Source organism: Micromonospora musae (assembly GCF_003626635.1).
Classification (GTDB): Bacteria; Actinomycetota; Actinomycetes; order Mycobacteriales; family Micromonosporaceae; genus Micromonospora; species Micromonospora musae.
In genome coordinates, this window is record NZ_RAZT01000019.1 from 55784 (window position 1) to 112802 (window position 57019).

Consider the following 57019-nt stretch of genomic DNA (forward strand, 5'->3'; position numbering starts at 1 on the left):
GCCGTGAGCGGGTCGGCGAGCTGTCGGCGGACCTGCACCGGCAGCGGCGGTGGCGCACCGATGGTCACCAGGTCGATCGGGAGCCCGTTGCGTTCCGCCAGGTCGGCGGCGGCGCGCAGCTCGTGCAGCAGCGGATCGGGCACGTCGTCGGACTCGGCGATCAGCCGCCGTAGCCGGGCTGCCGCCAGCACCGCCCGGCGCTGCACGAGCGGGTCGGTGGGATCGGCGCGCCCGTCGGCCAGCTCCGCGAGCACCGCCCCCGCGGCGCCGCCGACCAGGGCCAGCCGGTCCCGGCGGTCCCGCCGGGCCCGTTCGGCGGCGTCCCGCTCCGCCGCCATGGCATGGGTGGCCGCGGAGGTGGTGGCCCGCTCCCGAGCCAGCACGGCGACGACCGCGCTGCCGACGTACGCCGCGATCGGCAGCGACGACGTGCCGTAGACGTACATCGCGAGGCGGGCCAGGTCGGCGGGGGTGGTCGCGCCGTATCCGACGACCGCCACGAGGGCGATGAGCGAGTGCGCGGCGAGCAGGGCGATCAGCCCCCGCACCCGCCGACCCCAGAGCGCCAGCATGAAGAACCAGCCGAGCGTGCCCCAGACCCAGTTCGCGGTGGTGAAGAGCGCCCGCTCGCCGGCGGCGGCGAAGACCGTCGCGTCGACCGCGAGCAGCAGCCCGGCCAACGGCCACGCCGGCAGTGGGGTCTGCCGCAGCAGCCGGACCCCGGCCAGCACTCCGACCACGGCCACGACCGCCCAGGCCGTGAGCACCACGCCGGCGGCCGTCAGCTCCGCCCGGTTGGCCAGCACCGCCGGCAGCCCGATCACGCAGTGCCAGGCCAGTGCGATGGCGACCGCCGCGATGCGGGCACCGCGGTCCGAGGCCCACCCCACCGCGGCGGCGACCTGGCCCGCCGCCTGCGACGTGGCGCCGCCGTCCGAACCCGGGACCGGGGCGGGCGGTGCCGCGACGGTGAGCGCCGTGGCCGGGGCGTGCCGGTGCCGGACGGCGGCGTCGAGTTCAGCCGACACCGGGCCACTCCAGGGTGATCCGGGTGCCCGCGCCGGGGGCGGAGTCGATCCGGGCGCTCCCGCCGATCGCCGTCATCCGTCCCCGGACCGACTCGCGCAGCCCGTACCGGTGCGGTGGGACGGCGGCCGGGTCGAAGCCGGGGCCGTCGTCGGCGACCTCGACCACGACGCCGAGCGCGGACCGGCTCAGACGCAGCTCGGCCGTCGCACCCGGGGCGTGCCGGACCACGTTGGACAGTGCCGCGTAGACGCTCTCCGCGACCGCGTCGGCCACGGCCGCCGGCACCGCGCACGGCGTCAGCTCGACGCTCATCGGCAGCGCCGGCATCCGGTCGCGGACCGACCGCAGCCGGTCGTCCAGCGACACCGGGCCGTCGGCGGGAACGGTCCGGGCGTCGGCGAGAGCGGTGAGCGTACGCAGGTCGGCGGCGCAGCGTCGACGCAGCTCCGCCGACGGGCCGGTGACCGCGCCGAGACCGACCATGGTGAGCGTGCCGAGCACGGTGTCGTGCAGGTCGCGGTTCTGCCGACGTTCGGACTCCCACGCCGTCCGGGCGACCACCGCCTCCCGGGCCAACCGTTGGTGCGCGGCGAAGGTCCGGTCGGCGCGGGAGATCCGGCGGCGCATCACCGCGCTCATCATCGCCGTGCAGCCGATCTGCACCAGCAGGGTCGCGGTGTGCGCGGCGGCCTCCCGCGGGTTCCCCGCCGCGTGCGCGCCGGTCGCGTAGCCCCCCACGACCAGCAGGCCGGCCGGGATCGACCAGCGGGCCGGCGCGGTGACCTGCGTGTTGATCACAGTGGTGCTGGCCAGCACCGCGATCCAGCTCCCCTCGCCGGGCAGCACCTCGGGGGCCACCAGCCGGGGGATGAGCAGGCAGGCGACCGTGGTCAGCGCCACGTCCCCGGCGATCAGGGTCGGCGTGACACCGTGCCGCAGGGCGCGCGTCGCGTACCAGATCGACCAGGCGGTCAGCGCCGCGACGCCGGCGAAGAGCAGGGCTGACTGCACCGGTGGCGTACGGACCGAGACGGCCACGATCGCGCCGACGAGCCCGCAGGTCAGCCGGAGCATGGCCGGCAGCGTGGTGAAGATCAGGCTGAGCGCGCCGCCGGCCGGGCTGTCCAGCACGGCGGGTGGCACGGTCCGAACGGGAACGGCCGGCATCGGGAGAAGTGTCCTTCCGGCAACGACCCGACCCGGGGTCGCGCGGCATAGATCGACGAGGAAGAATAACACGGCAGCGATACGCGTCGTCACACACGGTGTGCGACAAGCGGTCTCTTGTCCGTCGACGCTGGTCAGCGCCTCGCGCCGAACGGGAACCGGTTACCGCCCGTCAACCGGCACGCGCTCAATTGATCGGCAGGATCGCCGGCCCGCCCCCGGCGATCGACCGGGTGAGCTGGCGACCTCCCGACCAGAAGTAGCAGCGGACGCCCCGATCGCCCCGCGTCCACGCCTCCTTCGACGGGTAACGGAACGTGGTGCCCGTGCGGTAGCGCAACATGCTGTCCGCCGGCACGTCGGCGTAGTGCGCGACGACCGTACGACAGCGATCGTGGGCGGTCTCCTCGTCGCGCCGCGCCTGCTCGTACGACCGCTCCGGCGTGGTCCAGACACCCGCGTACTCGAACTGGTGCGGGGCGGTGCAGGCGGCCGGCGACAGCCGGGCCCACTCGTCGGAGTTCATGCAGCCGAGCCGCACCGAGGAGTCGTTCCGCAGCGCGCCCCGCAGGCTGCCGACCCGACTGACCGCCTCGTCGTCCTCACCGTTGACGCCGGTGACCGCGTTCAACTCGAACATGTCGCAGCGGAACCAGCGACTGCCGACCCGCCAACCGGCCGCCGCGACCGGCAGCACCCGCACCGACAGCCGACCACCCCGCCAGTCACCGCCGGCGAACTCCCGGCCCCGGAGGTCGCACTCGGCGAAGGCCGCTCGTACGGCGGCGGAGCCGGGTGGCGGTGGCGCCGACCGCCGCGCCACATCGGCGGGGAACGTTCCGACCTGGAACGTCTCCACCAGGTGCGGTGCCGCGCAGTCGACCGGCGGGTGGCTCGTGTGCGGACTCAGCGCCCCATAGCACTCGCCGACGCGCGGGGTGAACTGCCGCGCCTCGGTCGCCGGCCGCCAGTCGTCGGTCAGGTCACCATCGGTGCCGGTCGACGCGGCACAACCGCCCACCGTCGCGGCGAGCAGCGCAGCCCATATCGCCGCGAGCCACCGGCGTCGCATGTGTCACCCTCCCGCAGGTCCCCCGTGACACGGCGGAGCATAGGGCACCGGCGCGACCGACCGGCGCCCGGCCGACCGCCCGACGGACGGCGTTCGCCGCACCGGGGGGCGGTAAATGCGTTGAGTCGTTCCACCGGCGCGGGCAGGGTGGTCCGCATGCTACGGGCACCGATCTGGGACGCGGAGACCGCCGAACGCTACGACACGCCGGGCAGCGGCATGTTCGCGCCGGAGGTGGTCGGGCCTACCGTCGAGCGCCTCGCCGCGCTCGCCGACGGTGGCCGGGCCCTCGAGTTCGCGATCGGCACCGGGCGGGTGGCCGTCCCGCTCGCCGAGCGCGGCGTACCCGTCACCGGCATCGAACTCTCCCAACCGATGATCCACCGGCTGCGGACCAAGGTGGACGAGGCGACGATCCCGACGGTCGTCGGGGACATGGCGACGGCTGTCGCGCCCGGCGAGTACACCCTCGTCTACCTGGTCTTCAACACGATCTCGAACCTGCTCACCCAGACCGAGCAGGTCGAGTGCTTCCGCAACGCGGCCCGCCACCTCGTACCGGGTGGACGGTTCGTGATCGAGCTCTGGGTACCGGAGCTGCGTAAGCTCCCGCCCGGCCAGCAGGCGGTGGTCTGGCACTCGGAGCCCGGCTACGTCGGGTTGGACATGTACGACGTGCTCAACCAGTACGCCGAGTCGCACCACTTCCGGTTCGACGAGAGCGGGCAGGCGCGGTTGAGCCGCAGCCCGCACCGCTACATCTGGCCCGCCGAGCTCGACCTGATGGCCCAGCTCGCCGGCTTCGAGCTGGAGAGCCGGCACGCGGACTGGACCGGCGGCGAGTTCACCGCCGACTCGCGCTCCCACGTCTCCGTCTACCGCCTGCCGCCACGGTGACCATCAGGACCATCAGGACCGTCAGCCGCTAGCCGCGCCGCCGGTCAGTGGTCGTCGAGCATGAACAGAAGCGTCGCGTGCTCGACGTCGAGGTACGCGATCCGCCACCGGCTGGACGTGTCCAACTCGTCGTAGACCCTGCTGGTCAGCCACCGCGTCTCCGGCGGCAGGAAGCCGGAGAGGGCCGACCAGAGGTCCTCGGGGGTCCGCTCGGCGGCGTATTCCGCGGAGACGACCGGGTCGTAGGCGACGAACTCGTACCGCTTCGCCAACGCGCGCGCGTCCTCCGGGCGGAGCTCCACCACACCCTGGTACGCCCAGTCCGTCGGACCCGGCCCCCGCGAGCACGGGTCGCCCTTCGCCCGGGCCTGCCAGTGAATCGCGGGGTAGTCGCCGAGGCCCGGCAGATCCTCCGGCCGGTCCCACCGCACGGTGCGTACCTTCGCCTCCTCGATGGGCAGCGACTCCCGGCAGGTTGTCTGATGTGTCCAGTCGCTGCGAACCGCCAGGTAGCCGGCCGTGACCGCGCCGGCCGGCAGCAGTGCGACAGGGGCGCCGAGCACGGCCACCAGCAGCAGAATGCGCCTCTTCACGGCCACGAGGGTACGGGCCGGATCGATCATCGTGGCATCGGCCGGCGCGGGGACATCGTGGCCGCAACGGTGCGGTTCAATGTGGCCATGTCGATCGGTCGGGTAAGGAGGGTCGCGGGTCTCGCCGCCGCGACGGCCCTCGTCGTCCTCGCCGTACACGCGCCCGGCTGACCGTCGCTCGCGCCATACCCGTATGTCACCTATCCGACATCGCGTAGTGCGACAACATCGACCCGACCAGCATCAACACGCCGACACCACGTGGGGAGCGCAGAGCATGACCGACCCGTATCAGACTCAGCCGCCGCAGCAGCCCGATCCGCAGGGCGCCGCCCCGGTCCACCCGCCGCAGCAGTACCAACCGACCGCCGCCGGGTACCTGCCGCCGCCGGCCGACCAGCAGCTGCCGGCCGACCAGCAGGCGTCGGTCGACCAGCAGCCGCCGGCCGCGCCCGCCCGCGGCGGCCGCAAGCTGCTCATCACCGGGATCGTCTCGCTCGTCGCCGTGCTGGCGGTCGTCACCGCCGGCGTCGCCGTCTACGACACCTTCATCCGCGAGGACTCCGGCGTCGCCGTGTGCAAGGCGATGCGCGACGGCAAGGACATCCTCGGCAACGAAGAGCGCAGCGGTGACGACGAGATGACCGAGGCCGAGTACCGGGAGGCGCGGGAGCTGTTCGAGGACTCTCGTCACGAGGACATCCGGGAGCACGGCACCGCGCTGATGGACATCGCGTGGCAGGTGTCGAACCTGCCGGAGGATCAGGGGATGGGGGCGCTGGCGTTCCTCGGCGCGATGGGCACCCACATCTCGGGCCTGCAGACCGCCTGCGCCGACCAGGGCGTGATCGTCGACCTGAACCGGGACTAGGGTCTGTTTCATAAGACCGTGCCCGGCTGCGCCGGCCCCAGGCGGCGACCGGCGGCGTTGGAGGTTCGTCCGGATACAACACCGGTATCCGCGCGAACCTCCGCCTTGCCGGACCTCCGCCTGGGCCTCGGCTCGCTCGGGCGAGCCTTATGAAACAGACCCTAGCCGCCGAACACCCGGAAGCCGCCCGCCCCACGAGGAGTGGGCGGCTTCTTGCTGCCGCTACGGCAGCGGTCCCCTCCCCGGCAGGTCGCTCATCGTCGGCCGGAGATGGTCAGCGCAGCGGATCGAAGGGGCGCAGCTCCGCGGGCTGCCGACCGGTGGTGATCTGCTCGGCGAGCAGCTCGCCGGTGAGCGGGCCGAGCGTGATGCCCCACATGCCGTGGCCGCCGGCGGCGAAGACGCGCGGCGAGCCGGTGCGGCCGATCAGCGGCAGACCGTCGGGGGTGCAGGGGCGCGAACCGACCCACTCGTCGGCGCGGGCGTCCAGGTCCGCGCCGCGCAGCAGTGGACGGGCGGCCTCGGTGATCGCCCGGATCCGGCGGGAATCCAGCGGCGCCTCCGCGCTGCGGAACTCCATCATTCCGGCGACGCGGAGCCGGTCACCCAGGGGCGTGCAGGCGACCCGCTGCGCGGGGAAGTACACCGGGCCGGCCGGCAGGTGTTCGATCGCCACGCTGAAGCTGTACCCACGGCCGGCCTGCACGACGGTCCGCACCCCGTAGCGCCGCGCGAGCGCGCCGAGCCACGTGCCGGTCGCCAGCACCGTGGCGTCGTACCGGTCGTCGGCGCCGTCGGCGGTCACCACCCGCACCGCGCTGCCCTCGTCGCGTACGTCCACCACGTCGGCACCGGTCACGATCGTCGCGCCGCGGGCGCGTACCGCTTCGGCGAGCCCGTGCACGTACTGCCCCGGGTTGACGAAACGCTGGCCGTGCAGGCGGATGGCGGCGCCGACGGCGTCGGCCAGCGAAGGTTCCACCTCCCGCGCCTCGGCGCCGGTGAGGACGTCGAACTCGATCTCCTGACCGGCGGCGCGGATGTGTCCCAGCTCGTCCAGGAGGACCGACCGTTCGGCCTCGGTCCGGTACGCCGCCATGAACGACTTCGCCTCGTACGTCTCCGACCCGACCCCGCCGGCCGTCAACGCGTCGTACGCCTCGAAGGCGCGCCGGTTCATCGGGATGTAGGCGGCCATTGCGGCCCGCCACTTCGATTGGGTGCTGTGCCGGGCGAAGGAGGTCAGGAACCGCAGCAGCCGGGGGTCGGCGCGCGGCGGGACGTACACCGGTGACGCCGGGCTGAGCAGGGCGCGCAGCCCGTACCGGAGCACCGCCGGCTCCGGCAGGGGAGTGGTGATGCCGGGGGTGAGCCAGCCCGCGTTGCCCCACGACGCGCCCGCGGCCACGCCGGTGCGGTCGAGCACGGTGACCCGTACGCCGCGCTCCTGGAGGAACCAGGCGGTGGCCAGCCCGACCATCCCCGCACCGATGACGGCGACGTGCTCAGGGGCGGGTACGGGCTCGGCGGCGGGCATGGCGCTCTCCTTCGAAAAACGTCGGGGGCGGAGCCGTCCCGTCCCCGCAGTGCCCGGTCGTCGGCCGACCCGGCCAAACGATCATGCGCCACATCTCGGCCGGGGCGAACTATGTCGATGGTCACAGGGCGGGCGGACGAGCAGCCGTGCGCCGCCGACGCGAGCAGACCACGCAGGGCGGAAGGAGGGCGCGGTAGCTTGACGATCATGGGGGACTGGGAGCTTCGGCCGGCTTCGGCGGCGGACGTCGACGCGGTGGCCGAGTTGCGGGCCGTGGTGCTGCGGTCGGATCTTGAGCGGCTCGGGCGGTACGACGATCAGCGGGTGCGCCGGCGGCTGCGCGACGGATTCGCGCCGGCGCACACCTGGATCATCGAGGTGGGCGGCGCGTTCGCCGGCTCAGTGGCGCTGCGGCCGGCCGAGGACGCCCACTGGCTGGAGCACTTCTACCTGGCTCCGCATCTGCAGGGCAGCGGGATCGGCGGTGCGGTGCTACGCGGGCTGCTGGAGCGGTGTGACCGCGAGGGCGCCGTGGTCCGGCTGAACGTGCTGCACGGCAGCCCGGCCCGGCGGCTGTACGAGCGGCACGGATTCACGATCGAGGCCGAGGATCCGGTCGACGTGTTCATGGTGCGCCGACCGGCACCTTTCGCCGCGCACCGAAACGTTCCGCCCGTACCGTCCGGCGGTGCGCCAGACGAATGATCACCTGACGATCCAGCCCAAGATCCTCTACTACGGCACGCCCGTCGTGTTGATCAGCACGGAGAACGAGGACGGGACGAGCAACCTCGCGCCGATGTCGTCGGCCTGGGCGCTCGGCCAGGTCGTGGTGCTCGGCCTCGGGGCGGAGGGTCAGACCGCCCACAACCTGCGCGAGCGGCCGGACCTGGTGATCAACCTGCCGACGGCGGAGCAGTGGCCGGCGGTGGAGCGGCTCGCCCCGCTCACCGGCCGCGACCCGGTTCCCGACCACAAGCGGGGCGCGTTCCGGTACGAGCCGGCGAAGTTCGCCGCCGCCGGCCTGCGTCCGGAGCCGGCCGAGCTGGTACGGGCGCAGCGGGTCGCCGAGTGCCCGCTGCAGTTGGAGGCGCGGGCCGTACGGATCACCCCCGACCTGCACGACGATTTCCTGATCGTCGAGGCGCACGTGCTCCGGGTGCACGCGGATCCGGCCGTCGTCGTGCCCGGTACGCAGCACGTCGACCCCACCGCCTGGTGTCCGCTGATCTACAACTTCCGCCACTACTTCGGCCTCGGCCCGCAGCTCGGGCAGAGCTTCCGATCGGAGACGCCAGTGGTCGGGGTGGCCGGCAACTAGGGGCGGCTTCAGCGGTCTGCGAGGGGGCGGGGCGCGGTTCAGGCCGTCATTTCGCAGGCTGTCGCCGGGCGGCCAGGGCCTCGATGATCAGCTGGATCGCGAAGTCGAAGCGCTGGTCGAACTCGCCGGAGCCGACGTGCGGCAGGGTCGCCGCCAGCGCCGGGTACCGGTCGAGCGGCACCTGGTCGGCGCGTACCGGGACCGCCGTGCCGGCCTGCTGTTCCTGGGTGATGCCGAGGATGAGGTAGAAGAGGGACCAGTGGGCCCAGGCGGCGGTCCGCCCGTCGAAGCCGGCGTCGAGCAGGGTGGCGACGACGGTCTCCGCATAACGCAGCGAGTGCGGTTCGGGCCCGCAGGCCACGGTGAGCATCCGGGCCGCGTCGCGGTGCGCGAGCAGGGCCGCTCGGCACCGTCGGCTCAGCGTCCGGATCCGCTCGTCCCAGGCCGGGGGCAGCGGCTCGTCGGCGCAGTGCGCCAGCAACTCGTCCGAGACCAGTTCGAGCAGCCGTTGCTTGCTCGCGGCGTGCCACCGCACGGTGTTGTGCTGCACGCCGAGCCGCTGGGCGACCGCGCGCATGGTCAGCCCGTCCAGGCCGTCCTGGTCGAGCACGTGCAGGGCCGCCTGGACGACGGCCTCCCGCGTCGTTGGCACGATCGCTCCGTTCGCGAGCTTCTCCGCGAGACGTGTCACATCCCGTGGTGACTTCTTGTCCGCTGGCTAACATACCTCTTATCCATTGGACAAGTAGGGGAGATCATGGTCAGCAGCACTGTCGCGCTCGTGACCGGCGCGAACAAGGGACTCGGCTTCGAGACGGCGCGGCAACTCGGGCAGCGCGGGGTGGCCGTGCTGCTCGGCAGCCGCGACCCCGGCCGGGGCGAAGCCGCCGCCGCAGCCCTGCGCGAGGAGGGGCTCGACGTGACGGCCGTCACCCTCGACGTCACCGACGCCGCCGCGGTCCGCGCCCTGGCCGACCGGCTGCGCGCCGAGCACGGCCGGCTCGACATCCTGGTGAACAACGCGGGCAGCATCGACGAGACCCCGATCCTGGACGTCTCGGCCGAGCAGATGCGCCGCACGTTCGAGACGAACGTCTTCGCGGTCACCGAGGTGACCCACGCGATGCTGCCGCTGCTGCGCGCCTCGGCGGCGGGGCGCATCGTCAACGTCGCCAGCACCACTGCCTCGTTCGCGCTGACCGGCGAGATCGACTCGCCCTACGCCGCGGCGGAGCACATCCTGCCCTACTCCTCGTCGAAGGCGGCGCTGAACATGGTCACGGTGCGGTACGCGCAGGCGTTCCACCAGACCCCCGGGTACGAGCACCTGAAGATCAACTCGGCCTCGCCCGGCCACGTCGCCACCGACCTCACCCACCACGGAAGTTCGCGGACCGCCGCCGAGGGCGCCCGGATCATCGTCCACCTGGCGACGCTGCCCGCCGACGGCCCGAGCGGCGGCTACCTCAGCGACGCCGGCCAGCAGCCCTGGTAGCCACAGTGGTGGGTCACCTCGACGCGGCCGCCGGCTGCCGCGGCGAGGGCCTCGATCCGTGACAATCGTCAGGGGTACGGGCGCAGCGGCGTCCGTAGCGTTCCAGGCATGACGAACCCGAACTCCTCCAAGCGGATCGACTGGCGGATCGCCCTCCTCGGCGGCCACAAGCAGCGGGTCACCGGCGCGCCCGCCGACACCGTGGTCGTCACCCCGATCGGCGGCGCCGACGTCGACCTCAGCGACGCCGAGCTGCCCGCCCGGACGACGCTCACGAAGGTCTCGCTTCTCGGCGGTGTGAAGCTCCGGGTGCCCGCCGGGGTCGACGTCGAGGTCGAGGGCTTCCACCTGCTCGGTGGGCGCCGGATCGAACCGGCCGCGGCCTCACCGTCGGCCCCCGTCGTCCGCGTCCGCGCCTACGGCATCATCGGCGGGGTCGAGGTCAGCCGCGCCTGACCGGACCACGGCGACGGTACGGGTACGTCCCGGTGCCGGTTACGTCGTCCACCCCGCCCGGCGTCGTGCGGCGTAAGTGGATGGTCTCGGCTGTACGAAGGGCTGTGCGGTCCCCGGCGTGGATCGGGGGACGCGATGAGCTGGGTTGCCAACGTGATGGTGTCGGTGAGCCCGGAGGACCGCCGCACCGTCGAGGCGTTCAGCGGATGGCTCGACGAGGAATGCCCACGCCTCGGCGGCACGGGCCGGGGCGGCTGCGGCAATGTGAGGCTGATCACCGATGCGGACAACCGGTGGGGTGGATACAAGAACCCCGAATGCGATGTGTACGCCGGGGCGCTCAACCATGCCGACCTCGCTGCTGTCGTGGCGCATTTCGGTTCTCTGGCCTGGCGCAACCCGAATGCGGTGCAGCTCTTCGTGATGGACCAGGAGGAGCTCTTCTTCCGCGTCTGGATGATCCGCGACGGCGCTCTGCGGCAGTACGCCCCCTCCTCGCCCGACGAGGAGGACGACGAGTTCTGGGGCACCGCCGAGTCGTAGCCCGAGATCGGAAACGCGCTCAACCGCTCTTGATGACCAAGACTCGTCCACGCGCCCGGCGACGAGAGGGCAAGGTTGGCTACCCGGGGGCTGTGTTGATCGGCTGCTACATGAGCAACAGGCCCGGGACCGCTGCTCAATGGTGGTGCGCCCGGCAGGATTCGAACCTGCGGCCTTGGGATTAGAAGTCCCCTGCTCTATCCGCTGAGCTACGGGCGCGTGGCGTGGTGTCGCGCCAAGAGGGTACCGTCCGCTCTCCGGCTGACCGACGTAACGGTCCTGGCGTCGTACGCCGACAAGGTTCGCATGCGTCGGTGACGCCCGGCATCGGGTTTCCGGGTCGTCGGCGTCCACGGACCGGACGTGAGCCGGAGCACACCGCCCGCTGGGCGGACGCCTGCCGGAGGCGGGGCCGGCGACGACGTACTCTCGGCGCGTGCTGCTCGACCCGGACGTGGAGAACGATGTCGCCTACGAACTCTGTCAGCTCGTCGGCCGCTCGATCCTGCCGTACCGCCGAGCCGGCGGGGGCGACCCCGACGGCGCCGGCACAATCTTCTTCTTCCAGGACTCCGGCGGCGAGTACCTGCTGACCGCCGACGCGGTGGCCGGCGCAGCGGGGGAGCTCAGTCTGCGGGCGAGCGTCACCGAACCGGTCGGTCTGGCCCCGGCGGTCCTGCCCGTCGCGGGTTGGATCCGCCGCCCGGAGGTGGGGGTGGCGGTGTTGCCGACGACCGGCCTGCACGCCGTGGCGGCGGCGGGTGGCTGGGCGTGGCGTACCCAACCGGTGGTGGACGTCGTCGCGGCGGACGCCGACGTGCTGGCCCGGATCGACGCGACGCCGGGCTCGGCCTTCGTGCTCGCCCATGGCCTGCGGGCGGGCGGCGAGCGGCCGCTCGAGGTGGCGATCGAGCGGGTGGCCCGCGTCGGCGGCGAGGTGCGGATCGGTGCGGGGCTGCCGGCGGGCTACGTCGGCGCGCCGGTCTTCGGCGTCGAGGCGGCCGCCGACGGTGGCATTTCCCTGCACTGCCTGGGTCTGGTCCTGCCGGGGGTGGAGGGCCACCCGGTGGCGACGTTCGACCGGATCCGCGCGATGCTCCCGGCGGCCGGGGAGGGCTGAGCGACCCGGTCAGCTCGGGGCGACGCCGACCGAGTCGGCGGGGCGGCGGCTGCGCGGCACCGATCCCTTCCTCGCGTCCGGGGGCGCGCCGTCGGCCGGGGCCGTCGGACCCGCGCCGAGGAACGCCTCGGCCCAGCGGCCGATCTCGGTGAAGACCTCCCCCCGGACGGCGGTTCCACTGAGGGTGAGGTCGTGCAGACCGCCGTCGAAGCGGGCCACTGTGACGTGCCGGCCGAGTCGAGGGGCGTACCGGACCATGTGCTCGACGTCGAGGACGGCATCGGCCACGCCGGCCGACTCGTGCCACCGCCGGCCGCGGAAGGACCGGGTCGAGCAGGCGACCAGCACGGGTACGGGAATGTCCAGCCCGGCACGCAGTTGCCGTTGCGCGGTGCGGATCGCGCCTAGCCAACCGGCCCGGACCGGGAACCCGGCCAGCGGCTTCCACGCCAGGTCGTAGCTCCACTCGCCCCGGTGGTCGGAGTGGATGCTCTCGCCGTACGCGGTGCCGAGGTCGAGGGGGACGACCTGGCGCGGCGCGCGGCGGCCCAGTCGGGAGACGGCGGCCAGCAGTGGGCGCCGCACCAGCCAGGAGGCGTTGATGTCGAAGAAGGGGCTGTTGAGGACGAGCCCGTCGACGAGCCCGCTGTCGCGGTGGGCGTGCGCCCATAGCGAGGTGATCAGACCACCGGTGGAGTGACCCACGGCGAGCAGGACGTCGTGCCCGTGATCATCGCGGATGATCTTCGCGGCGGCGTCCAGCTCCGGGTGGTAGTCGGTGAGGTCGAGGCAGAAGTTCGGAGTCTGGTGGGTGAGCAGGCTTCGACCGTATTTCCGCAGGTCGAGCGCGTAGAAGTCCCAACCGCGCTCGGCGAAGAAGTCAGCCAGGTGGGTCTGGAAGAAGTAGTCGACGAAGCCGTGCACGTAGAGCACGGCCCGCCGGGTGGGGCGCTCGGCGCGCCGCCGGACCAGCGTGGCGACGACCGGTCCCTCGTCGTCGACGCCGAGGTCGATCGTCTGCCGCTCGTAGGGCGGGCCCAGCACGTCCGGTTCCACAGGCCGACGGTACGCCCGCGGGCTACCGGGCGGTAGCCCGCGATCGGGCCCGCGCCGTGGCCCCCGGCTCTCGACGGCGGCGGGGGCCACGGCGTACGGCTCAGACGGTCTCCGCGTCGATGCGCTCGGCGTCGTCGGCCGCCGGCCGGGCCTCGGCCTCCGGCTGGCCGATCTCACGTACGTGCTTGTTGTGCCTCGGCTCCTGCCGGGTCTTCGCGTCGTTCAGCCGTCGGCGCAGGTCGTCGCGGGCGTCGTTGAGCGCGGCCCGCAGGTCCTCCTCGGCGGAGGTCGTGACGATCTTCTGCCGACCGGCGATCCAGCACTCCAGGGTCACCTTCTGCCCACGGGCGTTGCGGTCCTTGACCGACACCTCCAGCTCGGTGGCGTCGGCGTGGAACGCGGCGAGCCGCGCGTCCAGGGTGGCGAACTGCTCCACGATCCAGTTCCGGTCGCCCTGCGAGAACCCGGCGCCGACCCGCAGGCACTCGGCCACGGTGGCCGGGTTGGTCACGGCGCTCATGGCCGCACCGCCGGAACACTTGTGGAGTTGGTGCTCGTCGTCATGCTCGCTGTCCTCTCGTCGGACGGTGCCGCCGGTGCGCCTCGCCGAGGTCGGCGGGGTGCCGGGGCCGCTTGATCAACTCCTTACCCAGACCGACCCGATTCGGAAACCGCTCGGCTAGCAGATGTGAGCTTGATCAGGATGTTTTCCACAGCGGGGCGCGTCGTCCACAGGTACGGCCGTCGCCGGTGGCGTGCGATCACGACCGCGCGCAGGCTCGGCACGAGTCGACTCGCGATGGCAGCCCCGATCCCCTGGAGGGACGATGTTCGACACCTACGTCACGATCGTCGGTAACGTGCTGACTGCGCCGGAATGGCGACGTACCACCCAGAGCAACACCCTGGTGGCCAACTTCAAGGTCGCCTCCACGGCCCGCCGCCTCGACCGGGAGAGCGGGCGCTGGATCGACGGCAACAGCCTCCGTGTCCGGGTCAACTGCTGGCGGAAGCTCGCCGAAGGCGTGGCCGCCTCGGTGATGGTCGGCGACCCGGTGGTCGTCTGCGGGCGCCTTTACACGCGCGACTGGACCGACGACGCCGGCAACCACCGCACCCTCTACGAACTGGAGGCGGTGGCCGTCGGGCACGACCTGTCCCGCGGCCGGGCCCGGTTCCTGCGTAACCGCCCGAGCGTCACCACCAGCACCGTCGAGGACGCGGAGGCGGAGAGCCGGGTGAAGGGGGAGCCGACCGAACCGGTGCCGGACGAGCAGGCCCCGGCGCTACCCGACGACCGGCCGCTCGACGAGGACTTCGAGCTGCCGGACTTCGCCCTGCCGCGGGCAGCCCGTGACCTGTCCGGCGCGAGCGGAGCGGGCTCCTTCGCCCCGGACGCCGGGGACTTCGACGATGGCTCGACCGACGGCACGGGGAGCTCCGAGGACGACCCCGACGAACTCGCGCCGCTGGGCGACGGGGCCGACGACGGCGACGGCGAGCTCGCCCCGCAGCGCGACGAACCGCCGTCGACCGGTCGGGCGGCGGGCCGGGGCCGTCGTGGACGGGTGCCGCAACCGGCGTGACCGGGTGGGCACCCGGCACCACGCCGGCGGCGTGGAGGTGCGGCGCACCGGATGGTGCCGCCGCCGCAACGGGGGGCGGGGTGACGGCGGCAGAGGCCGCCGTCACCCCGCGTGAGCAGGGTGCGCGCGAGCGAATCCGAGAAAGGCTTTCGTCTAGGCTGGCCGGCCGGAGGTGGTCTGCGTGCGGCATGCGGCGCCGTTGGCGAACGCGGCGGGACTGGTGGCGGGGTATGCCCTGGACAGGCTGCTCGGCGACCCGCGCCGCTGGCACCCCGTCGCGGGATTCGGCCGCGCGGCCGGCGCGCTGGAACAGCGCCTCTACCGCCCGGACCGGCGCGCGGGAGCGGTCTTCACCACCCTGGCCGTCGGCGTGCCGGTGCTGCTCGGAGTAGCGGCGACCTCGGCCACCCGGCGGCGGCCGATCGCCCGGGCCGCGCTGGTCGCGGCCGGCACCTGGACGGTGCTGGGCGGCCGCACCCTGCGGCACGAGGCCGAGGTGATGGGTCGGGCGCTGCGCGACGGCGACCTGCCGGCCGCCCGGCAGCGGCTGAGTCACCTCTGCGGTCGCGACCCGTCGGCGCTCGACGAGCCGGAGCTGGCCCGCGCCACCGTCGAGTCGGTCGCCGAGAACACCTCCGACGCGGTGGTCGCCCCGCTGCTCTGGGGTGCGGTGGCCGGCCTGCCCGGTCTGCTCGGCTACCGCGCGGCGAACACCCTCGACGCGATGGTGGGGCACCGCTCGCCGCGGTACGCCCGGTTCGGCACACCCGCCGCGCGGCTGGACGACCTGCTCAACCTGGTGCCGGCGCGGCTGACCGGTCTGCTCACCGTGGCCGTCGCCCCGATCGCCGACGGCGACCGCGAGCAGGCGTGGCGGGTGTGGCGGCGCGACCGCAACGACCATCCCAGCCCCAACGCAGGCCAGTGCGAGGCGGCGATGGCCGGAGCGCTCGGCGTACGACTCGGCGGGCGCAACGTCTACTTCGGCCGGTCGGAGGTGCGGCCGTTCCTCGGCGACGGTCCGCGTCCCGAGGCGCGGCACCTCGCGCGTACCACCCGCGTCTCCGGCGCCGTCGGGCTGGCCGCCCTCGCCGTGGCGGCCGCCTACCCGGTGACCCTCGGCCGGCTCGTCTCCGCCGTGGGCCGGCGTGCCCTGCGCGCGCGGACCCGGCCGGTACCGGCCGGCGCGCCGGCGGCGCTGCGGGCCCGGCGAACCGGTGACCCGAAGACCGCCACCGATGGTGGCGCGGCGGCGACCGGGCGGCGGTGGCGGCGATGAGCGGCGGGCTGCTGGTGGCCGGCACCACCTCCGACGCCGGGAAGAGCGTCCTCACCGCCGGCATCTGCCGTTGGCTGCACCGGCAGGGCGTGCGGGTGGCGCCGTTCAAGGCGCAGAACATGTCCAACAACTCGGCGGTGGTGGTCGGGCGGGACGGGCGCGGCGGTGAGATCGGCCGGGCCCAGGCGATGCAGGCCGCCGCCGCCGGGCTCGCCCCCGACCTGCGGTTCAACCCCGTGCTGTTGAAGCCGGGCAGCGACCTGGCGAGCCAGGTGGTGCTGCTCGGCGAGGCGGTCGAGACGGTCACCGCCGGCACCTTCCGGGAGTTGCGGCCCCGCCTGGCGGAGACCGCGTACACGGCCCTCGCCGAGCTGCGAGCCGAGTACGACGTGGTGATCTGCGAGGGCGCCGGCAGCCCCGCCGAGATCAACCTGCGCGCCGGTGACTACGTGAACATGGGGCTCGCCCGGCACGCGGGTTGGCCCACCATCGTGGTCGGTGACATCGACCGGGGCGGCGTGTTCGCCTCCATGTTCGGCACCGTGGCGCTGCTCGCCCCGGCCGACCAGGCGCTGATCGCCGGATTCGTGATCAACAAGTTCCGGGGAGACCTCGGTCTGCTCCGCCCTGGGCTGGACATGCTGCGCCAGGTCACCGGCCGTCCGACGTACGGGGTGCTGCCCTGGTCGCTCGACCTCTGGCTGGACGCCGAGGACTCGCTCGCGTACGGCCGGGTGCTCGGCCGACCCGCCGCCCCGCACGGCACCGAGTGGCTGGACGTGGCCGTGGTCCGGCTGCCCCGGATCAGCAACGCCACCGACGTCGAGGCGCTCGCCACCGAGCCCGGCGTACGGGTGCGGCTCACCGTGGAGCCGGCCGAGCTGGCCGCCGCCGACCTCGTGGTGCTGCCCGGCTCCAAGTCGACGGTGGCGGACCTCGCCTGGCTACGGGAGACCGGTCTGGCCGACGCGGTGCTGGCCCACGCCGCGGCCGGGAAGCCGCTGCTCGGCATCTGCGGCGGGTTCCAGATGCTGGCCCGGGAGATCCACGACCCGGTGGAGAGCCGGCTGGGCACCGTGCCCGGCCTCGGTCTGCTCCCGCTGGAGGTCGGTTTCGATCAGCGCAAGACCGTGCGGCAGTCGGTGGGCAGCGCCGGGCCCGACCTGCCGGTCCGGGGGTACGAGATCCACCACGGGTACGTCTCGTCGGCCGACCCCACGGTCACCCCGCTGATCACCCTCGCCGACGGCAGCGGCGAGGGGATGGTCCTCGGCGCGGTGCACGGCACGCACTGGCACGGCGCCTTCGAGTCCGACGCGTTCCGCCGCCGGTTCCTCACCGAGGCGGCCCGGCTCGCCGGACGGCACGGGTTCCGCGTCGCCACCGACAACGTCTTCGCGGTGGCCCGGGAACGCTCGCTGGATCTGCTCGGCGACCTCGTCGAGGAGCACCTGGACACCGACGCGCTCTGGCGCCTCATCGAGACCGGCCCACCCCCGGGGCTTCCGTTCATCCCGCCAGGGGCCCCGCCCGGCTAGCGATGCCGACCGCGCCGTCGAGGTGCGTGTCCGGCCCCGGCTGCGGTGCACTGCGGCCGGAGAGCAGCGGTTGGCGAGCAGGCCGCCGTCGGTCCGGGTCCACTGCCGCCGCAGGGCCGCCCGGTTGGCGCGCAGGCCGCCGTCGGTCGACGAGCGCGGCGGTCGATGCCGACCGGGGCGGTCTGCATCGGCTCGGCGGCCCGGTCGAGCGGCCGGATCAGGGGCGCACGTCGGCGGGTCGGTCGGAGAGGGGCAGGCCGGCCGCGATCCAGGCCTGGACGCCGCCGATCATGTCCGTCGCGCGCCGCAACCCCAGCGCCTGCAGGCTCGCCGCCGCGAGGCTGGAGCTGTAGCCGTGCCGGCACACCAGCACGATCTGCCGGTCGTAGCCGGTGGCCTCCGGGATGCGCCAGGGGCTCGCTGGGTCGAGCCGCCACTCCAGCACCGTCCGGTCGATGACGATCGCGCCGGGCAGGTCGCCCTGGTCCCGGCGATGCCGTTCGGCGCGGGTGTCGATCAGCAGCGCACCGCCCCGCACCGTCTCGACGGTCTCGTGCGGGGTCAACCGTTGCAGCCCGGCGCGGGCCTGTTCGAGCAGGGCCTCGACGCCGGGGCTCATCACGTCACGGAGCACCTCCCGATCATGCCCAGCCGTCCGGTGCGCCGCCCGGCGAACAGGTCGGCGCCAACTGGCGGGTGACGTGATTCCCCCGGACGTGACAGACGCGCGCCGACCCGGTACTCCGAACGGGGGCGAGAGCGCCGGGACGTGCCCGTTTCCGGGGGCGCGGCCGCGGCCGGGCCGACCCGTGCCCCGCATACTGGCGCGGTGCCGCGCCTCGCCCGACCCGTCCACCCGCGCCACCGCTGCGCCGAGCCGCCGCAGGGGTGGGCGTGACCCGGGTCGCGATCGTCGAGGCGTACGCCGAACTGGCTCGGCGGGTGCTCGCCGGCCCGCCGCGGTTGGGGCATACCCGGATGGTGGCGGTCGACGGGCCGAGCGGGGCGGGCAAGAGCCGGTTCGCGGCGCACCTCGCCGACGCACTCGCCATGGCCCAGGGTGGCGACCGGCCGCCCGTGGTGCACACCGACGACCTGCTCGACGGCTGGGAGGACCAGCTCACTTTCTGGGCCCGGCTGGAGACGCGGGTGCTGGCGCCGCTGCGCGCCGGGCGGGCCGGGGCGTACCACCGCTACAGCTGGGTGCGGCGGAGCTTCCTGCCCGACGCGGTCGCGGTGCCGGCCGCGCCGGTGCTGATCGTCGAGGGGGTGAGCGCGGCTCGCGCGGCGGCGCGTCCGGAGCTGACCCTCGCCGTCTTCGTGACCGCGCCCGCGCCGTTGCGGCTGGCCCGCGCGGTCGCCCGGGACGGCCCGGCGATCCTTCCCGAGCTGCGTCGCTGGCACGCCGGCGAGGCGGTGCACTTCGCCGCCGACGCCACGGCCGAGCACGCCGACCTGGTGGTCGACGGCGCACCGGAGCTGCCGCACGACCGCGCCCACTACTACCTGCGCCTCGGCTGACCGCCGGCCTGCGCCTCGGCTGATCGTCGGCCTGCGCGTCGGCTGACCGCCGGCGTGCGCGTCGGCTGATCGCCGGCCGTCCGCCGAGGTCGGGCCGCCGGTCGTCCGCTGAGGTCGGGTCGCCGGTCGTCCGCTGAGGTCGGGCCCCGTCTTCCGCCGACCGGGCCGGGTGGCGGCCGTAAGGTCGGCATACGATGCCGGTCATGACCACACCGATCATGTCCGAGTCCGAGGTACGGGCCGCCGTCGAGCGGGAACTGCCGGGTGTCCGTGCCGACCTGGAACGACTCGTCCGCATCCCCGGCATCGCCTTCGACGGCTTCGACCACTCGCACGTGGAGCGCTCCGCCGAGGCGGTCGCCGAGCTGCTGCGCGGCTGCGGCCTGGACGTGGAGATCGTGCGCTCCGGCGGGCAGCCGGCGGTGATCGGTCGGAAGGCGGCCCCGCCCGGCGCGCCGACGGTGCTCCTCTACGCACACCACGACGTGCAGCCGGTCGGCGATCTGTCGTTGTGGCAGTCGGATCCGTTCGAGCCGGTCGAGCGGGACGGCCGGCTGTACGGCCGGGGCGCGGCCGACGACAAGGCCGGGGTGATGGCGCACGTGGCGGCGCTGCGTGCGTACGGCGACCGGCTGCCGGTCGGCGTGGTCCTCTTCATCGAGGGGGAGGAGGAGTACGGCTCCGACTCGCTGGAGCGGCTGCTCGAGGAGCACCGCGACGAGATCGCCTCGGACGTCATCGTGATCGCCGACTCGGGCAACTGGGACGTCGGCGTGCCGGCGCTGACCACCTCGCTGCGCGGCATCGTGAACTGCTTCGTCGAGGTCCGCACCCTGGAACAGGCCGTGCACAGCGGCATGTTCGGCGGTCCGGTTCCGGACGCGCTGACCACCCTGGTGCGGCTGCTCGCCACGCTGCACACCGACGCCGGTGACGTGGCCGTCGAGGGGCTGATCGGCCGGGATGGCGCGACGGTCGACTACCCCGAGGAGCGGATCCGGGCCGAGGCCGGGGTCGTCGAGGGTGTGGAGTTCATCGGCACTGGCCGTCTCACCGACCGGCTCTGGACCAAGCCGGCGGTCTCCGTGCTCGGCATCGACGCGCCGGCCACCGGGGAGGCGCCGAACGCCCTGGTCCCGTCCGCGAAGGCCAAGATCAGCGTACGGCTCGCGCCGGGCGACGACCCGAAGCGGGCGTACGAGGCGCTCCGTACCCACCTGGAGAAGCACGTGCCGTGGGGCGCGCAGGTGACGGTCACCATCGAGCATGACGGCAGCCCCTGCGTCATCGACGCCTCGGGACCGATGTTCGACGCCGCCCGTTCGGCGTTCCGCACCGCCTGGGACGGCACCGACCCGGTCGACATCGGGGTGGGCGGCTCGATCCCGTTCATCGCCACGTTCCAGGAGATGTTCCCGCAGGCCGCGATCCTGGTGACCGGCGTGGAGGACCCGCACGCCCGGGCGCACGGGCCGAACGAGAGCCTGCACCTGGGCGAGTTCGCCCGGGTCTGCCTCGCCGAGGCGCTGCTGCTCGGCAAGGTCGCCGAGGTGGCTCGCGACTAGCACGCGCCGAGGCCTGAGCCGGGACTCGGTGCGCGCCCTGGTGTCGAAACCGTAACGCTGGGGTCGATTCTGGACTTTACGGCGTGTCGGACCCGGCGTTGTTATAGCCTTTCGAACATGAGTACGAACGAGGTGATGGCCCGGTTGCAGGCCACCGTCAGCGCTCTGGGGGACGTCGACGTCTCCGCGTGGCCCGAGGACACGCTCAAGGAACAGCTCGGCGAGCTCTCGGCCGTGCTGGTCGCACTCGACTCGATGCTCAGCCGGGTCGCCGACGAGGTCCGCGCCCGGGGGCTCCGGATCGAGGAGCCCGTTCCGGCCTGAGTCGCACGGCTCCGGTCCGGGCGACCTGCTGCTCCCGGGCACGGCAATGTCCGGGTGGTGTCGGAGGTGGCTGGCAGGATGAACCCGTGCGGTTCCTCGATCTGGCAGCCACCTCCGCCGCCGTGGCCGCCACCAGCGGCCGGCGGGCCAAGGTGGAGTTGCTGGCCGGCGCGCTGCGGTCGCTCGACCCGGCCGAGGTGCCGGCGGGTGCCGGATGGCTCGCCGGCGAGTTGCGGCAACGCCAGACCGGTGTCGGCTATGCGAGCCTGCGTGACCTGCCACCGCCCGCCGCCGAGCCGACGTTGACCGTCGCGGCCGTCGACTCGGCGATCGACCGGATCGCCGAGGTGCACGGCCCCGGGTCGCAGGCCCGCCGCCGGTCGCTGCTCGGCGCGCTCTACGCCGCGGCCACCGTCGACGAGCAGCGGCTGCTGACCGGCCTGTTCAGCGGCGAGCTGCGCCAGGGCGCCCAGGCCGGGCTGCTCGCCGACGCGATCGCACGAGCCGCCGAGGTGCCGGTGGCGGCCGTACGCCGGGCCCTGCTGCTCTCCGGCGACCTGCGCACGGTCGCGGTGGCTGCGCTCGACGGGGGCGCCGCCGCGCTGGCCGGGTTCGGGCTCCAGGTGGGGCGTCCGCTGGCGCCGATGCTGGCGCAGAGCGCGCCGTCGGTCGACGAGGCGCTCACCGCGACCGGTGTGCCCGCCGTGGTCGACGTCAAGCTCGACGGCATCCGGATCCAGGTGCACCGTTCCGGGCAGGAGATAGCCGTCTTCACCCGCAGCCTCGACGAGATCACCTCCCGGGTGCCCGAGGTGGTGGCCGCGGTACGCGCCCTGCCGGCCCGGCAGTTGGTGCTCGACGGCGAGGCGATCGGGCTCGACGAGACCGGGCGTCCGCTGCCGTTCCAACAGACCTCCAGCCGCGCCGCCCGGCGCGCCACGCCGAGCACCACCGGCCGCGCGCCGGTCGCCCCCGCAGTGCTCGCCGCGGCGGAGACCACCGGCCGGGCGGTGCTCACGCCGTACTTCTTCGACCTGCTGCACCTCGACGGCGACGACCTGATCGACCTGCCCGGCCGGGACCGGTGGGCCGCGCTGGCCGGCGCGGTCGACGAGTCGCTGCTGGTGGGCCGGGTGCTGGTCGAAGACGCGGACCAGGCGGGCGCGGCGTTCGCCGCGGCGATCGACGCCGGCCAGGAGGGGGTCGTGGTCAAGGCGCCGGACGCGCCCTACGACGCGGGTCGGCGCGGCTCGGCCTGGGTCAAGGTCAAGCCCCGGCACACGCTCGATCTGGTGGTGCTCGCCGTCGAGTGGGGCAGCGGCCGGCGCCGGGGCTGGCTCTCCAACCTCCACCTGGGCGCCCGCGACCCACGCACCGGCGACTTCGTGATGCTCGGCAAGACGTTCAAGGGCCTCACCGACGAACTGCTGCGCTGGCAGACCGAGCGCTTCCTCGACCTGGCCGTGGAGAAGGGCGACTGGGTGGTCCGGGTCCGTCCGGAGCAGGTCGTCGAGATCGCCTTCGACGGGGTGCAGACCAGCTCCCGCTACCCGGGCGGAATGGCGCTGCGCTTCGCCCGGGTGGTGCGTTACCGCACCGACAAGACGGCCGCCGAGGCGGACACCATCGACGCGGTTCGGGCGATCCACACCGGCTGACCGGCGCTCCGCCGGGGCGCGGTGGCCCCGGGCGGGCCGGTCAGGCCGACGTGCTCGGCATCGGCTCGGCGGCCCGGTCGAGCGGCCTGTCGTCGAGGCCGGCCCCGCGGCGGGCCTCCCGACGCGCCGCCCAGCCGTAGCCGAAGAGCGTCATGACGGCGAAGAGCCACCACTGCACGATGTAGCCGAGGTTCTGCCAGTTGTTGGTGTGCCCCACCGGCACCGCCTTGAAGACCGGGTCCGCCGCCGGGGTCTGCTCGTCGAGCAGCACGTACGCGCCGTAGATCGGGTACGGGAGCTCGGGCGCCAGCCGGGAGACGGCGATCCGGCGGGTCTCCAACCGTCCGTCGCGCCGTACCACCGAGTCGGGGCGGCTCTCACTCTCGTGCAGCCGGCCGACCACCGTCACGTCGCCACCGGGAGCGGCGGGAACCTCCGGCCGCGCGAGCGCCCCGCCCGGCGCCGGCGGGATCCAGCCCCGGTCGACCAGCACCGCGCTGCCGTCGGGCAGCACGAGCGGCGTGACCACCTCGAACCCGACCTGGCTGTCCACGGTGCGGGTGCGGACCAGGACGGTGTTCGTCGCGTCGTACCGGCCGGTGACGGTGACCCGGGTGTAGACCTTCTCCTTGGCCGGGGCCGGGCCGGTCGTGCCCGCACCGCCGCTGGGGCCGGGCATCGCGTCCCGCAGCGGGGCCGGAGTCATCCGCTGGCCCGCGTCGATCCGCTCATTGATCTCGGTGCGCCCCTGGTAGCGGTGCAGCTGCCAGTTGGCGAGGAAGACCATCACCACGGCGGCGACCAGGGCCAGCGCCAGATAGCCGAGCCAGCGCGGGGTCAGCAGGAACCGGTACACAGCCACGAGGCTACTCGTATGACCGACACCACTGCCCGCGACCGCCCGGCTGCGGGCCGCGACAGCCCGTTGCGCCTCGCTCGTCCATCGGCGTGGGCCGGTATCGTCACCGGGCGGACCGCTCCCACGGGCCCGCAAATGCGTACCCGCCGCACGCGAGGAGTCGATGATGACCGTCGTGCCGCGCCTGGTGCTCAGCGCGCCGTCCTCCGGGCATGGCAAGAACGCGCTGGCCATCGGGTTGCTCGCCGCGTTCGCCGACCGTGACGTCCAGGTCGCCGGTTTCAAGCTCGGGCCGGACCGGGTCGACGCCGCCTACCTCGGCCTCGCCGCCGGCCGTCCCGGGCGCACCCTCGACCCCCTCCTGGTCGGCGCCGACCGGCTCGCGCCGCTGGTGGCGCACGGCGCCGCGGGCGCCGGGCTCGCCGTGGTCCAGGGCAGCATGGGGCTGTACGACAGCGTCACCGGCCGCCCCGAGCACGACTCCGCCGCCGCCGTGGCGACCGCGCTGCGCAGTCCGGTGGTCCTGGTCGTCGACGTGGCGGCGACGGGGCAGTCGGTGGCCGCCCTGGTGCACGGCTTCCGGTCGTTCGACGAGCAGCTCTGGCTCGGCGGCGTGATCCTCACCCGGGTGGCCTCGTCCCGGCACGAGACGATGCTGCGGGAGGCGCTCGACGACATCGGCGTGCCGGTCTACGGCGCGTTGCGCCGGCAGGACCTGCCCGGGGTGCTGCCCGACCGCCGGCACGGGGTGGTGCCGGCGTTCGACGGCTCGGGCGAGGCGAGCCGGGCGGTACGCCGCCTGGGGGAGGCGGTCGCCGCGACCGTGGACCTGGAGCGGCTGCTCGGGCTGGCCCGCTCCGCCCCGCCGCTGCCCGCGGTGGCGTGGTCGCCGGCGGAGGCGCTGGCCGGCGCGGTGTCCCCGGCGGACCGGCCGCTGGTCGCGCTGGCCGGCGCACCGGGCGGCAGCTACAGCACCCCGGAGACGGCCGAGCTGCTCCGAGCGGCCGGCGCCGAGGTGGTGACGCTCGATCCCCTGCGCGACGAGGCGTTGCCGCCCGGCACCCGGGCGCTGATCGTCGGCGGGGCGCTCCCCGAGTCGTACGCCGAGCAGCTGTCGGCGAACCGGCGGCTCTGCATCGCGGTCGCCGAGCTGGCCCGCACCGGCCGGCCGGTGATCGCCGAGGGGGCCGGCATGCTCTGGCTGGCGCGGGAGCTCGACGGGCTGCCGATGTGCGGGGTCCTGGACGCCGTGGGCGCCAGCCGGGACGGCCTGGTCATCGGCTACCGGGAGGCGACGGCCCGCACCACGAGCGTGGTCGCGTCGGAGGGCGCGGTCGTGGTCGGGCACAAGGAACACCGCGCGGTGCTCACCCCGAGGGCGGGTCAGCGCCCGGCGTGGAGCTGGGAGGGGGGCTCGGCGGAGGGCTTCGTCTGGCGTAACGTGCACGCCTCGCAGCTCGCGCTGCACTGGGCCGGGCATCCCGAGATCGCCTCCCGACTGGTGGCCGCGGCGGCGGAGCCGCTTCCCGAGACGGTTTCGGCCGGGCCGAGCGGGGTGCCGGCGTGATCGGCCAGGTCGCGGTACGCCGCTTTCCGACGCTGACCGTCTCCACGCCCCGTACCGAGGTGCGGCAGCTCGGCGACGTGGACGCGGTGGCGACCGGAGAGATCTTCGCCGACAAGTTGACCCGGCGCTGGCTGCCGCTCGCCGACGACTCCGGCCCGATCGACGGTCTCGCCTGGTGCACCGACCTGGCCCGGCAGCGCCGCGACAGCGGCGACGGCGACCACTACGGGGTGCTCCGCCGGGAGGACGATCGGCTCGTCGGCTGCCTCTGGACCCGGCGTACCGACTGGGGCGCCCGGCTCACCGAGATCTCGTACGCCATGGCGCCGCAGGCGCGGGGCTTCGGGCTGGCCGCCGAGGCGGTGGACGCGCTGGCCATCGCGCTGATCCTGGAACACGGCTTCCAGCGGGTGGAGCTGCGGGTGGCGCCGGGCAACACGGCGTCGCGCCGGGTGGCCGAGAAGGCCGGCTTCAGCTACGAGGGCCTGCTGCGCAACGCCGGCTACGTCCGGGGCGCCCGAGCCGACCTGGAGGTCTGGTCCTTCGTAGCCGCCGACCTCCACTGACTCCGTATGCGTTGATCAAGAGGTTCGCGTCACGAACCAACCGCCTTCTGACGCGAACCTCTTGATCAACCCGGTCGGGCAACCGGCGGGTGGTGGGTGGGGGTCAGCCGACTATGGCGTCGCTGGGTGGGGTGAACTGGCGGGTGGGTTTGCCCTTCAGGCCGTCGCGCAGGGTCTCCGCCACGGCGCTGATCGGGATCTGCGACTGGCCGTCGCCGACCGCGTTGAACGGGTTGTCCGGATCGGAGATGAAGCTCGCCGCGGCCAGCTCCGGCGTGTAGCCGACGAACCAGGCGGACCGGGTGCTGTCCGTGGTACCCGTCTTGCCGGCCACCGGTCGTCCGACGGTGCCCCGCACGCTGTCCGCGGTCGACCAGCCGCCGCAGCCTCCTCGCGCCGGGGTGTCCCCGGTGGGGCAGCGGGCCGCGTCGGTGGCCGCCCGGGCGGCGTCGGCCGTGACCACCTGCCGGCAGCGCGGCTTGGCGACCTCCCGGCTGATCCCAGAGGCGGTCGAGTACGTCGTCGGCGTACCGTCCCGGTTGAAGATCCCCTGCACCGGGATCGCCTCGCAGTACATGCCGTCCGCCGCGATCGCCGCGTAGGCGTTCGCCATCTCCAGCGGGGTGGCGTCGGAGACGCCCAGGGTGAACGCGCCCCACTTCTTCACCTTGGACGGGGAGGCCTGCTCCCGGTCGACGTCGGTGCGCCAGCGCAGTCCGAGCTGTTCGGCGAGGCGTACCGCCTTGTCCGCGCCGACCCGCTCCTCGAGCCAGACGAAGTAGGTGTTGACGGACTTGCCGAAGCCGGACCACATGGTCTGCATGCCGGACATCGCGCCGCTCGCGTTCGTCGGCGCCCACCCGTCGTAGATCGCCGACTGATACCGGTGCGGCGCGTTGAACGAGGTGGAGAGCGGCATCCCCGCGTTGAGCGCGGCCAGCATCGGGAACATCTTGAAAGTCGACCCGGCCTGGTAGCCCGGCAGGTCACCACCGCCGAGCAGCGGCGCCACGGTGTTCGGGTAGTTCGCCTTCACCTTCGGCCCGGCCTCCGGGTTCGAACTCAGCGGGTTCTCGGCCAGGTCCAGCGAGTACGTCCGGTTCACCGCCATCGCCTTGACCCGGCCGGTGCCGGGCTCGCTGAGCACGATGCCGTTGGCGAACGGGCTGCCGGTGCCGGCCCCGAGGTTCTTCTGGGCCGCCTCCTGGATCTTCGGGTCGATGCTGAGCACGATCCGGTAGCCACCGCGACGCAGCTTGTCCATCCGCTCCAGCCGGTTCTCCCCGAACGCCGGCTGCGCGCTCCACCAGTTCTTCACGTAGTCGCAGATGAAGCCCCAGCTGTTGTACTTCTCCGGCACGGCGGCGCAGTCGTTCGGCGGGTCGGTGAGCTTGAGCCGGATCGGCTCGCCCTTGGCCGCCGTGGCCGCGTCCGGGGAGAGGTAGCCGAGCTGGCTCATCCGGTCGAGGACGTAGTTGCGCCGGGCGGTGGCCTCCTTCTGGTCGGAGGTCGCGGGGTCGTACTGGCTCGGGGACTTCACCAGCCCGGCGAGCGTCGCCGCCTCGACCGGGGTGAGGTCCTTCGGCGTCTTGGAGAAGAAGATCTCGCTGGCCGCGTAGATGCCGTACGCCCGGTGCCCGAAGTACGCCGAGTTCAGGTAGCGCTCGATGATGTCTTCCTTGCTGAGTTCCTTCTCCAGGTCCATCGCCAGCCGCATCTCCCTGATCTTGCGCAGGCTGGTCTGCTGGGTGGCCTCCTGGACCTCCTTGGGCGTCGTCGCGCTGTCCCGCAGGGCCATCCGGACGTACTGCATGGTGAGGGTGGACGCGCCCTGGGAGACCCCGCCGGAGCCGGCGTTGGCGACGAACGCCCGTACGACGCCCTTCGGGTCGACGCCCTTGTGCTGGTAGAAGCGCGAATCCTCGGCGGCCACGATGGCCTGCTGGATGTTCGGCGACATGTCCGACAGCTTCGTGTACTGCCGGTACTCCTCGTAGAACATCGTCAGCACGGTCTTGCCGTCGGGCAGGTAGAGGTAGGAGGTCTCCGCGGGGAGGGCCTTGGTCAACAGCTTCGTCTTGTGCTCGGTGGCGTGCGCGGTGGCCTTCGCGCCGAGTCCGGTGACGGCGACCATGGGATAGGCGAGGGCGGCGATCACGATGCCGGCGATCAGCCCGGCGCGGAGTAGTGGGACGGCACGACCAGCGGAGGCAAGGGGTCGGTTGCTCACAGGGTCAAGCTATGACATTTCCGATTCGGAAATGAGAAGAATTCATAAACGGCCGTACGGCGAGCGAGTGGTGATGCGGCCCACGCCGTCACCGGCTGTCCCCTGCGCCGCCTTCCCGGCAGGATCGCGGGCATGCGTGGTCAGCCGAGCGGAACCCTGTCGGGTGTCGAGGAGAACCCGCGGGCCGACGAGCCGGCCGGTCAAGACGTACCGGTGGCCCGCACCAGCCACTTCGCGGCGACTTCCCACCCGGACCCCGACCTCGGCCACCACGGCGACGCGGAGGTGGGGGAGGGGCTGGTGGACCTCGCGGTGAACGTCCGCCGGGCGCCGCTGCCGCAGTGGCTCGCCGGGCCGATCACCGATTCCCTCGCCGATCTCGCCCGCTATCCGGACGCCGCGTCGGCCCGGGCCGCGGTCGCCGCCCGGCACGGCCGCGACCCGGACGAGGTGCTGCTCACCGCCGGCGCCGCCGAGGCGTTCGTGCTGATCGCCCAGGCGCTGCGCGGCGTGCACCGCCCGGTGGTGGTGCACCCGCAGTTCACCGAGCCCGAGGCGGCGCTCCTGGCGGCCGGGCACCGGGTCGAACGGGTCCTGCTCGACGCCGCCGACGGCTTCCGGCTGGACCCGGGCCGGGTCCCCGCCGACGCCGACCTCGTGATGATCGGCAATCCGACCAACCCCACCTCCGTGCTGCACTCGGCGTCGGCCGTCACCGCGCTGGCCCGGCCGGGGCGGGTGCTCGTGGTCGACGAGGCGTTCGCGGACACCACCGCCGCCCCCGGTCACCCCGGCGAACCCGAGTCGCTGGCCACCCGCCGGGATCTGCCCGGTCTGCTGGTGGTGCGCAGCCTCACCAAGACCTGGGGGCTGGCCGGGCTCCGGATCGGTTACCTGCTCGGCGCGCCGGAGCTGCTCACCCGGCTCGCCGCCGTACAGCCGCTCTGGCCGGTCTCCACCCCGGCGCTGGCGGCCGCCACCGCCTGCGCCGGCCCCGTCGCGGTCGAGGCCGAGCGCGAGATCGCCGCGCAGCTCGCCGCCGACCGCGACCACCTGGTCGCCCGGCTCGCCGACCTGCCGGGCGTACGCGTCGCCGGCCGACCGGCGAGCGCGTTCGTGCTGATCCACCTGCCGGGCGCGGCAGCGGTCCGGGCCGCGCTGCGCGCGCGTGGTTGGGCGGTACGCAGGGGCGACACCTTCCCCGGCCTCGGACCGGACTGGCTGCGGGTGGCCGTCCGGGACCGGGCCACCACCGACGCGTTCACCCGGGTACTGGGCGAGATCCTGGAGGCATGATGTTGGAGAGCACGATCGCGGCGATCGCACCGCTGCACGAGGCGGCCATGTCGGACGCCCGTGAGCTGCACGGGCGGCTCACGAAACCGGCCGGTTCCCTCGGCGCCCTGGAGGAGCTGTCGGTACGCCTCGCCGGCCTCGCGGGCAGCTGCCCGCCCCCGCTGCCCGGCGCCCCCGCGGTGGCCGTCTTCGCCGGCGACCACGGCGTGCACGCCCAGGGGGTGAGCCCCTGGCCGCAGGAGGTCACCGCCCAGATGATCGGCAACTTCCTGGCCGGCGGCGCGGTCGTCAACGCGTTCGCCCGGCAGGCGGGCGCCGCGGTGACCGTGGTCGACGTCGGCGTGGCCACCCCGATCCCCGGCTCGCCCGCCGACCCGCAGGACGCGCCGGCCGGCGGCGCGGCGGAACGGCTGGACCCGGCGGTACCCCGGCTGGTCAACGCCAGCGTCCGGCAAGGCACGCGGGACTTCACGGTCACCGCGGCCCTCACCCGGGACGAGGCCCGGGCCGCCGTGGAGGCGGGTATCCGGGTCGCCGAGGAGCTGATCGGGGCCGGGGCCGGCATCCTGCTCACCGGTGACATGGGCATCGGGAACACCACCCCCGCCGCCGCGCTGATCGCGGTCTTCACCGGCGCCGACGCGGCCGACGCGACCGGCCGGGGCACCGGCGTGGACGACCCGACGTACCGGCGGAAGGTCGAGGTGGTCCGGAGCGCGCTGGAGCGGCACCGGCCGGACCCGGCCGACCCGCTGGGGGTGCTGGCCGCGGTCGGTGGCCTGGAGCACGCCGCGCTGACCGGGCTGATCCTCGGTGCCGCCGCGCGCCGGGTACCGGTGCTGCTGGACGGGGTGATCGCGGGCTCCGCCGCGCTCGCCGCCGCGGCGTTCGCTCCCGACGCCGTCGGCGCGATGGTCGCCGGGCACCGCTCGGCCGAGCCCGGTGCCACGCTCGCGCTGCGGCGGCTCGGTCTCGAACCGCTGATCGACCTCGGTCTGCGCCTCGGCGAGGGCACCGGGGCGCTGCTCGCGCTGCCGGTGGTCACCGGAGCGATCCGGGTGCTGCACGAGGTGGCGACGTTCGACTCGGCCGGGGTGGCGGAGAAGTGAGGGCGCCGGCCGGCGTGGCGTCCGGGAGCGCCGGGCGTCGGTGCGCGCGAGGCGGCCGGCCCGGCGACGAGGTGACGAGGTGAGCGAGCGGGACGTCGCGCCGGGAGGTGCCGCCCCGTACCCCCTGGGCCTGCGCCTTCACCGGCGGCGAGTGGTCGTGGTGGGCGGCGGCGCGGTGGCGACCCGGCGCGTGCCGGCGTTGCTGGACGCCGGCGCGGACGTGCTGCTGGTCGCCCCGGAGCTGACGCCGGCCCTGCGCGCGCACGTCGACGCCGGCCGGCTGCGCTGGGAGGCGCGCCGGTTCGCCCCCGCCGACCTCGACGGGGCCTGGCTGGTCCAGGTGGCGGTGGACGACCCGGCCGCCGCCGCGTCGGTCAGCGCCGCCGCCGCCGAGCGGCGCATCTTCTGCGTGCGGGCCGACGACCGCGAGGCGGCGACGGCCTGGACGCCGGCGGTGACCCGGCACGGGCCGGTGACGGTCGCCGTGCTCGGCGGGGGCGATCCGCGCCGGGCGATGACAGTTCGCGACGCGGTGCGTGACCTGCTGGCCGCCCGGAGCGGCTCCCTTCCGACGGATCCGGCGGCGGCCGGCCGGAGCCGCCCGGGGGGCCGGGTCGCCCTGGTCGGCGCCGGTCCGGGGGATCCCGAGCTGATCACCGTGAAGGGGCTGCGGCTGCTCACCGAGGCGGAGGTGGTGGTCGCCGACCGGCTGGTGCCCGGGCTGCTCCTCGACGAGCTGCGCGCCGACGTGGAGCTGGTCGACGCCTCGAAGATTCCGTACGGACCGGCCCGCACCCAGGAGGAGATCAACCGGATCATCGTCGACCGGGCGCTGGCGGGGCGGTTCGTCGTACGGCTCAAGGGCGGCGACCCGTACGTCTTCGGTCGGGGCGGGGAGGAGCTGCTGGCGTGCGCGGCGGCCGGCGTGCCGGTGACCGTGGTGCCCGGGGTGACCAGCGCAGTCGCGGTGCCCGCGGTGGCCGGTGTTCCGGTCACCCACCGCGCGGTGGCGCACGAGTTCACGGTGGTGTCCGGGCACGTGGCACCCGACTCGCCGGACTCGCTGGTGCGCTGGGAGGCGCTCGCCGCGCTGCGCGGCACGCTGGTGATCCTGATGGGGCTGAAGAACCTGGCCGCGATCGCCGCGACCCTGCTCGCGCACGGGCGCCCCGGGCGAACCCCCGTCGCCGTGGTGCAGGAGGGGACCACCGGCGCGCAGCGGACGATCCGCTCGACGCTCGACACGGTCGCCGCCGACGTGACGGCCGCCGGTCTGCGCCCGCCCGCCGTGGTGGTGGTCGGGGACGTGGTCAACGCCCTGACCGCCGGAGCCTGACCTGGTCGCCGCCGAGCACACCGGATACGCGAACGGCGGCCGGAGGGATCTCCGGCCGCCGTTCTCCGGCGTTCAGCTCACTGCTTGAGCATGTTGTCGAGCAGCAGGGCACAGCGGACCAGCCCCAGGTGGCTGTAGGCCTGCGGGTGGTTGCCCAGCCCCCGCTCGGCGAGCGGGTCGTACTGCTCGGGGAGCAGACCCGTCGGCCCGGCGGTGTCGATCATCTGGGTGAAGAGCTCCTCGGCATCGGTGCGCCGACCGGTGCGCAGGTACGCCTCGATCAGCCACGCCGTGCAGATGTGGAAGCCGCCCTCCCGGCCGGGCAGACCGTCGTCCCAGTGGTACCGGTAGACCACCGGGCCGCTGCGCAGGTCCGCCTCGATCTTGAGGACGGTGGAGAGGAAGCGCGGGTCGTCACCCGGGAGCAGGCCGGAGAGGCCGATCCAGAGCGAGGAGGCGTCCATGTCCTCGTCGCCGTAGGCGACGCTGTACGCCTCGGCGTGCTCGTGCCAGCCGTACTCCAGCACGTTGGCGGCGATCCGGTCGCGCAGGTCCACCCACTCCGGGCGGTCCTGGCCGCCGTGCTGCCGCACGACGTGCAGCGCCCGGTCCACCGTCATCCAGCACATCACCTTCGAGAAGATGTGGTGCCGCGGTGGGAGGCGGGCCTCCCAGATGCCGTGGTCGGGCTCGTGCCAGCGTCGGCTGACCGCCTCGACCATCGACTCGAGCACCCGCCACTCCGTCTCCCGGACCGAGCCGCGCAGGTCGGCCACGGCCGCGATCAGGTCGGCGACCGGACCGAAGACGTCCAGCTGGAGCTGGTGGTTGGCGAGGTTGCCGACCCGTACCGGCCGGGAGCCGGCGTAGCCGGGCAGGGTGTCGATGACGGCCTCGGCGCCCAGCTCGTACCCGTCGACGGTGTAGAGCGGGTGCAGCCGCTCGGGGTGCCCGCCGGTGCGTTCGACGACGCCGTCGATCCAGCGCAGCAGCCCCTCGGCCTCCTCGGTCGAACCGAGGTCGACCAGCGACCGGGCGCTCAGCGCGGCGTCCCGCAGCCAGCAGTAGCGGTAGTCCCAGTTGCGTACGCCGCCCAGCTCCTCGGGGAGCGAGGTGGTCGCGGCGGCCAGGATCGAGCCGGTGGGCTCGTGGCAGAGACCGCGCAGCGTGAGCGCGCTGCGGACGACGAGGTCACGGGCGGTGTTGGGCAGCCGGAGCGTCGAGACCCAGTCCGTCCACGGCTGCTCGGCCGCGGCCTGCCGCTCGTGGATCGAGAGCCGGTGGTGCTCCAGGCTCTGCGTGCCGAAGCGCATCTCCAGCACGACCTGCCCGCCGACGGCGCGGAGGTCGACGACCGCCTTGGCGCTCTCGTAGACGCCGTCGCTGGTGATCTCCCACTCGACGCCGGGGGAGTAGAGCGCGATCGGCTCGTTCGAGCCGAGCACCAGCAGGCCGTCGTCGAGCGGTTGCAGCTGCACGGCGACCTGGCCGAACTCGGGCCGGGGGGCGAAGTCGATCCGCGCCCGCCCGGTGCCGCTGAGCACCCGGATCAGCGTCGAGTCGCCGCCCATGACGGCCGGCCCGTCCGGGGTGGTCTCGCTGGCGGGCGTGTCCAGCCAGTCGGTGACGGTCAGGCCGGACCAGCGGGTCTCCACGGTCATCGTGCCGGGACGGTAGCGCTGGCCCAGCGGGATGCCGCCCCGCTCGGGTGAGACGGTGAAGTGCCCGGCCGGGCTGCCACCGACCAGGTCGGCGAAGATCGCCGCCGAGTCCGGCTTCGGGTGGCAGAGCCAGGTGATCTTGGCTTCCGGCGTGACCAGGCCGACGGTGCGGCCGTTGGCCAGCATCGAGTGCCGCTCGATCGGCACCGCCCGCTCGCCGAAGAGCCAGTGCCGACGGGTCTCCAGCAGCAGCCCGAGGGCGCGGGCGGCCTCGATCGGCTCGGCGACCCGGTACTGGGCCTGGGTGTCGCCCGGGCCGATCTTGATGCCGACGTCCGGCCCGTGCAGGTTGCCGAAGGCGTTCTCGTCGGTGACGTCGTCGCCGATGAAGAGCACCGCGCTGGCGGAGAGCTGGGTACGCAGCTGGTCGACCGCCGTGCCCTTGTGGGTGGCGACCACCGAGAGCTCGATGACCTCCTTGCCCTGGGTGACGGTGACGCCGTCCCAGGTCGCGGGGCCGGTGCGGACCGCCTCGATGGCGGCCGCCGCGATCTGCGGGTCCAGCCCGCGGGTGTGCACGGCGACGCTGGCCGGCTTGCGCTCCAGCCGGACGCCGGGGTGGGCCGCGGCGATCTCGCGCAGCGCGTCCCGCAGCCGGGCGCGGATCTCGATCAGCTCGGGAGAGAGCCGCTCGACGAAGCCGATGTCGAACTCGGAGCCGTGGCTGCCGACCAGGTGCACCTCGCTGGGCAGCCGGGAGAGCGCGGCCAGGTCACGCAGCGCCCGACCGGAGACCACCGCCACGGTGGTCTGCGGCATCGCCGCCAGCGCGCGGATGGCGGCCACCGACTCGGGCAGGGGCACGGCCTTGCTGGGATCCTCGACGATCGGCGCCAGGGTGCCGTCGTAGTCACAGGCGATCAGGAGCTGCGGCACCCGGGCGATCCGGCCGATCGCGGTGCGCAGCTCCGGGTCCATGACGTCGGTGGCGACGCCACCGGGCAGGGTGGCGCTCACGCGGCCTCCGCCTCGGGGGCACCGAGCTCGGTGAGGAAGGACTGGGCCCAGTGACCCACATCGTTGGTACGCAGATGGCGTTGCATCGTCCGCATACGGCGGCGTGCCTCCGGCTTCTCGACATGCACGGCCCGCAGCAGGGCGTCCTTGACCGCGTCGGGGTCGTGCGGGTTGCACAGGAACGCCTGGCGCAGCTCGGTTGCCGCGCCGGCGAACTCACTGAGCACGAGTGCACCGCCCTGGTCGGCGCGCGATGCCACGTACTCCTTGGCCACCAGATTCATTCCGTCTCGCAGCGGGGTCACCATCATGACGTCGGCAGCGACGTACATCGCGGCCAGTTCGCTGCGACTGTACGACTGATGCAGATAATGCACCGCGGGTACGCCCACCCTGCCGAATTCGCCATTTATCCGACCAACCTCGCGCTCGACCTTGACGCGGAGAGCCTGGTAGTGCTCGACGCGCTCCCGGCTCGGCGTGGCGACCTGGACCATGACCGCGTCGGGAACGCTCAGTTTTCCGTCCGCCAGCAGCTCGCGGAAGGCCTTGAGGCGCAGCTCGATGCCCTTGGTGTAGTCGAGCCGGTCCACGCCCAGCACTATCGTCCGGGGGTTGCCGAGCTCCTCCCGGATCTCCTTGGCCCGGGCCTGGACCGCCGGGTCGGCGGCCATCCGCTCCATCTCCCGGGTGTCGATCGAGATGGGGAACGCCCCGGCCTTCACCTGCCGGCCGTCGACCTGGATCATCTGCCCCTCGTAGCGCAGCCCGAGCAGGTGCCGGGCCAGCCGGACGAAGTTCTGGGCGGCCAGCCGCTGCTGGAACCCGACCAGGTCGGCGCCGAGCAGCCCGCGCAGGATCTCGGTGCGGAACGGCATCTGCATGAACAGTTCGATGGGCGGGAACGGGATGTGCAGGAAGAAACCGATGCGCAGGTCCGGCCGCAGCTCGCGGAGCATCGCGGGGACCAGCTGGAGCTGGTAGTCCTGCACCCAGACCGTCGCGCCCTCGGCCGCCACGTCCGCCGCGGCCTCGGCGAACCGGGCGTTGACCAGGCGGTACGTCTCCCGCCAGCGGCGCTTGTAGACCGGGGTCTCCACGGCGTCGTGGTAGAGCGGCCAGATCGTCGCGTTGGACTGGCCCTCGTAGTAGCGCTCGAGCTCCTCGCCGCTCAGCGGCACCGGGTGCAGGTGGATGCCCTCCAGGTCGAACGGCTCCGGGGCGGCGCCGGTGCCGCCGGCCCAGCCGACCCAGGTGCCCTGGTGCTCGGCGAGGACGGGGTGCAGGGCGGTGACCAGCCCACCCGGGCTGCGCCGCCACTGCCGTCCCTCGGGTGTGCTCACCTCGTCGACCGGCAGGCGGTTCGCCACTACGACAAAGGAGCTGCGGACGGTCACGTTCGGCCACCTCCGGTGCTGGGCGGATCAACCGCATGGGCGTACTGAGCGTAGCTGCGAGGTCTTGGAGCCCGTGCCGGAGTTCCCTACCCGCTCCGCGCTCGCCGAATCTCGCCGGTGATCTTGCCAACAGCCGCGGCCCCGCACGACGCCGGGGCGGCGGTCCGTCCCGAGCTGCCGCGACGCGCGTGGGAACGCCAGGGCGGGGTGATGTGGGCGCTCCGTCGAATACCTGTCAGGATTGACGACGGCGTGCGTGCGGCCGGCCCGGCCGGTGTCGCGGGAGCTTCCGCCGCCCCCGCGCTCGCGCCGCCGGCTCCCAGTCGAAACCTACGGAGGTAGTCCACACCGTGGCCCAGTTCATCTACGTCCTGGAAAAGGCGCGCAAGGCGCACGGCGACAAGGTCGTGCTGGACAACGTGACGCTGAACTTCCTGCCCGGGGTCAAGATCGGTGTGGTCGGCCCGAACGGCGCCGGTAAGTCGAGCCTCCTCAAGATCATGGCAGGGCTGGACCGGCCGAGCAACGGCGAGGCCCGGCTTATGCCCGGCTTCACCGTCGGCATGCTCGCCCAGGAGCCGCCGCTCAACGACGCCAAGACCGTGCTCGGCAACGTCGAGGAGGCGGTCGCCGAGACGAAGGCGAAGCTGGAGCGGTTCAACAAGATCGCCGAGCAGATGGCGACCGACTACTCCGACGAGCTGATGGAGGAGATGGGCAAGCTCCAGGAGGAGCTGGACAACGTCGACGCCTGGGACATCGACTCCAAGCTCGAACTGGCCATGGACGCACTGCGCTGCCCGCCGCCGGACGCCGACGTCACCCAGCTCTCCGGTGGTGAGCGCCGTCGGGTGGCGCTCTGCAAGCTGCTGCTGGAGGCGCCCGACCTGCTGCTGCTCGACGAGCCCACCAACCACCTGGATGCGGAGAGCGTGCAGTGGCTGGAGCAGCACCTGGCCAAGTACGCGGGCACCGTCATCGCCATCACCCACGACCGGTACTTCCTCGACAACGTGGCCAACTGGATCCTCGAGCTGGACCGTGGCCGGGCCTACCCGTACGAGGGCAACTACTCCACCTACCTGGAGAAGAAGGCCGCCCGGCTCGCCGTCGAGGGCCGGCGCGACGCCAAGATGAAGAAGCGCCTCTCCGACGAGCTGGAGTGGGTCCGCTCCAACGCCAAGGCCCGGCAGACCAAGTCCAAGGCCCGCCTGGACCGCTACGACGAGATGGCCGCCGAGGCGGAGAAGACCCGGAAGCTGGACTTCGAGGAGATCCAGATCCCGCCGGGCCCGCGCCTGGGCAGCACGGTGATCGAGGCGCGCGACCTCAGCAAGGGCTTCGGTGATCGGCTGCTGATCGACGACCTGTCGTTCTCGCTGCCGCGCAACGGCATCGTCGGCATCATCGGCCCGAACGGCGTCGGCAAGACCACCCTGTTCAAGACCATCGTCGGGCTGGAGCAACCGACCGACGGCGAGGTCCGGGTCGGCGAGACCGTCTCGCTGTCGTACGTCGACCAGAACCGGCAGGGCCTGGACGGCGACAAGACCGTCTGGGAGGTCGTCTCCGATGGGCTGGACCACCTCATGGTGGGCAAGGTCGAGATGCCGTCCCGGGCGTACATCGCGGCGTTCGGCTTCAAGGGGCCGGACCAGCAGAAGCCGACCAAGGTGCTCTCCGGCGGCGAGCGGAACCGGCTCAACCTGGCGCTGACGTTGAAGATCGGCGGCAACGTGATCCTGCTCGACGAGCCGACCAACGACCTGGACGTGGAGACCCTCTCCAGCCTGGAGAACGCGCTGCTGGACTTCCCGGGCTGCGCCGTGGTCATCTCGCACGACCGGATGTTCCTGGACCGGGTCGCCACGCACATCCTGGCCTGGGAGGGCGACGACCAGAACCCGTCGAAGTGGTTCTGGTTCGAGGGCAACTTCGAGGCGTACGAGAAGAACAAGATCGACAGGCTCGGGGCCGAGGCGGCGCGCCCGCACCGGGTGACGTACCGCAAGCTGACCCGCGACTGAGCATGGCTGACCGGTTCGTCTACCACTGCGCCCTGCGCTGGTCCGACCTCGACGCCTTCGGTCACGTCAACAACTCGCGCTTCCTCACGCTCTACGAGGAGGCGCGGGTGGCGTTGATGTTCGCCGACGCCCGGGCGTGGGGGGTGGACTCGTTCGCGGAGGGCGTGGTGATCCGCCGCCACGAGGTCGACTACCTGCGCCCGGTCGACTACTCCCTCGACCGGGGGACGCGCGAGGCCGCGCCGACCGTACGAATCGAGCTGTGGGTGGAGGAGATCCGGGCCTCCCGGTTCACCGTCGCCTACGAGCTCTACGACGGCGAGACGCTGGCCGGGCGGGCCCGTTCGGTGCTGGTGCCGTTCGACCTGGGCCGGCAGGTGCCACGCCGGATCACCGAGCGGGAGCGGGAGTTCCTGCTGAACTACGCGCCGGCGGGCGGGTCCGCGTGACCCGCCCGGAGGCGGCGGGCTCGGTGGCCGGCGCCGGTGGCGGGCCGCCGGAACGCGCCGCCATCCCGAGCGGCGGGCACGGCATCGTCGGGTCGGCCGACGCCGGGGCGTTCCTGGCCCGGCTCGTCCGGCTGGACCGCTCCGCGCCGGTGCGGCTGCGGCCGGTCGGGGCGGACCGGATCGCCCTCTGGGCCCGCTTGCCGTGGCAGGTGCTGGTGGTGCGGACCGTGGCGGGTTCGGGCGGCGGTGACGTGGCCGTGGGGGCCGCTGATCTCCTCGCCGAGCTGGAACGCTCCGGTGCGGCGCTCCCGCCCCGCCGGGACGCACAGTGGCGCTGGCCGCTGCCTCCGGCGGCGAGCCGCCCGATCGAGGTCCTGCCCGCCGGCGAGGTGTGGCGGATCGCCCGGGCGGCGGCCGGCACCCTGCGGACGGCGAGCGAGCAGGGCGTGGCGGGCCGGGCGGTGGGGCAGCGGGCGCTGCGCGACGCCCTGCTCGACCACGTGGCCGTGCTGGTCACTCCTGACGACCCGCCGGGCCCTCCGGTCGAGGTGCCGCAGCGGCTGGTGCAGGGGCTCGTCCGGATGGGTTTTCTGGGCGCGCCGGAGCAGCCCGGACCGGTGGCCGACGTGCAGGTGCGGGTCGCGGGCCGATGGGTCGGCCTGGTGGGACCGTACGGAGCGGCTTGGTTGCAGAAAGGCACGGATCTTGCCGTGATGTCCCTCACGCCTCATCCGAACGGCTGAGCTGGGATCGTCCTTCTGGGTTGGGGCGGTCGTTGGGGGGATGCTTCAACTCGGCTGTCCGGGTACCGTCCATCCTCGGATCCAACGCACGGTAGGCGACTGGATCCGCTGGGGAGTGAGGTGCGCGAGCGATGCCGTGGTGGTCATGGCGCCCCGGTCCCGCCGACGGCGGCGAGCCGGAAACTCGAAGCGGGATCACAGTGGAGGGCACCGTCCGGGTCGGACCGCCGACCCAGCGCCAACCGGAAGACGACTGCAAGACCAACGACCGGTCCGTGCTCGCCGAGATTCCGGCGACCGTCGCGCCGGTCACCCTGAGCCGGGTCTGCGACGCGCTCGACCTGCTCGACGTGCGCTACCTGGCCGACGGCGACGGCAACCTGCTCGCCATGTGGGAGCGGCACGCCGTGCTGGTCACCCTCGAGGGGCCGGAGGACGAGATTCTGGTCATGCGGGCCCGTCCACACGCGACGGTGCCGCCGGACTGGTCCGACCGGGCCTACCGCGTGGTCAACGAGTGGAACCACACCCGCCGGTTCTGCAAGGCGTACGTCGGCGACCCCACCGAGCGTGGCCAGTTGCCCATCTACGCCGAGTTGCAGGTGCCGATGGGCGCCGGGGCGCACGACGCGCTCCTGGTCGAGATGCTCGACTGCGGTGCGGCGGTGGCCACGAGCTTCGTGGACTGGCTGCACGACGAGGGCGCGCTGCTCTGAGCCTCCGGGCCCGACGGTCCCCGCCACGGGCCACGGGCTCGGGGTGCCGACCAGGCGGCGGCCCGTCCGGCTCGGGCGGGCCCTGGCCCGGTGAGCGGCCCGGCCGCCAGGCGGCGGCCCTGCGGCTCGGGGCGGGCCCTGGCGGTGGGCCGCTGAGCGGTCCGGCCGCGACGGCGGGCGGCCCCGCCCGGTGGCGGGTACGCCCGCGGATCAGACCGGGTCCTCCATCACGTTGACCATGAAGTACGCGGCGCGTTCCAGGTAGTCCCAGAGCGCGGTGGCGTGCTCCGCCGGCAGGTCGAGCCGATCGACCGCCCGGCGCATGTGGCGCAGCCAGGCGTCCCGCTCGGCCACCCCGACCCGGAACGGCGCGTGCCGCATCCGCAGTCGCGGATGCCCCCGCTGCGCGGAGTAGGTGTTCGGGCCGCCCCAGTACTGGATGAGGAAGAGGGTCAGCCGGTCAGCCGCCGGGCCGAGGTCCTCCTCCGGGTACATCGGGCGCAGCAGCGGGTCCGCCGCCACCCCGGCGTAGAACTCGTCCACCAGCTTGCGGAACGTGGGCTCGCCGCCGATCGCGTCGAAGAGGGTCTGCGACGGCCGGGAGCGCTCGGATTCGCCTGCGGGGTTCACCGCTCCATCCTGCCAGGCACCCGGCCGGCACCGGCACCGAGGAGACCGCTGGCGCTGTGCGTCCGGTCACCGCCGGCGAGCGGAGCGCGGCCCCGCCGAGCCTCCACCCAGGGTCTGTTTCATCAGGCTCGCCGGCGCGGCCGGGAACGGTCCGGTGAAACAGACCCCGAAGGGCGGGCGTGGCGGTGTCGTCGCCGTGCCGCCCCGGGCGGCGGGGCGCCCGGGGCGCTTCAGGTGACCGCGTGCCGTTCCCGCTCGCCGTCGACGGCATCGCCGCCCGGCAGGTCAGCCGCCGCCGGGGCGTCCGGACCGCCGGTGGAGCCGACCCGGCTCGCGTCGGCGGAGCGGTTCCGGGCCGCGCCGGCGCCTCCGCGTGAGGCGAGCGCGACGGCCGCCTCCACCGTCGGGCGGCTGGGCCAGCTCAGGCTGGCCACCAACATCAGCACGACCCCGGCGGCGCTCCACACGCCGACCACGGACGGGATGGAGAAACGTTCGGCGAGCACGCCGGTGACCAGTACCGCCAGCCCCTGGATCACCTGCATCCCGGTGGCCATCACGCCGAAGGCGCGGGCGCGGAAGGAGTCCGGCAGGACCTGGACGAAGAGCCCGTTCGCTGTCGGCAGCATGCCCGCGACGGCGAAGCCGCAGGCGGCGGCGAGCAGCGCCACCACCACCGGGGAGGGGTCGAGCAGGGCGGGCACCAGGGTCAGCGGGGCGAGTACGGCCAGCGGCCGCATCAGGGCCAGCCGCCGGGCCGGGCCGAAGGCGCGCCCGATCAGCAGCCCGCCGAGGACGAAACCGACCGGGTTGGCGGCCATGATGACCGCCTGCGCCAGGCCCGGATCCAGATCGCCGCCGGCCTTCTGGTCCGCCCACGCCGCGGCCAGGCCCTCGGGCACGATCGAGAAGAGCATGGAGCTGAAGACCAGTACGGCGATAGCCCGCAGCACCGGGGTGCCGAACACGATCTGGAACCCCTCGGCGGTCTCCCGGAGCAGGTGGGTGCGGTTCGCCACGTCCAGCGCCGCGGACCGCTCGCGCACACCGAAGCGGAGCAGGGCCGCCGAGAGGGCGAAGGTGGCCGCGTTGATCAGCAGCGCGAAGGCCGGATCGAACTGGGCGATCGCGGCACCCACCAGGTAGCCGACCACCTGGGCCGCCTGACCGGCGCTGGCGTTGAGTGAGAGCCCGAGCACCAGCCGGTCGCCGGTGAGGATCTGCGCCATCAGCGCGGACTTCGCGGCCTGGCTCGGCGGGTTGGCCAGGGTCGCGAGGAAGAGCAGCGCCAGCACGACGTAGACCGGCAGGCCCGGAATGGCGATGAGCAGCATCAGCGCCATCCGGATCAGGTCGCACGCCACCATCACCCGCCGGTACGGGTGGCGCTCCGCGAGCGCGGCGAGCAGCGGGCCGCCGACCAGCCACGGCAGGAAGCTGACCGCGAAGGCGGTGGCGGAGAGCGCGACTGACCGGGTCTCCTGATAGACCAGCACGGTGACCGCGGCCTTGGCGAGATAGTCGCCGATCCAGGAGAGTGCACCCGCCGTGAAGACGGCCCCGAACTCCCGCTGGGCGAATACCTCGCGGAAGGTCGCCGGCCCTTCCGGAGAGGGTCGCTCGTCGGTCAACGTCGCCTCCATCGCTCCCGAGGGGGCAGGCCACTGGTGGCGGCGCCGGCTCGAGAACTCTCGTCAGATCTGCGGATCAGCGAGGACGCAACACGCTTCTGGCGGGAACACGTGCCCCGGATTCTGCCCGATCGTCTGACAACTGGCTAGGGCGAACGGATAGATCGTCGCATCTCCGACTGAACGAACGGACGATACCTGAGGGGCCGCGCGGCCCGCGACCCCTCCGTCGATGGACGGCCGAGAAAGACTCAGGTCGCTCCGCTCTGGCCGGTCTCACCGTCGGCCGGCGGCCGGGTCGGCATGCCGGGGAAGAGGCGGGCGGCGGCGATCTGCGCGGTGATCCCGGAGTTCTCCAGCGCCTCGGCGAGCCGGCGGCGCAGCTCCCGGCCGACCGCGAACTGGCCGTCCGCGGTCGTCTTCACCACCGTCCGGATCACGGCGCCGTCCACGGTCATCTGCTCCACGCCGAGCACCTCGGGCGGCTCGACGATCTCCGGGGCGAGCTCCGGATCCACCGCCACCGAGGCGGCCGCCGTACGCAGCACCGCCGTGGCCTCCTCCGTGCCGGCGAACCCGATCGGCAGGTCGACCACGACCAGTGCCCAGCCCTGGCTCTTGTTGCCGACCCGGACGATCTCGCCGTTGCGGATGTACCAGAGCACTCCCCGCCCGTCCCGGACGGTGGTGACCCGCAGCCCCACCGACTCGACCACCCCGGTCGCCTCGCCCAGGTCGACGGTGTCGCCGACGCCGTACTGGTCCTCGATCAACATGAAGAGGCCGGCCAGCAGGTCCTTGACCAGGCTCTGCGCGCCGAAGCCCAGTGCCACACCGGCGATCCCGGCGCTGGCCAGCAGCGGGGCCAGGTCGAAGCTGAACTCGCGCAGGATCATCAGCAGCGCGATGCCGAAGACGAACGCGGTGGTGAGGCTGCGCAGCACGGAGCCGATCGCCTCGGCCCGCTGCCGGCGCCGCTCCGGGACGAACTCGCCGGGCTCCGTCGCGGCCGTCGGCACCCGCTCGCGCAGCGGCCGGAGCATCGCCGGCACGCCCGCGTCACTGGTGGTGCGGACCAGCCGGTCGATCGTCTTGCGCACCGCCCAGCGGGCGATCACGGCGAGCAGCAGGATCAGGATGATCCGTAGCGGCTTGACGAGGATCCAGTAGCTGCCCTCGGCGAGCCAGCTCCAGTGGGTCGCCCGCCAGACGGCGTTGCACAACGCCTCGTTCAGGCACTCCGGGCTGGGGCTGTCGTCCGGGGGAGCGGCGGCGGCGAGGGCCGTCAGGGCAGAGGCAGTCACCTTGAATTCGTACCGCAAGACGTCGGCAGGTCCACGGCCGACCCACCGCCGGGCGGCGCCCGCGGCCCGGTTGCGGCGATCATCCGGAATCCGGGGGGTGGCGGAGGGCCCGAGGTGAGGTGGCGAGTGCCCGAACGGGCGGGGGTGAACCGGTCATCCTGCCATGGCCGGAAAATGCTTAACGAGGGACCCCGGATTAGTACGAGCAATCCCTGAAAGAGGGGAGTAAAGCGGCGCTGACCTGCTGAAACGTCCGAAGAAGATCATCCGGCACAACCAGGTCTTGTGGAATAGGGCTTGCTGCGAACCTCACCGCAGTTGGCGCTATTGCCTAGGAATTGGGCTGGACGTACGATCAGGAAATGCCAAGCGCTGGTTCCGGTATACCCAGAGGTGACGCCGATAATAGAGCGGCTCACCAGATAATCCTCATGACAGTTGATCGAGCGACTTCGCAAGTGACGGTCCTTCGATCGGACAAGAAGATAGCAACCCTGCCGATGACCTTTCCCTTCCATCCGGACAGCGCGATTTCGGTCATGAATTACTCTCCGCCACTCAATGCCCTTCATTTTCGAACTCTGAAAGGTGATGAGATAGGCGCCGAGCTGCCAGAGTTCGGGAAGGAATTCTCTCCAAAGAATGGTCGCCCTGTCATCTATCTCGACCAAAAGGACTGGAGCTCGCTAGCAAAGAGCATACATGCGCCTGAGAAGGTTCTTCCGGCCGCCGAACGCGAAGCGGCCGAGCTGCTAATCTCTCTTGCGCGTGCGAAAAAGGTAATCCTCCCATTGTCTGCCGCGCACATGGCCGAAACATGCAAATGGACCAACGACGAGGAGAGGTACCGACTCGCGCTTACTATTGTGCAGCTGAGTGCAGGTTGGCAGATGCGTGACCCTCTCGACATCAGGCGCTTTGAAATTCGGAGTGCTTTAGTCGCAAGGTTCAAGGGGGAGACGCTTGATCAGCCGGCCAACATAACACTTGAACCTCACGCGAAACACGGGTCGAGGCGCTCTACGCGTCCTCCTCGCCAACGACGAGGATTCTCGCCGGAAATCGAGTTAGCGATTGATGCGCTAACTTCGGTTCAAGGGGCTATCGACACTATGCTTGATGCGAAGCCGGTTCCGATGTTGCCTACTCCAGCCTGGGTGTCAAAATTTCAAGGCTTTACAGACTGGTTGGCTGGCGAAAATCGCACTTCTCAGCGCAAGAGGCAGAGCATTGACGTGTTCTTCATTGCCGACTCCATGAGAGAAATGGCTCAGGCTGCTGCCGAGGCAGGGGTCTCACCGGAAGAGATGAGCGTTTGGCTTAAGAAATTCAGCAATGAAGATATCACTTTGATGCCCAGCCTCGGACTGTTTCGAGAGGCTCTGCACCAGAAGCATCTGAACCCTGGCACCAGGTGGGAAAACAACGACCTGACTGATTTGATGTATTTAACTTGTGCTGCCGCTTACGCTGATTACGCGGTGGGCGAAAATTCACTAGTCAGCCAGTTGGAGCAGGCGCAGAAGCGGCTTGGAAGGCCGACGAATGTTTACCGGCGCTTACGCGACCTTGTGCCCGTACTTGAAAAGCTCTAGTACGGCAGCCCGGGTTGGCTGCGTAGAGACCGGTTGATGCGTAGCCGGTCCCTGGTTGCGGCCGAGCTCCGTGAGGCCCCTACCGCCGCCGCGCGGGGTAGCCCTCTCATCAGCCCGCATCTGCATAACGAACCCGTGCTGTTGTACCAGAAACCTCATGCGACCTCAAGTGTAGGTACATCTCTCTAGTCCTCACCAGGTCGTGATACCTGCCCCCAACTCCAAGCAGGAATGGTGTAGAGCTTAGTCCGGGGGCGACGACTCAATTCGGTTTAGGAGGGATTGGCGAGCCGACTCCACGTCCTCAAGTGGCAGGTGCAGCTCTCCGCGTTCGATCTTTTGCAGCTTGTCTTGATACCACGCCTCTACCACCTCAGGGGTCACGCCCCATTCCGTTATGGCGGCAGCGCCGATGGTCGAGGTCAACCGTTCATCCACGTCTTGAAATAGCTGGCGTGCTTCGATGAGGAAATCGATCATCCGCGCCCGGCCCTCGTTGCTGCAAAAGTCCTCTGCCCGCTCACGCCAGAAGGCGTGTGCGAGGTGGTTTCGCAGCCTTAGCGCTTTCGTGAGATCCGCCGCTAGGTCGGGGTCGGCTTGCAGCTTTGGCCCAAGTTGCTTGACAAGGCTGCCCATCGTGGCCTTGAACTTGTCGTCCCAGGGGTCTGAGAGCATGCGCTCAGCATCTTGTCGTGCAACGACGAGTCGAGTAGTGGCGAGAACATTAACCAACTCGTGCTCAAGTACCGCTGCCCGGTAGAAGGCCAGACCGAAGTGAGCGAATGTTGCTTTTGGGTCGGTCTCTTCATCCTCCTCGCCGGGGTGGCTGAGGTCATCCGATTTCTGAAACGGCAATCCGGGCAGTCCGAACCGCACAACATATAGATCGTCCATAGTCCCAGTATCCGGTGAGGCGCAAGTGTTAGCACGGCGCGTCGGCGAGACTCCGACGCGGGGGGTGTCGGTGTGGCGCGCGGTTAGAGAACTTTCTGTACGAGATCAAGGCGGCCCGCTTCGCAGGCCGCGCGCGCCGCCGAACCTGGGCCGGGCCGCTGGCCCGCCGCCGCGCCTCTGGCCTTCGGCCGCCAGCGCGTCGGTGTTAGCCCGCCGGCGGCGCGACATACGACGAAGCCCCGGGCCGCCATGCGTAGTGGCAGATCCGGGGCTTCGATGTCGAGCATTACAAGGGCAGTACCTCCGGCGGGGTCTTCGGGCACTCCGGGATGGTGGCGCCATCCCGACAACCTCCGTCCGGGCAGAGCCGAGCGGGTGGGGCCTGCTCGGTCAAGGTCGTTCAGCCGCTGGGTGCTCCACCTTGACCGAGCAGGCCCCACCCGCTCCACGGGCTGCGGACGAAGGCCGACGGGATGGCTAGGGGAACAGCGGGGTCGGGGTGAAGGCAGGCTTATCGCTCTAACTGCCGTTGATCGGCGGCCTGCCTCGGGATAGGCATTGCCGAAGACGGAAGCTGATGTTGCGGAAGCATCATCTCATCTACGGGACGGCATCGTGTCGGTTCATCAACTCGCAACGGCTTGCCAGGTGCCCGCCTAATGTTTCCCTCAACCAACACCGCTCGCCCCTGGGAATGCCAATCCCATGCCTCCAAATACTGAGGCAGGCGCAGGCGAACCAGAACCTCTGCGGCATGGCCTTGGAGAACGGTCGCAACGGCAATCTCGCCGAACGGATCGTCCGCGTGGTCATGCCGCAGCTGGACGATGGTGCCAGAGAAGACGCGGCTAGGGTCTACCTTCTGTTGGCGAAGTTTCTCCGCCGCGCTCTTCACTAGAACGCTTGCCTCCGCCTCGATGGCAACGCTTCGAGGCATTGTCTCAGGTGCCGGAACGGCTGCTGCCCAGTCGACCGTAGCCTCGAACTCCCCGATGGCGCGCTGCTCCAAGATTCTCGCAAGTGCCGTACAGAACTCCCGGCTAACTCCCCGGTAGACCAACTCGTGAACATCATTAATGCTAGGTGCTTTCGCGGGCTCTACGACAAGCTCTCGAACCGCTTGCATCGACTGTGCGAAAGTGCGAACTACACGTCTTTCAAAGGGTTCCGACGGTGCTCTGTGCAGTTCTTCATGCGCGTGGTCAAGCGTTGGCTGATGCAGGTCTGGCTCAGGTGGCTCTGGTATCGGCACGAGCACCGGTATGACGTATGACCCCTTCTGCGTGTGTCCCATCAACGCCTGGCGAACTACATCGTCCCCGAGCTTTGAATAGTTACTGGCAATGTGTGCCCGCTCCCACCGAGCCGTTGTGGCGGTAGCTCGAAGCATCGCCCTTGCGGATGCAAGTATTTTTACCCCAGTCTCAAGTGGTATCGCATCAATAATTCTCGCGTCGTTGGCTGCACGCAAGTGCGTCACGTCGAAGAGGAGGTACTTAGCCGCCGCAGAAACTTCCTTTTGTGTCCGATGCTCAGCGGCGGCCAATCGTGCGAGGACGCCCGAAATTAATGCTTTGTCCGCCGTGGACGGGACGCCTATACGGGTGCTACCACGAGTCCAGAGAGCCCCCGCAGGCCCGGGTGGCTGTTCCGTCCAGCCCATGAAGCGCAGATACGAACGCAGTTCACCGAGCGTGGGCTGTGCGGCTTCACTGACCATCAGTTCCCGCCTTGCAGTTGGGGCTGGAAACATGCATCAACGTCGGAGGACCACTGCCGTAGGGTATCCGCCGTCAGTCGCTGGCTCTTGGGAACAGTGATACTCGCACCCTGAGACATCTTGTCGACCCTTGCCCAGAAGGCGGCGGCGCGGTGCATGGTCCCGTCGACTCGGTGGTCGAGCCAGTCAGGCTGCTCGTCAGGGTCCATCACGACCAGGACGAAGTAGACCGGTACGCACGATCCGTGCCACTTGGCCCACCAACGATCATCGGCCGGCCAGGTAGCGGTACTGCCACCATGGATGCGGAACTTGCCAGTGCACTTCACCTGGACGCGGGCACTTGCGGTAGCGAAGTCCACTGCGCCATCGATAGCCAACACGTCCTCATCGATCGAGGTCTCGGTGAACCCAACGCCAGCCTGACTGCAGATCGCGCGGAGGTAGGCCACGCCGAACCGCGCTTTAGAGCCGTTGGGGCTGAAGGTGGCGATATCGACCGGTCCGGGCTGATGAGGGATCACCATGACCATCATCATGACCGTGGATGACCACCGACGGTAGGCCTTGAGTTGCCTAAGGCGACGGATCCTCGAGGTCGGCAAATCGACAGCGCGTGACACTTGACCTTCGTGGAAGCCGGCATCTGCGGCCGTGAAGCGCTTGCGTCCGGTGGCGTGCTCCGGCAACCCGGGATGGCTAGAGGGTGCAGCCGGGAGGGTCAAGCGGAAGATCATCAGGCACAGATCCGGCACAACTGAGGCCGACAAGGGCTGTCAAACGGTGTCAGGCAACGGCAGAGTTCACCCAGGTGGGGCCGCCGATGTGACCGGTTGCTCATGATCGCAATAGCACAAGAGAGATTAGTACGTGCAATCCGGGGTCCGATCAGGGACGATTGGCGCAACGGACGTCGGTGATCCGGCCGGCGTCGACCGTGGTGGCCGTCGTGCCCGTCCCCGGTCGGCGGCGCGCAGAAGGTGCCGCTGAACCGGGAGGGTGTGCGCGATGCCTGACATACGACCCACGGTGGGCTCCGGTGCGCTGGTCCTCAACGCCACCTACGAGCCGCTGTGCGTCGTGTCGGTGCGTCGGGCCGCGATCCTCGTCCTCTCCGCCAAGGCGGTCTGCGTCGCCGACGGCGAGGGCATCCTGCACAGCGCCCGAGACGCCCTCCCGGTGCCCTCGGTGGTCCGGTTGACCCGGTACGTCCGGGTGCCCTACCGCACCCACGTCGGGCTCTCCCGCCGGGCGATCTTCGCCCGGGACGGCTGGCGCTGCGCCTACTGCCGGGGGCCGGCCGAGACCATCGACCACGTCTTCCCCCGCAGCCGGGGCGGCCGGCACGCGTGGGAGAACGTGGTGGCCGCCTGCGCCCGCTGCAATCACACGAAGGGCGACAAGACCCCGGCCGAGCTGGGCTGGCGGCTGCACTCGGCGCCCGCTGCGCCGAAGGGGGCCGCCTGGCGGGTGCTCGGCCACCGGGCGCCCGACCCACGCTGGGCCGACTGGCTCGACCTGCGGGAGCCGGAGGCGGCCTGAGCCGACGAGCCTCACCGGCGCGCCGTCACCAGGGACGCGAAGACCACGACGTTGTCGGCGTAGCCGGTCGCCCCACCGACCCAGCGGCCACCGCAGGTGATGAGGCGCAGGTTCGGGCGGCTGAAGTCGCGGAAGACCTCCTCCACCGGCAGTTCGTTCTTGTCGAACCGCTGCACCGAGTTCACCTCGAAGACCGCCACGGTGCCGTCCTCCCGGGTCACCTCCACCCGGTCGCCGGCCCGCAGCTGCTTGAGGTCGTGGAAGACCGCCGGCCCGCTGGTGGTGTCCACGTGCCCGACGATCACCGCCGGGCCGTACTGGCCGGGGGTGGGGCCCTGGTCGTACCAGCCCGCCTCCTGGGCCCGTCCGGCGTCCGGCACCCCGATGCTGCCGTCCTCGGCGATCCCCACACTGTGCACCGGGGCCCGCACGTCGATCGTGTTGATGGAGAGCTCCGCCGGTCGGCTCGCCGGCAGCACCGGGAACTTCTTCGGCGGTGGGCGCAGACCCGCGCTGAGCTGGTCCGGTAGGACGCTGAGCCCGGTCACCCGTTCCACCCCGAGCATCGCGACGATCAGCACCATCAGCCCGGCGACGAGCAGCACCGGAAGACCCGGTCCGGCTCCCGCTCCGAGCCGGTGCCGCACTCGCGGACGCCCGGGCCGGGCCGGTAGCGGCGCCTTGCCCGGGTCGGCGGTGGCCACCCCGGCGGAGAGCGTGTGCCGGGCGACCCGGCCCAGCCGGCGCGAGGTACGCGCCGCCAGCCGGCCCGACGCGCGCAGCGTCGACCGGGAGGCGCGCAGCGTCGAGCGGGTGGCCGTCCGGAACGTGCTCCGGTCCGGTCGCCTCCGGCCTGCGGTCGGGCGGGCCATGGTGCCTCCGGGTCAGGAACCCGCTCCGCGACGGCGGCTGCCCGCCATGCCCAGCGCCACCGCGGCGCCGACGGCGGCCAGCCCGCCGACGAGCAGCAGGGTGCCGGTGCCGCGGCCCATGGCGGTGCCACCACCGCCGGTCGCCGGGCCCTTGCTCGGCTGGGCCATGTTCAGCACGGTCAGCGTGGTGGACGCGTTGTTGCCGTTCGGGCAGCGCAGGTTGACCGGGTAGTCGCCGGGCTCCTTGTTCTCCGGCACGGTCGCCGAGCCGGTCAGGAAGCCGTTGTCCGGTCGTACCGTCACCCGGCCGAACGCGTCCGACTCGACCTGCGCCTGCCGGTTGTTCGAGTTGTCGCAACTCGCCCGGATCCGTACCTTGTCGCCGGCCTGCACGCTGTTCGGCGTGACCTCGACGAAGACGTTCTCGCCCGCCCGGGCGGGCGCGGCGCCGACCAGGACGAACGACGCGATCAGGGCGAACGCCCCGAGCAGCCTGAGAATGGTCGACGGGGCGGGAAGCACCCCACCGTCCGGTCGCTGACCCCGCATGATCCTCCCTCCCGGCACCGGTGCACCGGTCCTGCTGGGGCGACCCGCGGTGTTTTCCCCCTGGTCTGGCGGCAAACCCGACCGCGCTGGCGGCGGGACGTCCTCCGCCCGACGTGCGCCGGCCGTCGTCGGTCAGCGGCGGCGGCCGCCCGGGTCGGCGTCGGGGCCGGGGCCGCGCGGGAGCGGGGTGACCGGATGCCAGTCGAGCGGGGTGGAGAGCACCATCGTGCTGGAGGGCTGGCCGTACGGGGCGAGCCGGTCGATCACCCGCTCGAACTCGTCGATCGACCCGGCCGCCACCTTCAACATGCTGCACGCGTCGCCGGTGATCCGGTGGATCTCCAGGATCTCCGCCCAGGTGGGCACCTTCGGGTCGTGGAGGATGCAGCGCGACCCGTAGCAGGACATCCGGATCAGGGCCACCACGCTGCGTCCGGCCCGGGCCAGGTCGACGTGGGCGTGGTAGCCGGTGATCACGCCCGACTCCTCCAGTCGGCGTACCCGCTCCGCGACCGCGGGCGGCGACAGGTGCACGCGGCGGGAGAGCTCGCTGAAGGAGAGGCGGGCGTCGGCCTGCAGTTCGCGCAGCAGCGCCCAGTCCATGTCGTCCATGAGGCGACCTTACTTTCCTGAACCGGAATGGCCTTCACGCCTTCGGTCCGGCAGGCCGATTGCGGTCAGCCCCGTTGATCGCGCATTCCGCGAAGGTCGGCGGCGCGACATCATGGCGGGAACCGGCTCATGGAGGAGACAAACGGTGAAGCAGACGGAGCTGCGGGGGCCGGCGCCGGCCGCGGCGGTGCGCCCGGTCACGCCACAGCAGCGCGAGGCCAAGGCGGCGCGTACCGGCGGGGAACCCACCCTGGAGTTCGCCGGCCAGGTGCCGTACGACGTGTACACCCACGCCAGCACCCTGCACCGGTTGCAGCAGCCGCTCAGCGACGACCCGGGCGAGATGTCCTTCCTCATGGTCAGCCAGATCATGGAGCTCTACTTCGGACTGACCCGCTACGAGCTGCTCCAGGCCCAGCAGCTGATCCGCGCCGACCAGGTCTGGGACGCGCTCGCGCCGCTGCGCCGGGCCACCCTGCACCTGGAGGCGCTCAACGCGGCGTGGCGCGGGCTGCGCTGGATGTCCCCGGCCGACTTCAACAAGTTCCGCAACCTGCTCGGCGAGGCGTCCGGCTTCCAGTCGGCCATGTACCGGCAGCTGGAGTTCCTGCTCGGGCTCCGGGACCCGGCGTTGATCCGCCCGTTCCGCCGGCACACCGAGGTCTACGCCGAGCTGCGCGACTCGCTCGCCGCACCGAGCCTCTGGGACGATGTGGTCGCCCTGCTCGCCCGCCGCGGCTTCGAGCTCCCCGCCGAGGTGCTCGACCGGGACGTCAGCGTCGAGCACGAGACGCACCCGCGGATCGAGGCGGCCTGGGTGGCGATCTACGCCGAGGACGGGCCGGGCAACCACCTCCGGCAGCTCGGCGAGGCGCTCACCGAGGTGGCCGAGCAGTTCGGCGAGTGGCGCTGGCAGCATGTCAAGGCGGTGCAGCGGACGATGGGCGCCAAGGTCGGCAGCGGCGGCTCCGCCGGGTTGGCGTGGCTGCAGCGCAGCATGGCCCGGGTGGTCTTCCCGGAGCTGTGGTCGGCCCGTACCAGCATGTGATCGGAAGCGAGAAGTCAACCGGATGAACGCCCCTCACCCCGCTCCACCCCGCCCGACCGCGTCTGAGGACGAGGCACGCCGACTCGACGCCGCCGACCCCGGGCACCGTCACCTGTTCCACGTGCCGCCCGCCGACGGGGGCCGCTACCCGCAGGCCGCCTACCTGGCCGGCAACTCGCTCGGACTGCAGCCGCTGGCCACCCGCGACGAACTCCTCGCCGACCTCGACGCCTGGCGTCGGCTCGGTGTCGAGGGGCACCTAGAGGCGCAGCGGCCCTGGCTGCCGTACCACGAACTGCTCACCGAGCCGGCCGCTCGGCTGGTCGGGGCACTGCCGGCGGAGACCGTGGTGATGAACTCGCTCACGGTCAACCTGCACCTGCTGATGGTGAGCTTCTACCGCCCGTCCGGGCGGCGTACCCGGATCGTCATCGAGGACAGCGCCTTCCCCTCGGACAGCTACGCGGTGCGCAGCCAGGCCCGCTTCCACGGCCTCGACCCGGACGAGACGGTGGTCCGGCTACGCCCCCGCCCGGGTGAGGAGACCCTGCGCACCGAGGACGTGACCGACTACCTGGCCGCCGAGGGCGACCGGGTGGCGCTCGTGCTGCTCGGTGGCGTCAACTACCTGACCGGTGAGCTGCTCGACGTCCCGGTGATCACGGCGGCCGGTCGGGCCGCCGGCGCGATCGTCGGCTGGGACCTCGCGCACGCCGCCGGCAACGTGCCGCTGCGCCTGCACGACTGGGACGTCGACTTCGCCGCCTGGTGCTCGTACAAGTACCTGAACTCCGGCCCCGGCGCGCTGGCCGGCGCGTTCGTGCACGAACGGCACCTCGGCGACCCCACGCTGCAGCGTTTCGAGGGCTGGTGGAGCACGGAGGCGGCCACCCGGTTCGAGATGACCCCGGTCTCCCGGCCCCCGGCCACCGTGGAGGCGTGGCAGATCTCCAACCCGCCGATCTTCTCGATGGGCCCGGTGCGCACCTCGCTGGAGCTCTTCGACGCCGTCGGCATGACGACGCTGCGGGAGCGGAGCCTGCGCCTCACCGGCTACCTGGAGCGGCTGCTCGACGAGGTGACAGTCGATCGCCCGTTGACCGTGCTCACCCCCCGGGACCCGGCGCGGCGCGGATGCCAACTCTCGGTACGCATCGGCGCCGGCAGCGCCGCGGAGCTCGCCAAGCGGCTGCGTTCCGAGCACGGGGTGATCGCCGACGCCCGGGAGCCCGACGTCGTCCGGTTCGCCCCGGTGCCGCTCTACTCCACGTTCCACGACTGCTGGCGGGTCGCCGAGGCGCTCGCCGCGACCGTGGCGGAGGTGAGCCGATGAACCGGGAGCACGACGAGATCGCAGTCGTCGGCGCTGGGCTGGCCGGCTGCCTGCTGGCCTGCTTCCTGGCCCGGCGCGGCTACCGGGTGGCGCTCTACGAGCGGCGGCCGGATCCGCGTACCGGCCGGGTCGAGCGGGGCCGCTCGATCAACCTGGCCCTCTCCGAGCGCGGCCTGGACGCCCTGCGCCGCATCGGCCTCGACGAGCAGGTGATGGCCGACGCCCTGCCGATGCGCGGCCGGATGATCCACCCGGTGGCGGGCGAGCCGCAGTTCCAGTCCTACAGCTCCTCCGGCGACCGGGCGATCAACTCGATCAGCCGTGGCGCGCTGAACAACGCCCTGCTCGACGCGGCCACCGCGCGGCCCGGGGTGCGGGCCGTCTTCGACCACCGCCTGGTCGGGCTCGACCCGGCCACCGGCGATCTGACGTTCGAGACTCCTGAGGGCAAGGTGACGGCGAACGCCCCGGTGGTCCTCGGCGCGGACGGGGCCGGCTCGGCCGTACGGGGTCAGCTGCTCGCGCACGGGCTGCTCACCGAGAGCCTCGACTTCCTCGACTACGGCTACAAGGAACTCACCGTCCCCCCGGCGGGCGGCGACTTCGCGCTGGATCCGGACGCCCTGCACATCTGGCCACGGGGCACCTCGATGATGATCGCGCTGCCGAACCCGGACCGCTCCTTCACCTGCACGCTCTTCTGGCCGACGCACGGCACGGCGGCCTTCGCCTCGCTGGGCAGCCCGGCGGCGATCGAACGGCACTTCGCCGAGCACTACCCGGACCTGGTCCCGCTCGCGCCGAACCTGGTGGACGACTACCAGCACAACCCGGTCGGAGTGCTCGGCACGGTGCGGTGCAAACCGTGGCAGGCGAACGGGAAGGTGGGTCTGCTCGGCGACGCGGCGCACGCCATCGTCCCGTTCTACGGCCAGGGCGCGAACTGTGCCCTGGAGGACGTCGTCGAGCTGGACCGCTGCCTGGACGAGTGCGGCGACGACTGGTCCGCGGCGTTGCCGCTGTTCCAGCAGCGGCGGCAGGGCAACGCCGAGGCGATCGCCCGGATGGCGCTGGCGAACTTCGTGGAGATGCGGGACAAGGTCGCCTCGCCGCTCTTCCAACTCGGCCGTAGGGTCGAGCACGCGCTGGAACGGGCGCTGCCCGGCCGGTACGTCTCCCGCTACGAGCTGGTGTCCTTCTCCACCACCCCGTACGCGGAGGTGGCCCGTCGGGTACGCCGGCAGCACCAGGCGCTCGGGGTGGTCGCCGCGGGCGCGGCGGCCCTGCTGGTCGGCGCGGTCGGGATGGTGCTCGGTCGAGGGAGGCGTCGATGAGCGTCACGTGGGATCCGCGGCTGATGAGCGGGCGGGCCCCGGCCGGGCCGGCTCTGCTGCGCAACTTCGTCGGCGGCGAGTTCGTCGACTCCGGCCGCCGCTTCACGAAGGCCAGCCCGGTCACCGGTGAGCCGGTCTTCGAGGTGGCGGAGGCCGACGCGTCCTGCGTGGACGACGCGGTGGCCGCCGCCCGGGCGGCGGTGCGTGGCCCGTGGGGCCGGATGGGGGAGCGGGAGCGCGCCGAGGTGCTGCGCCGGATCGCCGACGAGCTGGAGCGCCGCTTCGACGACCTGGTCACCGCCGAGGTGGCCGACACCGGCAAGTCCATCTCCCAGGCCCGGGTCCTCGACATCCCGCGCGGCGCCGCGAACTTCCGGGCGTTCGCCGAGATCGTCGCGACCGCGCCCACCGAGTCGTTCACCACCGTCACCCCGACCGGCGGGCGTGCCCTCAACTACGCCGTCCGCAAGCCGGTCGGCGTGGTGGCCGTGGTCGTGCCGTGGAATCTGCCGCTGCTGCTGCTCACCTGGAAGGTGGCGCCGGCGCTGGCCTGCGGCAACGCCGTGGTGGTGAAGCCCAGTGAGGAGACCCCGGCGTCGGCCACGCTGCTCGCCGAGGTGATGGCTGCGGCCGGCGTACCGGCGGGCGTGTTCAACCTGGTGCACGGCTTCGGGCCGGACTCGGCGGGGGAGTTCCTCACCCGGCACCCCGGCGTCGACGCGATCACCTTCACCGGTGAGTCGGCCACCGGCAGCGCCATCATGCGCGCCGCGGCCGACGGGGTGAAGGCGGTCAGCTTCGAGCTGGGCGGTAAGAACGCCGGGCTGGTCTTCGCCGACGCGGACCTGGACGCGGCGGTGGCCGGGTCGGGCCGCTCCAGCTTCACCAACGGCGGGCAGGTCTGCCTCTGCACCGAACGCATCTACGTGCAGCGGCCGGTCTTCGAGGAGTTCACCGAGCGGCTCGCGAAGCGCGCCGGGGAGCTGGCGTACGGCTGGCCGGCCGACGAGGCCACGGCCAACATGCCGCTGATCTCGCACGGCCACCGCGCCAAGGTGCTCGGCCACTACGACCTGGCTCGGGCCGAGGGCGCGCAGGTGCTCGCCGGGGGCGGCACCCCGCACTTCGGCGACGCCCGGGACGGCGGCGCGTACGTGCAGCCGACGGTGCTGACCGGGCTCGGTCCAGACGCCCGGACCAACCGCGAGGAGATCTTCGGACCGGTGGTGCACGTCGCGCCCTTCGACGACGAGGAGGAGGCGTACGCGTTGGCCAACGGGACCGAGTACGGCCTCGCGGCCACGGTGTGGACGCGGGACGTCGGCCGGGCGCACCGGGCCGGGGTCCGCCTCGACGCCGGCATCGTCTGGGTGAACACGTGGTTCCTGCGCGACCTGCGGACCCCGTTCGGCGGGGTCAAGGCGTCCGGCATCGGCCGTGAGGGTGGCGTGCACTCGCTGGACTTCTACTCCGAACTCACGAACGTCTGCGTGGACCTCACGTGAGCGGGCGGATCGTCCGGCTCGATCGCGGGGCGCCGCGAGCCGGCGCGGCGGGCACCGGGCCCGACGTCGCCTCCGTACGCGCCGAGGAGTGGGCATGAGCGTCGACATCGAAGCGGCGAGCCGGGAACTGGAGCTGGCGCGCGACGGCGCGAAGCCGTGCCCGCCGCTGCGCGGGCGGCTGCTGCCCGAGGGTGACATCGAGTCGGCCTACCAGGTGCAGCAGGTCCACACCCGGCAGCGGCTCGACGCGGGGCGCCGCCGGGTGGGGGCGAAGATCGGCCTCACCTCGCGCGCCGTGCAGGAGAGCTTCGGGGTCTTCCAGCCGGACTTCGGCGTGCTCTTCGACGACATGGCGGTCCCGGACGGTGTCGAGGTGCCGACGAGCCGGCTGCTCCAGCCCCGGGTGGAGGCCGAGGTCGCCTTCGTGCTCGGCGCCGACCTGCCCGACGAGCGGGTAACCACCGCCGACCTGATCGGCGCGGTCGACCACCTGCTCCCGGCCATCGAGATCGTCGACTCCCGGATCGCCGGCTGGGACATCTCCATCGTGGACACCGTGGCCGACAACGCCTCCAGCGGGCTCTTCGTGCTCGGTACCTCGCCGCGCCGCCTCCGCGACGTCGACCTGCGGCTCTGCGGCATGGTGCTGGAGTCGGCCGGGGAGCCGGTCTCGGTCGGCGCGGGGGCGGCCTGCCTGGGCAATCCGCTGCACGCGTTGGAGTGGCTGGCGCGCACCCTGGCCCGCTCGGGGGACCCGCTCCGCGCCGGGGACGTGGTGCTCTCCGGTGCGCTCGGGCCGATGGTGCCGGTGACGCCCGGCGCCGCGTACGAGGCGCGGATCTCCGGCCT

The 57019-nt window shown here is 72.3% G+C and carries 51 protein-coding genes, 1 tRNA gene and 1 pseudogene (2 of these 53 cut by a window edge); 31 read left to right on the top strand and 22 right to left on the bottom strand.

The window, feature by feature from the left end; all coding sequences use genetic code 11:
- The 3 genes from D7044_RS28740 to D7044_RS28750 all read right to left on the bottom strand — a co-directional run.
- Positions 1–1028, bottom strand: partial view of a hypothetical protein gene (locus D7044_RS28740; protein ID WP_199716811.1) — the 5' portion only. Its footprint begins 208 nt before the window's first position; the window shows 1028 of its 1236 coding nt (coding positions 1–1028); the start codon lies at positions 1026–1028; the stop codon falls past the left edge of the window.
- Positions 1018–2196 carry a sensor histidine kinase gene (locus tag D7044_RS28745; protein WP_120679671.1) on the bottom strand — a complete coding sequence of 393 codons (1179 nt, stop codon included), beginning with the start codon at positions 2194–2196 and terminating at the stop codon, positions 1018–1020. Before D7044_RS28745 ends, D7044_RS28740 begins: the two co-directional genes overlap by 11 nt.
- A gap of 187 nt (positions 2197–2383) precedes the next feature.
- A complete protein-coding gene (locus D7044_RS28750; RefSeq protein WP_120690770.1) occupies positions 2384–3268 on the bottom strand; it encodes a septum formation family protein in 885 nt (294 codons plus the stop codon).
- A 156-nt stretch (positions 3269–3424) separates the two neighbouring features.
- Between D7044_RS28750 and D7044_RS28755 the strand changes: the two genes are divergently transcribed.
- On the top strand, positions 3425–4165 hold the full coding sequence (locus D7044_RS28755; protein WP_120679675.1) for a class I SAM-dependent DNA methyltransferase: 741 nt from the start codon (positions 3425–3427) through the stop codon (positions 4163–4165).
- A 44-nt stretch (positions 4166–4209) separates the two neighbouring features.
- On the opposite strand, the gene D7044_RS28760 is transcribed toward D7044_RS28755, so the two are convergent.
- Complete coding sequence (locus tag D7044_RS28760) at positions 4210–4758, bottom strand: hypothetical protein (protein WP_147434736.1); 549 nt, start codon at positions 4756–4758, stop codon at positions 4210–4212.
- Positions 4759–5035: 277 nt separating this feature from the next.
- On the opposite strand from D7044_RS28760, the gene D7044_RS28765 reads away from it, so the two are divergent.
- Positions 5036–5629: a hypothetical protein gene (locus tag D7044_RS28765; protein ID WP_120679678.1), complete on the top strand. Its 594-nt coding sequence runs from the start codon at positions 5036–5038 to the stop codon at positions 5627–5629.
- Between the two features lie 274 nt (positions 5630–5903).
- On the opposite strand, the gene D7044_RS28770 is transcribed toward D7044_RS28765, so the two are convergent.
- Positions 5904–7166, bottom strand: a complete 1263-nt coding sequence (locus tag D7044_RS28770; RefSeq protein WP_120690772.1) for an NAD(P)/FAD-dependent oxidoreductase — start codon at positions 7164–7166, stop codon at positions 5904–5906.
- A gap of 207 nt (positions 7167–7373) precedes the next feature.
- On the opposite strand from D7044_RS28770, the gene D7044_RS28775 reads away from it, so the two are divergent.
- Positions 7374–7871: a GNAT family N-acetyltransferase gene (locus tag D7044_RS28775; protein WP_120690773.1), complete on the top strand. Its 498-nt coding sequence runs from the start codon at positions 7374–7376 to the stop codon at positions 7869–7871.
- Complete coding sequence (locus tag D7044_RS28780) at positions 7855–8487, top strand: flavin reductase family protein (RefSeq protein WP_120679684.1); 633 nt, start codon at positions 7855–7857, stop codon at positions 8485–8487. The genes D7044_RS28775 and D7044_RS28780 overlap by 17 nt, the downstream gene beginning before the upstream one ends.
- A gap of 46 nt (positions 8488–8533) precedes the next feature.
- On the opposite strand, the gene D7044_RS28785 is transcribed toward D7044_RS28780, so the two are convergent.
- Entirely contained in the window at positions 8534–9139 is a 606-nt protein-coding gene (locus D7044_RS28785) for a TetR/AcrR family transcriptional regulator C-terminal domain-containing protein (RefSeq protein WP_120679917.1), read from the bottom strand.
- Positions 9140–9244: 105 nt separating this feature from the next.
- Here D7044_RS28785 and D7044_RS28790 point away from each other — a divergent pair, with 105 nt between their 5' ends.
- From D7044_RS28790 to D7044_RS28800, 3 genes are all read left to right on the top strand, one after another.
- Entirely contained in the window at positions 9245–9982 is a 738-nt protein-coding gene (locus D7044_RS28790) for an SDR family NAD(P)-dependent oxidoreductase (RefSeq protein ID WP_120690774.1), read from the top strand.
- A 108-nt stretch (positions 9983–10090) separates the two neighbouring features.
- Positions 10091–10438 carry a hypothetical protein gene (locus D7044_RS28795; protein ID WP_120690775.1) on the top strand — a complete coding sequence of 116 codons (348 nt, stop codon included), beginning with the start codon at positions 10091–10093 and terminating at the stop codon, positions 10436–10438.
- Between the two features lie 135 nt (positions 10439–10573).
- Positions 10574–10981 carry a squamosa promoter-binding protein 15 gene (locus tag D7044_RS28800; protein WP_120690776.1) on the top strand — a complete coding sequence of 136 codons (408 nt, stop codon included), beginning with the start codon at positions 10574–10576 and terminating at the stop codon, positions 10979–10981.
- A gap of 143 nt (positions 10982–11124) precedes the next feature.
- Here the strand turns inward: D7044_RS28800 and D7044_RS28805 are convergent.
- Positions 11125–11200: transfer RNA gene (locus D7044_RS28805), tRNA-Arg, on the bottom strand.
- 217 nt (positions 11201–11417) lie between these two features.
- Between D7044_RS28805 and D7044_RS28810 the strand changes: the two genes are divergently transcribed.
- Positions 11418–12101 carry a hypothetical protein gene (locus tag D7044_RS28810; RefSeq protein WP_120690777.1) on the top strand — a complete coding sequence of 228 codons (684 nt, stop codon included), beginning with the start codon at positions 11418–11420 and terminating at the stop codon, positions 12099–12101.
- Between the two features lie 9 nt (positions 12102–12110).
- Here D7044_RS28810 and D7044_RS28815 read toward each other — a convergent pair whose 3' ends face one another.
- Both D7044_RS28815 and D7044_RS28820 read right to left on the bottom strand, forming a co-directional pair.
- Positions 12111–13157 carry an alpha/beta hydrolase gene (locus D7044_RS28815; RefSeq protein WP_120690778.1) on the bottom strand — a complete coding sequence of 349 codons (1047 nt, stop codon included), beginning with the start codon at positions 13155–13157 and terminating at the stop codon, positions 12111–12113.
- Between the two features lie 100 nt (positions 13158–13257).
- Complete coding sequence (locus D7044_RS28820) at positions 13258–13677, bottom strand: HPF/RaiA family ribosome-associated protein (RefSeq protein ID WP_120679702.1); 420 nt, start codon at positions 13675–13677, stop codon at positions 13258–13260.
- 307 nt (positions 13678–13984) lie between these two features.
- Between D7044_RS28820 and D7044_RS28825 the strand changes: the two genes are divergently transcribed.
- The 3 genes and pseudogenes from D7044_RS28825 (at position 13985) to D7044_RS28835 (ending at position 17560) form a co-directional block, all read left to right on the top strand.
- Positions 13985–14743 carry a single-stranded DNA-binding protein gene (locus D7044_RS28825; protein ID WP_120679704.1) on the top strand — a complete coding sequence of 253 codons (759 nt, stop codon included), beginning with the start codon at positions 13985–13987 and terminating at the stop codon, positions 14741–14743.
- A gap of 181 nt (positions 14744–14924) precedes the next feature.
- Positions 14925–15899, top strand: a pseudogene (locus tag D7044_RS28830) (cobalamin biosynthesis protein); the annotation flags it as partial.
- Between the two features lie 119 nt (positions 15900–16018).
- Entirely contained in the window at positions 16019–17560 is a 1542-nt protein-coding gene (locus tag D7044_RS28835) for a cobyric acid synthase (protein ID WP_120690805.1), read from the top strand.
- A 217-nt stretch (positions 17561–17777) separates the two neighbouring features.
- On the opposite strand, the gene D7044_RS28840 is transcribed toward D7044_RS28835, so the two are convergent.
- Positions 17778–18179 (bottom strand): rhodanese-like domain-containing protein, encoded by a 402-nt coding sequence (locus tag D7044_RS28840; protein ID WP_120679923.1) that lies wholly within the window; start codon positions 18177–18179, stop codon positions 17778–17780.
- Positions 18180–18427: 248 nt separating this feature from the next.
- On the opposite strand from D7044_RS28840, the gene D7044_RS28845 reads away from it, so the two are divergent.
- From D7044_RS28845 to D7044_RS28860, 4 genes are all read left to right on the top strand, one after another.
- On the top strand, positions 18428–19081 hold the full coding sequence (locus D7044_RS28845; RefSeq protein WP_325050925.1) for a uridine kinase family protein: 654 nt from the start codon (positions 18428–18430) through the stop codon (positions 19079–19081).
- A gap of 218 nt (positions 19082–19299) precedes the next feature.
- Positions 19300–20646, top strand: a complete 1347-nt coding sequence (locus D7044_RS28850; RefSeq protein WP_199716813.1) for a dipeptidase — start codon at positions 19300–19302, stop codon at positions 20644–20646.
- A gap of 117 nt (positions 20647–20763) precedes the next feature.
- Positions 20764–20970, top strand: coding sequence for a hypothetical protein (locus tag D7044_RS28855; protein ID WP_120690779.1), 207 nt, complete (start codon positions 20764–20766; stop codon positions 20968–20970).
- Between the two features lie 86 nt (positions 20971–21056).
- Entirely contained in the window at positions 21057–22628 is a 1572-nt protein-coding gene (locus D7044_RS28860; RefSeq protein WP_120690780.1) for an ATP-dependent DNA ligase, read from the top strand.
- Positions 22629–22668: 40 nt separating this feature from the next.
- Here D7044_RS28860 and D7044_RS28865 read toward each other — a convergent pair whose 3' ends face one another.
- Positions 22669–23490: an SURF1 family cytochrome oxidase biogenesis protein gene (locus D7044_RS28865; protein WP_233563223.1), complete on the bottom strand. Its 822-nt coding sequence runs from the start codon at positions 23488–23490 to the stop codon at positions 22669–22671.
- 163 nt (positions 23491–23653) lie between these two features.
- On the opposite strand from D7044_RS28865, the gene D7044_RS28870 reads away from it, so the two are divergent.
- The gene (locus D7044_RS28870) at positions 23654–25054 is read left to right on the top strand and encodes a cobyrinate a,c-diamide synthase (protein WP_120690781.1); all 1401 of its coding nucleotides are present in this window, start codon (positions 23654–23656) and stop codon (positions 25052–25054) included.
- Positions 25051–25620: a GNAT family N-acetyltransferase gene (locus D7044_RS28875; protein WP_120679718.1), complete on the top strand. Its 570-nt coding sequence runs from the start codon at positions 25051–25053 to the stop codon at positions 25618–25620. The genes D7044_RS28870 and D7044_RS28875 overlap by 4 nt, the downstream gene beginning before the upstream one ends.
- Before the next feature lie 103 nt (positions 25621–25723).
- Here the strand turns inward: D7044_RS28875 and D7044_RS28880 are convergent, their stop codons facing one another.
- Positions 25724–27850 carry a transglycosylase domain-containing protein gene (locus D7044_RS28880; protein WP_120679720.1) on the bottom strand — a complete coding sequence of 709 codons (2127 nt, stop codon included), beginning with the start codon at positions 27848–27850 and terminating at the stop codon, positions 25724–25726.
- A gap of 132 nt (positions 27851–27982) precedes the next feature.
- Here D7044_RS28880 and cobC point away from each other — a divergent pair, with 132 nt between their 5' ends.
- From cobC to cobA, 3 genes are all read left to right on the top strand, one after another.
- Positions 27983–29146 (top strand): Rv2231c family pyridoxal phosphate-dependent protein CobC, encoded by a 1164-nt coding sequence (gene cobC, locus D7044_RS28885; protein WP_120690782.1) that lies wholly within the window; start codon positions 27983–27985, stop codon positions 29144–29146.
- Positions 29146–30255, top strand: coding sequence for a nicotinate-nucleotide--dimethylbenzimidazole phosphoribosyltransferase (gene cobT, locus D7044_RS28890; protein ID WP_120690783.1), 1110 nt, complete (start codon positions 29146–29148; stop codon positions 30253–30255). The genes cobC and cobT overlap by 1 nt, the downstream gene beginning before the upstream one ends.
- A gap of 79 nt (positions 30256–30334) precedes the next feature.
- Positions 30335–31591: a uroporphyrinogen-III C-methyltransferase gene (gene cobA / locus D7044_RS28895; protein ID WP_120690784.1), complete on the top strand. Its 1257-nt coding sequence runs from the start codon at positions 30335–30337 to the stop codon at positions 31589–31591.
- Between the two features lie 77 nt (positions 31592–31668).
- Here cobA and otsB read toward each other — a convergent pair whose 3' ends face one another.
- A complete protein-coding gene (gene otsB / locus D7044_RS28900) occupies positions 31669–34230 on the bottom strand; it encodes a trehalose-phosphatase (protein WP_120679927.1) in 2562 nt (853 codons plus the stop codon).
- A 35-nt stretch (positions 34231–34265) separates the two neighbouring features.
- Positions 34266–35666, bottom strand: coding sequence for an alpha,alpha-trehalose-phosphate synthase (UDP-forming) (locus D7044_RS28905; RefSeq protein ID WP_120679728.1), 1401 nt, complete (start codon positions 35664–35666; stop codon positions 34266–34268).
- 350 nt (positions 35667–36016) lie between these two features.
- Here D7044_RS28905 and ettA point away from each other — a divergent pair, with 350 nt between their 5' ends.
- The 4 genes from ettA (at position 36017) to D7044_RS28925 (ending at position 39601) form a co-directional block, all read left to right on the top strand.
- On the top strand, positions 36017–37693 hold the full coding sequence (gene ettA, locus D7044_RS28910) for an energy-dependent translational throttle protein EttA (RefSeq protein WP_120679730.1): 1677 nt from the start codon (positions 36017–36019) through the stop codon (positions 37691–37693).
- A 2-nt stretch (positions 37694–37695) separates the two neighbouring features.
- Positions 37696–38142 carry an acyl-CoA thioesterase gene (locus D7044_RS28915; RefSeq protein ID WP_120679732.1) on the top strand — a complete coding sequence of 149 codons (447 nt, stop codon included), beginning with the start codon at positions 37696–37698 and terminating at the stop codon, positions 38140–38142.
- Between the two features lie 23 nt (positions 38143–38165).
- Entirely contained in the window at positions 38166–38885 is a 720-nt protein-coding gene (locus D7044_RS28920) for a serine/threonine-protein kinase (protein WP_120679929.1), read from the top strand.
- 131 nt (positions 38886–39016) lie between these two features.
- Positions 39017–39601, top strand: coding sequence for a type III secretion system chaperone family protein (locus tag D7044_RS28925; RefSeq protein ID WP_120690785.1), 585 nt, complete (start codon positions 39017–39019; stop codon positions 39599–39601).
- A 210-nt stretch (positions 39602–39811) separates the two neighbouring features.
- On the opposite strand, the gene D7044_RS28930 is transcribed toward D7044_RS28925, so the two are convergent.
- The 3 genes from D7044_RS28930 to D7044_RS28940 form a co-directional block, all read right to left on the bottom strand.
- The gene (locus tag D7044_RS28930; protein ID WP_120690786.1) at positions 39812–40231 is read right to left on the bottom strand and encodes a globin; all 420 of its coding nucleotides are present in this window, start codon (positions 40229–40231) and stop codon (positions 39812–39814) included.
- Positions 40232–40461: 230 nt separating this feature from the next.
- Positions 40462–41874 carry an MFS transporter gene (locus D7044_RS28935; protein WP_120690787.1) on the bottom strand — a complete coding sequence of 471 codons (1413 nt, stop codon included), beginning with the start codon at positions 41872–41874 and terminating at the stop codon, positions 40462–40464.
- Between the two features lie 239 nt (positions 41875–42113).
- Positions 42114–43166 (bottom strand): mechanosensitive ion channel family protein, encoded by a 1053-nt coding sequence (locus D7044_RS28940; RefSeq protein WP_120679931.1) that lies wholly within the window; start codon positions 43164–43166, stop codon positions 42114–42116.
- Positions 43167–43666: 500 nt separating this feature from the next.
- On the opposite strand from D7044_RS28940, the gene D7044_RS32190 reads away from it, so the two are divergent.
- Positions 43667–44761, top strand: coding sequence for a hypothetical protein (locus D7044_RS32190; protein ID WP_147434737.1), 1095 nt, complete (start codon positions 43667–43669; stop codon positions 44759–44761).
- Positions 44762–45004: 243 nt separating this feature from the next.
- Here D7044_RS32190 and D7044_RS28950 read toward each other — a convergent pair whose 3' ends face one another.
- Positions 45005–45655, bottom strand: a complete 651-nt coding sequence (locus tag D7044_RS28950) for a hypothetical protein (RefSeq protein WP_147434738.1) — start codon at positions 45653–45655, stop codon at positions 45005–45007.
- Positions 45656–47374: 1719 nt separating this feature from the next.
- Complete coding sequence (locus D7044_RS28960; protein WP_158610041.1) at positions 47375–48064, bottom strand: DUF4365 domain-containing protein; 690 nt, start codon at positions 48062–48064, stop codon at positions 47375–47377.
- Positions 48065–48383: 319 nt separating this feature from the next.
- On the opposite strand from D7044_RS28960, the gene D7044_RS28965 reads away from it, so the two are divergent.
- On the top strand, positions 48384–48917 hold the full coding sequence (locus tag D7044_RS28965) for an HNH endonuclease (protein WP_120679740.1): 534 nt from the start codon (positions 48384–48386) through the stop codon (positions 48915–48917).
- An 11-nt stretch (positions 48918–48928) separates the two neighbouring features.
- Here the strand turns inward: D7044_RS28965 and D7044_RS28970 are convergent, their stop codons facing one another.
- From D7044_RS28970 to D7044_RS28980, 3 genes are all read right to left on the bottom strand, one after another.
- Entirely contained in the window at positions 48929–49789 is an 861-nt protein-coding gene (locus D7044_RS28970) for a class F sortase (RefSeq protein WP_120679742.1), read from the bottom strand.
- A gap of 12 nt (positions 49790–49801) precedes the next feature.
- Positions 49802–50338, bottom strand: a complete 537-nt coding sequence (locus D7044_RS28975) for a hypothetical protein (RefSeq protein WP_233563225.1) — start codon at positions 50336–50338, stop codon at positions 49802–49804.
- Between the two features lie 132 nt (positions 50339–50470).
- Positions 50471–50950, bottom strand: coding sequence for an Lrp/AsnC family transcriptional regulator (locus tag D7044_RS28980; RefSeq protein ID WP_120679744.1), 480 nt, complete (start codon positions 50948–50950; stop codon positions 50471–50473).
- A 145-nt stretch (positions 50951–51095) separates the two neighbouring features.
- On the opposite strand from D7044_RS28980, the gene D7044_RS28985 reads away from it, so the two are divergent.
- The 5 genes from D7044_RS28985 to D7044_RS29005 all read left to right on the top strand — a co-directional run.
- Positions 51096–51998 (top strand): tryptophan 2,3-dioxygenase, encoded by a 903-nt coding sequence (locus tag D7044_RS28985; RefSeq protein ID WP_120690792.1) that lies wholly within the window; start codon positions 51096–51098, stop codon positions 51996–51998.
- Between the two features lie 22 nt (positions 51999–52020).
- Complete coding sequence (kynU, locus tag D7044_RS28990; RefSeq protein WP_120679748.1) at positions 52021–53331, top strand: kynureninase; 1311 nt, start codon at positions 52021–52023, stop codon at positions 53329–53331.
- Entirely contained in the window at positions 53328–54665 is a 1338-nt protein-coding gene (locus tag D7044_RS28995; RefSeq protein ID WP_120690793.1) for an FAD-dependent oxidoreductase, read from the top strand. Before kynU ends, D7044_RS28995 begins: the two co-directional genes overlap by 4 nt.
- A gap of 23 nt (positions 54666–54688) precedes the next feature.
- Complete coding sequence (locus D7044_RS29000; RefSeq protein ID WP_120690808.1) at positions 54689–56170, top strand: 2-hydroxymuconic semialdehyde dehydrogenase; 1482 nt, start codon at positions 54689–54691, stop codon at positions 56168–56170.
- Positions 56171–56264: 94 nt separating this feature from the next.
- Positions 56265–57019, top strand: partial view of a 2-keto-4-pentenoate hydratase gene (locus D7044_RS29005; protein WP_120690794.1) — the 5' portion only. Its footprint extends 43 nt past the window's final position; the window shows 755 of its 798 coding nt (coding positions 1–755); its start codon is at positions 56265–56267; the stop codon falls past the right edge of the window.

What these genes read in the sequence shown, in the direction of transcription:
- D7044_RS28745 (WP_120679671.1), bottom strand. Translation starts at nt 2,196, where the DNA reads ATGCCGGCCGTTCCCGTTCGGACCGTGCCACCCGCCGTGCTGGACAGC.
- D7044_RS28750 (WP_120690770.1), bottom strand. Translation starts at nt 3,268, where the DNA reads ATGCGACGCCGGTGGCTCGCGGCGATATGGGCTGCGCTGCTCGCCGCG.
- D7044_RS28755 (WP_120679675.1), top strand. Translation starts at nt 3,425, where the DNA reads ATGCTACGGGCACCGATCTGGGACGCGGAGACCGCCGAACGCTACGAC.
- D7044_RS28765 (WP_120679678.1), top strand. Translation starts at nt 5,036, where the DNA reads ATGACCGACCCGTATCAGACTCAGCCGCCGCAGCAGCCCGATCCGCAG.
- D7044_RS28770 (WP_120690772.1), bottom strand. Translation starts at nt 7,166, where the DNA reads ATGCCCGCCGCCGAGCCCGTACCCGCCCCTGAGCACGTCGCCGTCATC.
- D7044_RS28775 (WP_120690773.1), top strand. Translation starts at nt 7,374, where the DNA reads ATGGGGGACTGGGAGCTTCGGCCGGCTTCGGCGGCGGACGTCGACGCG.
- D7044_RS28790 (WP_120690774.1), top strand. Translation starts at nt 9,245, where the DNA reads ATGGTCAGCAGCACTGTCGCGCTCGTGACCGGCGCGAACAAGGGACTC.
- D7044_RS28795 (WP_120690775.1), top strand. Translation starts at nt 10,091, where the DNA reads ATGACGAACCCGAACTCCTCCAAGCGGATCGACTGGCGGATCGCCCTC.
- D7044_RS28800 (WP_120690776.1), top strand. Translation starts at nt 10,574, where the DNA reads ATGAGCTGGGTTGCCAACGTGATGGTGTCGGTGAGCCCGGAGGACCGC.
- D7044_RS28820 (WP_120679702.1), bottom strand. Translation starts at nt 13,677, where the DNA reads ATGAGCGCCGTGACCAACCCGGCCACCGTGGCCGAGTGCCTGCGGGTC.
- D7044_RS28825 (WP_120679704.1), top strand. Translation starts at nt 13,985, where the DNA reads ATGTTCGACACCTACGTCACGATCGTCGGTAACGTGCTGACTGCGCCG.
- D7044_RS28835 (WP_120690805.1), top strand. Translation starts at nt 16,019, where the DNA reads ATGAGCGGCGGGCTGCTGGTGGCCGGCACCACCTCCGACGCCGGGAAG.
- D7044_RS28840 (WP_120679923.1), bottom strand. Translation starts at nt 18,179, where the DNA reads ATGAGCCCCGGCGTCGAGGCCCTGCTCGAACAGGCCCGCGCCGGGCTG.
- D7044_RS28850 (WP_199716813.1), top strand. Translation starts at nt 19,300, where the DNA reads ATGTCCGAGTCCGAGGTACGGGCCGCCGTCGAGCGGGAACTGCCGGGT.
- D7044_RS28855 (WP_120690779.1), top strand. Translation starts at nt 20,764, where the DNA reads ATGAGTACGAACGAGGTGATGGCCCGGTTGCAGGCCACCGTCAGCGCT.
- D7044_RS28870 (WP_120690781.1), top strand. Translation starts at nt 23,654, where the DNA reads ATGACCGTCGTGCCGCGCCTGGTGCTCAGCGCGCCGTCCTCCGGGCAT.
- cobC (WP_120690782.1), top strand. Translation starts at nt 27,983, where the DNA reads ATGCGTGGTCAGCCGAGCGGAACCCTGTCGGGTGTCGAGGAGAACCCG.
- cobT (WP_120690783.1), top strand. Translation starts at nt 29,146, where the DNA reads ATGTTGGAGAGCACGATCGCGGCGATCGCACCGCTGCACGAGGCGGCC.
- otsB (WP_120679927.1), bottom strand. Translation starts at nt 34,230, where the DNA reads ATGGACCCGGAGCTGCGCACCGCGATCGGCCGGATCGCCCGGGTGCCG.
- D7044_RS28915 (WP_120679732.1), top strand. Translation starts at nt 37,696, where the DNA reads ATGGCTGACCGGTTCGTCTACCACTGCGCCCTGCGCTGGTCCGACCTC.
- D7044_RS28925 (WP_120690785.1), top strand. Translation starts at nt 39,017, where the DNA reads ATGCCGTGGTGGTCATGGCGCCCCGGTCCCGCCGACGGCGGCGAGCCG.
- D7044_RS28935 (WP_120690787.1), bottom strand. Translation starts at nt 41,874, where the DNA reads ATGGAGGCGACGTTGACCGACGAGCGACCCTCTCCGGAAGGGCCGGCG.
- D7044_RS32190 (WP_147434737.1), top strand. Translation starts at nt 43,667, where the DNA reads ATGACCTTTCCCTTCCATCCGGACAGCGCGATTTCGGTCATGAATTAC.
- D7044_RS28950 (WP_147434738.1), bottom strand. Translation starts at nt 45,655, where the DNA reads ATGGACGATCTATATGTTGTGCGGTTCGGACTGCCCGGATTGCCGTTT.
- D7044_RS28965 (WP_120679740.1), top strand. Translation starts at nt 48,384, where the DNA reads ATGCCTGACATACGACCCACGGTGGGCTCCGGTGCGCTGGTCCTCAAC.
- D7044_RS28970 (WP_120679742.1), bottom strand. Translation starts at nt 49,789, where the DNA reads ATGGCCCGCCCGACCGCAGGCCGGAGGCGACCGGACCGGAGCACGTTC.
- D7044_RS28975 (WP_233563225.1), bottom strand. Translation starts at nt 50,338, where the DNA reads ATGCGGGGTCAGCGACCGGACGGTGGGGTGCTTCCCGCCCCGTCGACC.
- D7044_RS28980 (WP_120679744.1), bottom strand. Translation starts at nt 50,950, where the DNA reads ATGGACGACATGGACTGGGCGCTGCTGCGCGAACTGCAGGCCGACGCC.
- kynU (WP_120679748.1), top strand. Translation starts at nt 52,021, where the DNA reads ATGAACGCCCCTCACCCCGCTCCACCCCGCCCGACCGCGTCTGAGGAC.
- D7044_RS28995 (WP_120690793.1), top strand. Translation starts at nt 53,328, where the DNA reads ATGAACCGGGAGCACGACGAGATCGCAGTCGTCGGCGCTGGGCTGGCC.
- D7044_RS29000 (WP_120690808.1), top strand. Translation starts at nt 54,689, where the DNA reads ATGAGCGGGCGGGCCCCGGCCGGGCCGGCTCTGCTGCGCAACTTCGTC.